Genomic DNA, 57,341 nt, shown 5'->3' with positions numbered 1-57,341 from the left:
CCCGCGCCGGGAACGGCGCGGGGGGACGGGCCCGTAGAACCTGAACCAGAAGACGGAGCTCTCGAATGGCCTCCTTCGCGACCCTGACGCCCGTGCTCGCCGCCGGCTCGATCGTCGACATCAACCCCGGCCTCACGCTGTGGACGGGAATCACCTTCCTGCTCCTGCTCGCGGTCCTGGCGAAGTTCGCCTGGGGGCCGATCGTGAAGATGCTCGCCGAGCGCGAGCGCTCCATCCGCGAGGCGATCGACTCGGCCAAGAAGGAGCGGGCCGAGGCCGAGAAGCTCCTCGCGTCCCAGAAGGAGTCCCTCGCCCGCGCGCAGCGCGAGGCGGCCGAGATCGCCCGCCGCAACCAGCAGGAGGTCGAGGCGCTGCGGCAGGAGCTCACCGCCAAGGCGCGCAAGGAGGCGGACGACCTCGTGGCCGACGCCCGGCGCCAGATCGCCGAGGAGCTCACCAAGGCGAAGGCGGAGCTCAAGGCCCAGGTGGTGGACCTCGCCATCGACGCCGCGAGCCGGCTCGTCAAGGCGAACCTGGACGAGAAGTCCCAGCGCGCGCTGGTCGAGGAGTACATCGCGCAGCTCCCCGCGAACCGCGCCGCCTAGCGGCGGCCGTCGCCCGGGTACAGCGCGCTCCGGCGGGCCCCGCGTCCGTCGGAGCGCTGTCGTTTTTCGCGGGTTATCCAGGTACGCGTCATGGGCCTCTCGATCGGCATCGTCGGCCTCCCCAACGTGGGGAAGTCCACCCTCTTCAACGCGCTGCTCGGCGCGGCCCAGGCGGCCGCGGCGAACTACCCGTTCTGCACCATCGAGCCGAACGTGGGGGTGGTGCCGGTCCCGGACGCCCGGCTCGAGGCGCTCGCGGCGCTCTTCCAGCCGAAGAAGAAGACCCCGACCACCCTCGAGTTCGTGGACATCGCCGGGCTCGTCGCCGGGGCGTCGAAGGGCGAGGGGCTCGGCAACCAGTTCCTCGCGAACATCCGCGAGGTGGACGCGGTCGCGCACGTGCTCCGCTGCTTCGAGGACCCGGACGTCGTGCACGTCGCCGGGAAGGTGGACCCGCGGGGCGACCGCGAGGTGGTCGAGACCGAGCTCATGCTGAAGGACCTCGAGTCTGTCGAGAAGAAGCGGGAGCGGTCGCTCAAGAACGCGAAGGCGCCCGGCAAGCCGGGCGAGCTGGCGAAGCACGAGGTGGCCGTCCTCGACAAGGTGAAGGCGGGGCTCGACGCGGGGGTCCCGGTCCGCCGCCAGGCGCTCGGGGAGGAGGAGCGCGCGGTCCTGAAGGATCTCTTCCTCCTCACCTCGAAGCCGGTCCTCTACATCGCGAACGTGGACGAGTCCCAGCTCGGGAAGGAGTCCAGCGATCCGCACATCCTCGCGGTGAAGGCGCTCGCGGACGCCGAGGGCGCCCCGATGGTGGAGATCTCCGGGAAGGTCGAGTCCGAGCTCGTCGCCCTCTCCGCCGCGGAGCGCGAGGAGTACCTCCAGTCCCTCGGCCTCGAGGAGCCGGGGCTCGACCGGCTCGTGCACGCCGGCTACCGGCTGCTCGGGCTCGTCACCTTCCTCACCGCGGGGGAGGACGAGTGCCGGGCCTGGACCGTGCGCAAGGGCGCGACTGCGCCGCAGGCCGCTGGCGTCATCCACACGGACTTCGAGAAGGGCTTCATCAAGGCCGAGGTCATCCGGGTCGAGGACCTCCTCGAGCTGAAGACCGAGGCGGCCTGCCGGGAAAAAGGAAAGCTCCGGATCGAGGGCAAGGATTACGTCGTCCAGGATGGCGACGTCATGCACTTTCGGTTTAATGTCTAGCGAGGCGTGCCGCCCCGGCCCTACTCCACGGGGCGTGCCGCCCCGCCCCGCCCCCCTTCTCCTGCTAGAACAACCCCGTGATCCAGCTCACCATCTCCGAGGACGCGGCCGGTCAGCGGCTCGACAAGCTCGTCCGGAAGGCGCTCCAGGGCGTCCCGCTCTCGCACGTCTACAAGATGTTCCGGACCCGGAAGATCCGGGTGAACGGCGCGCGCGGGAAGGCGGAGCAGCTCGTCGCCGCGGGCGACGTGGTGGTGATCCGCGGCGACGAGGAGCGGCTCCTCGCGCCGCCGCAGGAGGGCGCCGCCCCGGGGGCGGTGAAGGTCACCTTCCGGGTGCTGCACGAGGACGAGGACGTCCTCGCGGTGGACAAGCCGGCCGGCCTGGCGGCGCATCCCGGCACCGGGATCACCGGGGCGACCCTGGTCGAGATGTCGCGCGCTTATTTGAAGACCCCGGGCGATCTCCCGCCGACCGAGTTCCGCCCCTCGCCGGCGCACCGGCTGGACCGCGACACCTCCGGGGTGGTCCTCGTCGCGAAGCACCGCAAGGCGATGGTCCGGCTCACGGAGATCTTCACGAGCGGCGAGGGCATGAAGAAGACCTACCTCGCCCTGGTGAAGGGGAAGATGCCGCGGGAGGCCGGGACGATCGACCTTCCGCTCTCCGAGCACGAGCAGACGGCGCGGTCGAAGGCGCAGCGCGGCGTGAACTTCCAGGAGGCGCTCACGCGGTGGAAGGTCCTCTCCGCCGCTCGAGAGATCTCGCTCCTGGCGGTGAGCATCGAGACCGGTCGCACGCACCAGATCCGCCGGCACCTCGAGGCGATCGGCCACCCGGTCGCGGGCGACCGCCGCTACGGCGACTTCGCCTTCAACCGGACCGCGAAGCAGCGCTGGGCGCTCCGGCGGATGGGGCTCCACGCCTGGCGGCTCCAGATCCCACATCCGCGCACCGGCGATCCCTTGAGGCTCGAGGCGCCGTTCCCCGCCGAGCTCGCGGAGGTCCTCTCCAGGGCGAACCTCGCGCTGCCGGAGGGGCTGGCCGCCGGCGGAGCGGGCACCCGCCGGGCCGGGCGGGCGGCGCGCGACCGTTGAACAGGCGCGCGGAGGACGCATAGATTCGCAGCCCGATGACCGACACCCCGAGCACCTCCCCGCAGCGGTCCGGCGCGGACGTCCCCTCCCGCGTCGTCCTCGACGGGCTCCCGGCGCGGACCCTCTGGCGCCGCGCGCTGCGCTGGGGGCTCTTCCTCGGGATCGCCCTCGTGAACGCGGGGCTCGTCGCGGGCGCGATCGGGTGGTGGACCCTCTCGAAGGGCCTCCCCGACATCCCGACGCTCGACCGCTACCGCCCCCCGATCGTCACCGAGATGATCTCCGCCGACGGCCAGATCGCCGGCGAGTTCTTCGCGGAGCGGCGCAAGGTCGTCCCGTACGAGCGGATCCCGCGGCAGCTCGTGCAGGCGTTCATCGCCTCCGAGGACCAGCACTTCTTCGAGCACGGCGGGGTGGACCTGCTCGGCACGCTGCGCGCGGCGGTGAACACCTACGTCCTGCGGCGCCGCGTGCAGGGCGGCTCGACCATCAGCCAGCAGACCGCGAAGTCGATCCTGATCAGCGCCGAGGGGTTCGAGCGCGGCACGAAGAAGAGCCTCCGGCGAAAGCTCCGCGAGCTGATCCTCGCCCGCCGGCTCGAGGCGGCGTTCACGAAGGAGCAGATCCTCTGGATGTACCTGAACGGCGTCTACCTCGGGCACCACAGCTACGGGGTCCAGGCGGCCGCGGAGAACTACTACCGCAAGAACGTGGAGGACCTCTCCCTCGAGGAGGCGGCGCTCATCGCGGGCCTCCCCCAGGCACCGTCGCGCTACTCGCCCTTCTCGCACCCGGCGGCGGCCAGCGAGCGGCGGCGCTACGTGCTCCGCCGGATGGCCGAGGAGGGGATGATCACGCAGGAGGAGCGGGCGCGCGCCGCCGCGGCCGAGGTGCGGGTGCACGGCGTGGACGACGTCTTCCGCGAGACCGCGCCCTTCTACGTCGAGACGGTGCGCCGGCAGATCGTCGAGCGTTACGGCAACGATCGGCTCCTCTCCGACGGCCTGCGGGTCGAGATGGCGATGGACCTCGAGCGCCAGCGCGCAGCGCAGGCCGCGATGCTGAAGGGGCTCATCGAGGTCGACCACCGCCAGGGCTTCTACGGCCCCGTCGCGAACGTGAAGGGCGCGGAGCGGGCGGCGCTCGAGGAGCGGCTCGCGAAGGCGTGGCCCGCCGGCACCCTGCGGGTGGGCGATTACTGCGTGGGCGTCGTCGAGCGGATCGACGACCGGGCGGGCGTGGCCGAGGTCGCGGTCGGGACGGCGCGCGGCCTCCTCCCCGTCTCCGGGATGCGCTGGGCGCGCCGGCCGAACCCGCTGGTGAACTACCAGGCCGCGCTCGTGGCGCGGGTGTCGTCGGTGCTCGGGCCGGGGGACGTGATCGTGCTCCGGCGCGTCGAGCGCGCGGAGCTGGTGCGCCGCGAGGTCTCGCTCGCGGCGGGGCGGTCGAAGGACGTGCCGGAGGCGGACCTGCTCTTCACGCTCGAGCAGGAGCCGAAGCTCCAGGGCGCGCTCGTGTCGGTGGATCCGTGGTCCGGGTACGTGACCGCGATGGTGGGCGGCTACGACTTCGAGGCGTCCGAGTTCAACCGCGCCTTCCAGGCGTGCCGGCAGCCCGGCTCGGCCTTCAAGCCCATCGTCTACTCCGCGGCGGTGGAGAAGCTCGACTTCACGCCGGCGACGATCCTCACCGACGCGCCGATCGTCTTCCGCGACGAGGCGAACAGCTGGAAGCCGCAGAACTACGGCCAGGACTTCAAGGGCGACGTGACGCTGCGGACCGCCCTCGTGAACTCCATGAACATCCCGGCCGTGAAGACCGCGGAGGCGCTCTGGAACAAGCTGGGGGACCAGGCGCTCGGCGAGTGGGCGAAGCAGCTCGGCCTGACCACGGCGGTGAAGCCGGAGCTCGGGAGCGCCCTCGGCTCGTCCTGCGTGAACCTGTGGGAGCTCACGAACGTGTACGCGGTCTTCGACCGCTACGGCGAGAAGCGGCCCAGCGGGTTCGTGAAGCGGGTGCTCGACCGCGACGGGGACGTCCTCGAGGATCACGCCGACTGGCGCGATCCGTGGGTGCCGCTCGAGGAGCGGCTCGCCGCGGGGGTCGCCGAGGTGAGCCGCCCGCGGGAGCAGGTGATGGACCCGCGGACCGCCTACATCCTCGTCCGCCTGATGCGGGAGGTCGCCACCGTCGGGACCGGCGCCCAGGCCGCCGCGCTCGGCAAGCCGGCCGCGGGCAAGACCGGCACCACCAACGACTCCTTCGACACCTGGTTCATGGGCTTCACCCACGACCTCGCCACCGGGGTGTGGCTCGGGTACGACGTGAACGAGGTGCCGCTCGGCCCCTACGAGACCGGCGGCCGCACCGCGCTCCCCGTCTGGCTCGACTACATGTCGCGGGCGCTCCGGAACCGGCCGCAGCCCGAGTTCAGGGCCCCGGCGGGCATCGTCGAGGTGCGGATGGACCCCGACACCGGCAAGCCGGCGGCCCCGGGCGCCCGCGCGGTGTACGAGCCCTTCAAGGTGGGGACGGAGCCGACCGCCGCCGACGCCGCGGGGGAGCAGCAGAAGGTCGAGGTCCAGGACCTGTTCATGCAGTGACCTTCCGCGGTGGGTGCGGGTGGGCGTGGCGCGCGGGCCCGCGCCGGCGGCTCCCCCGGACCGGCGATTTGCGTCACCCCGCCGCGACCGGTAGCATCCGAGGATCACCGATCGGCCCGACGCGGCGTTCACGCCGCGTGACCGACAGCGCGCCCTCATGATCCAGACCGTCGCGAAGCTGGGAGTGAAGCGCAGCCTGCTGCTCTCCATCGCGGTCGCGTTCGCCACCGCCGGCACGACCACCGGGTACCTCGTGAACCGCACCGCGCGCGACGCGCTCGAGGACGCGATGGTCCACCGCGGCGAGTCCGCGGCCCGCGTCTACGCGGCGGAGATGGCGAGATCCCTCGCGGAGAAGCGGGACGACGAGATCGCGAAGGAGGTCGCGGAGAGCTGGGACGAGATGTCCTTCGCCTACGCGGTCGTCCTCCGGGACAACCTCACCATCGCCGGCGCGCGGATGGCCCCGGGCTTCCACGGCTCGGCGGAGAAGGTCGTCGCCGAGCACGTGACCCACGGCCTCGCCGCCACGCACTTCGCGTACGGCAACGACCTCGCCTTCACGCGTCCGGTCACGCTGCGGGTGCCCACGCCGGCCGGCGGCGAGGAGCGCCGGATCGGGTTCGTGCTGCTCGGGCTCCGCTCGGAGGACCTCGACACCCAGGTGCACGAGGTGGCGTGGCGGATGATCGTGCTCCTGTTCGTCGGCGGTCTGGCGTTCGCCGGGCTCGCCTTCGCCTTCATCTCGCGGAACGTGCTGCGCCCCCTCGACGAGATGAGCGCGGTGGCGCGCCGCGTCTCCGACTGCGACCTCACCGCGCGCGCCGCGCCGCAGGGGGACGACGAGCTCGGGACGCTCGCCAGCTCGCTGAACCGGATCGGCGAGAACCTCGCGGTCACCCTCTCCCGCGTGCAGACCGTGACGGGCGGCGTCGCCACCGTCATCGAGGGCATCTCGAAGACCGGCGCGTCGGTCACCTCCGGGGCCGGCACCGTCTCCGCGCGGGTGGCCGACACCTCGGCGTCGATGGGCGAGATGATCGCGTCGCTCAAGGGGATCGCCGACAACGTGGAGGTGCTCGCGCAGAGCGCCGAGGAGTCGTCGTCGTCGATCCTCGAGATGGCGGCGACGAACGACGAGGTGGCCGAGAACATCCAGGCGCTCGCCGCGAGCGTCGAGGAGACCACCGCCGCGATCGAGCAGATGACGTACTCGACCAAGGAGGTCGCGAAGAACATCGAGGACCTCTCCGGCACCACCGAGGAGACCAGCTCCTCGATGAACGAGATGGACGTCTCGATCTCGCAGGTCGAGACCAACGCGAACGAGACGGCGAAGCTCTCCGAGCAGGCGCAGCGCGACGCCGAGTCGGGCGCGGAGGCCCTCTCCCGCACCCTCGCCGGCATCGACAAGATCAAGGAGTCGTCGCGCGAGGGGGCTCAGGTCATCGAGGCGCTCGGGAAGAAGATCCAGGCGATCGGCAACATCGTGGACGTCATCGACGACGTCGCCGAGCAGACGAACCTCCTCGCCCTGAACGCCGCGATCCTCGCGGCCCAGTCCGGCGAGCACGGCAAGGGCTTCGCGGTGGTCGCCGACGAGATCAAGGACCTCGCCGAGCGCACGGGCGCCTCGACGAAGGAGATCAGCGAGCTCATCCGCGCGGTGCAGGAGTCCTCGCGGCTCGCCGTCTCGGCGATGGAGCGCGGCGTCCAGGCGGTCGAGGTCGGGGTCCGGCTCGGCCAGGAGACCGAGACGGCGCTCAAGAAGATCGAGGACTCGTCCCGCCGCTCCACCCAGATGGTGAAGGCGATCGCCCGGGCGACCATCGAGCAGGCCCGCGGCTCGAAGCAGGTGACGATGGCGATCAACCGGATCGCCGAGACGGTCCAGCAGATCGCGAGCGCCACCGGCGAGCAGGCGCGCGGCTCCGAGCAGATCATGAAGAGCGCCGAGAAGATGCGGACGATCACCAAGCACGTCGAGCGCTCGTCGCAGGAGCAGGCGCGCGGGTCCAAGCAGATCACCCGCGCGATCGAGTCGATCTCCGAGATGGTCCACCAGCTGAACCGGGCGCAGAAGGAGCAGACCAAGGGCTCGGAGCAGGTGATGACGGCGGTGGTGCAGATCAAGCAGGTCGCCGAGGCGCAGACGCACTCCGTCCGCGAGCTCGAGTCGGCGATCGTGGACCTCGCGAGCCAGGCGGAGGTGCTCCGCGGCGAGGTGCGGCGGTTCAAGATCTGACGCACGATCGCTGCCTGCGATCGGCGGACTCGTCGCTGCGTTGCTCGGCGTACGAGAAGAAGTACGCCTCCGCTGCTCGCTCCTCTTGCGCCCGTCTCGGCGACGCGCTCGTGCGTCAGACCGGGGCGCGACCCCCGCCCCCAGAACCGCTCCCTCAGAACCGCTCCTCCGGCCGCAGCCCGCCGGTGCGCGCGATGACGTCGGCGAGGGCTTGGATCTCGCGCCACTCCGCGGGAGACAGCGGGACGATCTTCGATCGCCCCTGCGTGAGCAGGACGGATCCCTCGAAGGCCGGCTCCTCCTTCAGGGCGTCGAGGGGCACGGGGGCGGGGAGCGGCTCGAGCGCCTTCAGGTCGATGCAGAGGAGGCCCGCGGTGCCCGGGTCGGGGTAGGCCGCCCCGAGCACCTCCGCGACGCCCATCGCGCACCGCGCGCCGGAGTCGTAGACGATCACCCGGTCGCCCGGCCGCATGGCGCGCAAGCTCGCTTGCGCCTGGGAGCTCGCCAGCCCGGTCCAGGCGCGGCGGCCGTCCCTCTCGAGATCTTCCCAGGAGTACGCCCCCGGGTCCGTCTTGAGCAGCCAGCAGGCCATGCGCGAGGACGTTAGGGGTCGCCCGACGCGCCGGCAACAGGTACGGCCGAAAGCCGCGTCGTGCGGCGCGTGTTATACCCAAAACCCATGTTCGGACTGTCCTTCGGAGAGCTCGTCATCATCGCGGTGCTCGCGCTCCTCCTCCTCGGCCCCGACAAGCTCCCCGACGCCGCGAAGACCGTCGCGAAGGGCCTGAAGGAGTTCAAGCGCGCGACCGAGGATCTGAAGGAGCAGGTCGGGTCCGAGCTGAAGTTCGACGATCTGCTCCGCGACGAGCCTAAGATCGCGCCGCGGCCGGCGCTGGTGCCGCCGGTGCCCGCCGCCGTCCCCGAGCCCTCCGGCCCGCCGCCCGGCGCCACCACCGAGAACGTGCCAGGTCTCGAGGCCGCGCTCGCCGAGCCCGCCGCGCCGCAGGCCGCCGGCGCCGATGCGGCACCCCCTGCTCCCGCTGCTCCCGCGCAGAACGCCCGGAACCCCCAGAACGCATGAGCGCCCCCGTCCCGCAGCTCCCCCCGCCCGAGCCCGAGAACGAAGTCAAGCTGACCTTCATCGAGCACCTCCGGGATCTCCGGAGGTGCCTCATGCGCGCGGTGGTCGGCATCGCGGTCGGCATGGCGGTGGTGGGGTGGTTCGTCCCCCAGATCGTCCACTGGCTCATGGCGCCGGTCCGGAACGCGCTGCCCGAGGGGAAGCAGACCCTCGTGTACACGAGCGCGATCGAGCCGATGATGGTCTACATCAAGGTCGCGCTGTACGGCGGGGTCTTCGCCGCGGCGCCCTGGGTGCTCTACCAGCTCTGGAGCTTCGTCGCGCCGGGGCTCTACAAGCGCGAGAAGCGGATCGCCTCGCGGTTCGTCTTCTTCGGGACGCTGCTCTTCTACAGCGGCGCGGCGTTCTGCTACTTCCTCGTGATGCCGCCGGCGTTCCCCGCGATGCTCGCGTTCGCGGAGGACTCGACGCTCACGCCGATGCTCTCGCTCTCCGAGCAGCTCGGCCTCGTGCTCGCGATGCTCCTCGGCTTCGGGATCGTGTTCGAGGTCCCGGTGGTGATCGCGTTCCTCTCGATGATCGGCCTCGTGGACTACAAGCTGCTCGCCCGGTACCGGCGGATCGCGATCGTCGTGAACGTGACCCTCGCCGCGATCATCACCCCGACCGGCGATCCCCTGAACCTCGCGATGATGGCGGTGCCGATGATCGTCTTCTACGAGGTGGGCATCGTCCTCGCGCGCGTGCTCGGGAAGAAGAAGGAGCCGGCCCCGGCGCTCGAGGGGTGATCGCCGCGCGCCCGGGGCGCCGCCCCGCGTGCGGGTTCGACGCGGGCCCACGCCCGCGCTAGCATCGCGCCATGTTCTTCGAGGCGGTGGCGGGCCTCTTCGCCGTCTACATGCTCGTCCGGCACGTCCCCCGCGCCGCCGCCGCGCTGCGCGGCGGGGCGCCGGGGGGGCGAGCCGCGGCGACGGTCGCGATCCTGAACGTGGCGCTCGCCCTGGCGATCCTGGTGGTCTCCGTGAAAGGGCTGGCCGGCGGCCTTATCAGGAGGTGACGGAGGGTCACCCATGAAGCGGGCCGGCCAGCAGGACGTCGTCTTCCTCGCCGCGAAGCGGACCCCCTTCGGGACGTTCGGCGGCACGCTCAGGGACCTGAGCGCGACGGATCTCGCGGTGCACGCGGCGAAGGCCGCCCTCGCCCAGGCCGGCGCGCCGCCGGAGGACTACGGGCACGTGGTCCTCGGCAACGTCGCCCAGACCTCGACCGACGCGATCTACCTGTCCCGCCACGTCGGGCTCCGCGCCGGGCTGCCGCAGTCCGTCCCGGCGCTCACCGTGAACCGGCTCTGCGGGTCCGGGTTCGAGGCGGTGATCCAGGCGGCGATGCTCATCGAGACGGGGCAGGCGGAGCTCGTGCTCGCCGGCGGGACGGAGTCGATGAGCCAGGCGCCGCTCGTGCTGCGCGGCACCCGCTTCGGCTTCCCGCTCGGGAAGCCGCCGCCGGTCGAGGACCTGCTCTGGTCGGCCCTCACCGACAGCTACGCCGGCATGCCCATGGCGCTCACCGCGGAGAAGCTCGCGGAGCAGTACCGCATCGGGCAGGACGCCGTGGACGCGTTCGCGGTCTCCTCCCAGCGGCGCTGGGCCGCGGCGGAGGAGGCCGGTCGGTTCCGCGAGGAGCTCGCCCCCGTCGAGGTGAAGGGGAGGAAGGGCCCGGTCGTCTTCGGCCGCGACGAGCACCCGCGCCCGGACACCACCGTGGAGGGGCTGCGGAAGCTGCCCAAGATCTTCAAGCCGGACGGCGTGATCCACGCGGGCGCGGCGAGCGGGATCGCGGACGGCGCCGGCGCGCTGGTCCTCGCGTCGGCCGCGTACGCGGAGCGCAAGGGGCTGCGGCCGCTGGCGCGGCTCGTGAACTGGGGGCACGCCGGGGTCGATCCGACCGTCATGGGGATCGGCCCGGTGCCGGCGATCCGGAACGCGCTCACCCGGGCCGACGCCCCCCTCGACGCGTTCGATCTCTTCGAGGTGAACGAGGCGTTCGCGCCGCAGTACCTCGCGGTCGAGCAGGCGCTCGGCCTGCCGCGCGAGCGGACCAACGTGGACGGGGGCGCCATCGCCCTCGGCCATCCCCTCGCGGCGAGCGGGGCGCGGATCACCATGCACCTCCTGTACGAGCTCCGGCGCCGCGGCGCGAAGGCGGGGATCGGCGCCGCCTGCATCGGGGGCGGCCAGGGGGTGGCGGTCGTCGTCGAGGCGCTGTGACGGCGAGGCCGGCGCTCCCGAGCTGCCCGGCCCGAGTTCTTGCCGGGCCCCGCCGCCGAGGGTAGGGTCGGGTCGGACGGAGGGCGCGGATGGCCGATTTCACGGGCGTGAAGGTGTTCACGACGACGCTGGCGCGGGATCGCGAGGCGATGGGCGACCACATCACGAGGTGGCTCTCGGAGAACCCCGACCTCGAGGTGGTCGACAAGGAGGTGACCCAGAGCTCGGACCGCGAGTTCCACTGCCTGAGCATCACCCTCTTCTACCGGGACCGGAAGGGAGCCTGAGGCCGTGCGACCGCGCCGCTCGTTTCGCCTTCCGGACGGGCTGACCTTCGGCGGCCGCGTGCCCCCCGCGGTCGGGCTCGTCGTCGCGCTCCTCGCCGTCGGTACGCTGACCGGGTGGATCACCGGCCTCGCCGGCGTCGCCGCGCTCGATCCCGGCCGGTTGCTCCAGGGGCAGCTCTGGCGCCTGGTGGCCTGGGCGTTCGTGCAGCCGCGCGGCGACGTCCTGGGGCTCCTCTTCGGCGGCATGATCGTCTGGTGGACGGGCGCCCAGCTCGCGTACGTGTGGGGCGAGGCGCGGTTCCTGTTCCGGTTCTTCGCGCTCGCGGTGGGCGCGAGCGTGGTCGCCACCCTCGCCGCGATCGTCTGGCCTCCCGCGTCCGTGCCGCACCTCGGCGTGTGGCCGGTGGCCAACGCGCTGCTCCTCGCCTGGGCGCTGCTCTACCCCGAGCAGCAGGTGAGCATCTGGGGCGTCCTCCCCGTCACCGGCCGGACGCTGGGGCTCCTCGTCGTGGTCGGGACCCTGCTCTACGGTCTCGCGTCGGGCGGCCTGCCCGGCCTCGGGTTGTTCGTGCCGCACCTCGGGGCGCTCGCGCTCGCCTGGGCGTTCTCCCAAGGACGGCTCCCGACGCGCCGCTGGAGGCTGCAGCTCCGGGACTGGTGGCAGGAGCGCGAGTTCCGTCGCAAGTCCCGCCACCTCAAGGTCATCCGCAAGGACGGCAAGGACGAGCCGCCGCGCTGGATGAATTGACGTTGACGTAGCGTGCGCTCGGGGCCGGCGGCGAAGCCGTCGCTCACCCGAGCTCGCACGCCTAGCTGACGGTCACCGCTCGCGCCGCCGCCCGGTAGACCCAGATCCGCGCGGTGTTGGTGCGGGTGTCGGCTGGGATCATGAAGAAGCCGGCCGTGCCCTCCTGGTAGTCGGGGCTGAAGCCCGCCACCTGACGGCCGTCGGCGAAGGTGACCCGCACCTTCCGCCCGGACGGAGCCGAAGCGTGCTCGCCGTGGGACAGCATGAAGAAGATCGCCTTCACGTTCCCGGTGGCGAGCGGCTCGGGGGCGGCTCCGGGGGCGGGCGCGAGCGCGAGCTCGCTGGCGGCGAGGTCGGCGTCCTCGAGGACGCCGCGCTTCACCTGACCCTCGACGGTGTGGATCACCACGCGGTGCACGCCCGTGATGACGCTCGCGGGCGCGGCGTCGAGCTCGAGATCGATGTCGGCGAGGTCGTCCACGGGCTCCGGGGCGGCGGCCCGGGCCGGGGGCCGGGGGAGCGCGGGCGGCGCCGCGGCGGCGAGGGGCGGCGGCGGGGGCCGGACCGGGACCGACGCGGTCGGTGCCGCGACCTCCTCGGCCGGGATCTCCTCCAGGATCTCCTCACCCTCGATCGTGGGGATCTCGTCGAGGTCGCTCGCCGGCGGGAGCTCGGCCGCGCTGGCGGTCTCGACGGGGAGCGGGTCGGGGTAGGTGGACGGCTTCGCGGCGGCGAGGTCGAGATCGAGCTCCAGCGGCGCCTGGGCGCCCTCGCCCGCGGACGGTCCGCCCGCGGCCGCGAGGTTGTAGCCCGGCGCGAGCGCGTCGAAGTCGGGCGCCCCCGCGCCCAGATCCGGCGCGGATCGATCGAGCTCCGGCGGCGGGCCGGCGAGAGACAGGTCGAGCTCCGGCTCGGGCTCCGCGAGATCCCCCCCCTCGAAGCGGCCGAGGGAGATCGGACCCCCCTCCGCGGCGCCGCCCGGAGCCGCCGGCTCGGCCGCAGCGGCGTCCCACGGCGAGGGCGCGTTCCCCGCCGCCCACTCCGGGGCGGCGGCGTCCACGACGGCCTCGAAGGAGCCGCCGGACTCGAGCTGGAACTCCCGGTCGAGCGCGGCCTCGGGGTGCGTGTCGCCGGATCGTGCGGGCGCGGCGTCGTCGAGAGTGGCCGCCGCGAAGGCGTCCCCGGGCGCGAGCGCGTCCGCGCCGGGCGAGGCCGAGAAGCCGGTGGTGTCGTCGTACTCGCCCGCGAGCGCTCCGGGCGCGCCGGACGCCGCGTCGGGAGGGGTCACCCCGGCGGCGCCCGGCTCCGGGGCGAGCAGGGCGTCGAAGGCGTCCGTCACCGCGAGGTCGGCGGACGGAAGCGCGGACTCGTCGTACTCGCCGACGGGCGCCTCCACCGGCGCGGGGGGCTCGGCGGCGAGCTCCCAGCCCGCGGGCGCGGCGTCGCCCGCGTCGAGCGCGATCGGTGCCGGAGCGGCGGGAGCGGGCTCGAGCGAGGGGTCGGCGTCGGCGGCCAGGTCCGGGAGCGGCGCCGGGGCGTCGAGCGCGGAGGGATCGCCCTCGGTCGAGTCCGCGAGCGGGGCCTCCACGCCTGCTCCGGCCCCCCGGCCGTCGTCCGAGAGCTCGACGACCTCGCTCGCCGCGCTCTCCCATGCCGCCGTGAGATCGCCCTCGGGTGCGGTCTCCGTGGTCCACTCCTGGTCCGAGGTGGTCGCCGCGGGCTCGGCAGCCTGCGCCGCGAACGCGTCGAGATCGGCGAAGGGCTGAGCGGGCGGAGCGTCCGGGTGCCACGCGGGAGCGCTCTCGTCCGGCGCGCCGGGGACGGCGACGCCGGGATCCTCGCCGGCGGCGGGCGCGGCGGGCGCGGGAGGCGCTTCGAGCGCCAGGCCGTCCAGCGCGGCGTCCAGGTCGGTCGGAGCGGCAGGAGCGTCCGCCCCACCGGGATCGAAGGCGGGCTGTTCGGGGTCCCAGCCCTGGGCGGCGGGGTCGGCGGCGTACGCGGCGGGGTCGTAGCCGGGGGCGTTCGGATCGGCGTAGCCGGCGGCGTTCGGGTCGTAGGGCTGGGCGGCGGGATCGAAGGCGGGCTGCTCGGGATCCCAGCCCTGGGCGGCGGCGGGGTCGGCGGCGTAGGCGGCGGGGTCGTAGCCAAGGGCGTTCGGGTCGGGGTAGCCGGCGGCGTTCGGGTCGTAGGCCTGGGCGGCGGGATCGAAGGCGGGCTGGTCGGGATCCCAGCCCTGGGCGGCGGCGGGGTCGGCGGCGTAGGCGGCGGGGTCGTAGCCGGGGGGGTTCGGGTCGGCGTAGCCGGCGGCGTTCGGGTCGTAGGGCTGGGCGGCGGGATCGAAGGCGGGCTGCTCGGGATCCCAGCCCTGGGCGGCGGCGGGGTCGGCGGCGTAGGCGGCGGGGTCGTAGCCGGGGGCGTTCGGGTCGGGGTAGCCGGCGGCGTTCGGGTCGTAGGCCTGGGCGGCGGGATCGAAGGCGGGCTGCTCGGGATCCCAGCCCTGGGCGGCGGCGGGATCGGCGGCGTAGGCGGCGGGGTCGTAGCCGGCCGCACCGCTCGGAGCTCCGCCCTGCGTGCCCGCGAAGGCGGCGTCGAGCTCGTCCCCGAGCGACGTGGGATCGAAGAACGGATCCGCGTCGCCCTGCGCGCTGCCGTCGAGCGCGGCGAACGGCTCGGCGGGCGCCTCGGGCGCTGCCTCTCCCGCCGGTCCGGGCCCGGGCTCCGGCTGCGGCGCCGGAGCGGTGGCCAGCTCCGGCTGCGGCGCCGGACGATTGCGGAGGCCGGCGGGCAGCAGCGACTCGCGCAGGCGCGCCGCGGCCGAGCTCACGTCGAAGCCGCCCGTGCCGGCGGGTGCGGAGACCTCCGGCCCCACCAGCTCGCGCAGCTCGGCGAGCCGGGCCTCCTCTTCGAGGGTGAGCCCCTCCGAGAGTCGCTTCTGGTCGAGGAGGCGGAACTCCTTCATGACGCTGCGCGGATCGGGCATGTGCAGTGTTCGGCCGGCGGGAGGAGAGGGGCGCGAGCCGGCGCTCCGATGCCTGGATGATACCTCGCAGGCCGGGAGGGGAGAAAGGCGCCCTCCCTTGATTTCGCGAGAAGACACGGCCATGTATGCGGCCGCCATGCACCGGCTCCCGGTCCTCGAACCGCCCCGCGGCCGCAACGCCGCCCCCGGCCCCGGGGCCTTCCTCCCGACCTCGCCGGAGGAGCTGCAGGCGCGGGGCTGGGCCGAGCTCGACGTCCTGCTCGTCACGGGCGACGCCTACGTGGATCACCCGAGCTTCGGCGCGGCGGTGATCGGCCGGGTGCTCGAGGCGGCCGGCTACCGGGTGGGGATCGTCGCCCAGCCGGACTGGAAGACCACGCGGGACGTCCTCCGCCTCGGGCGGCCCAGGCTCTTCGCCGGCGTCACCTCGGGTGCGATGGACTCGATGGTGAACCACTACACGGCCCACAAGCGGCCCCGCTCCGACGACGCCTACACGCCGGGCGGCGTCGCCGGCCGGCGGCCGGACCGCGCCACGACCGCGTACGCGCGGCTGGTCCGCGAGGCCTTCGGCCCGACCCTCCCCGTCGTCCTCGGAGGGATCGAGGCGTCCCTCCGCCGGATCGCCCACTACGACTACTGGGACGACCGGGTGCTCCCGTCCGTCCTCCTCCCCTCCGGCGCCGACCTGCTCGTGTACGGCCAGGGCGAGAAGCCCGTGCTCGAGATCGCCCGGAGGCTCGCGTCGGGCGAGGACATCTGCGGCCTGGTGGACGTCCCCGGCACCGCCTTCGCCGTCCCCGACCTCGCGATGGCGACGCTCGAGGGGCGCGGGCGCGGCGTGCTGGAGCTGCCCGCCTTCGAGGAGATCGTCGCCGACCGGCGGCGCTTCGCGGAGTTCAGCCGCCTCTACCACCTCGAGCACAATGGCGAGAACGCGCGCATCCTGGTGCAGCGCCACGGGCGCGGGGAGCGGGCGCGCTTCGTCGTGGTGAACCCGCCCATGCCGGCGCCCACCACCGGGGAGCTGGACCGGGTGGCCGAGCTCCCCTACACGCGCGAGGCCCACCCGTCCTACGGCGGGGCGCACCTCCCCGCGCTCGAGCAGATCCGCTGGTCGGTGCAGATCCTCAGGGGCTGCGCCGCGGGCTGCGCGTTCTGCTGCATCACCGAGCACCAGGGGCGCGAGGTCGCCTCGCGCTCCGAGGCGAGCGTGATCCGCGAGATCGAGGGGCTCGCCCGCAAGGAGAGCTTCCGGGGCACCATCACCGACGTGGGGGGCGCGACCGCGAACATGTGGCGGATGACCTGCACGAGCCCGGAGGCGCACCGGGTCTGCCGCCGCGCGTCCTGCCTCCACCCCGCGGTGTGCCGCTTCTTCGAGACGGACCACGGTCCGCTCCTCGACCTCTACGCGAAGGCGCGCGCGGTGAAGGGGGTGAAGCACCTCTTCGTCGGCTCGGGCGTCCGCTACGATCTCGCCCAGGCGGATGCGCGGAACGGCGCGCGTTATCTGAAGACCCTGGTCGCGCACCACGTCTCGGGGCAGCTCAAGGTCGCCCCCGAGCACGTCTGCGAGCCGGTCCTCCAGGTGATGAAGAAGCCCGGCCTCGCCTCGTTCGAGCGGCTCCGCCGCGACTTCGAGCGGTACACGCGGGAGGCGGGCAAGGAGCAGTACCTCGTCCCGTACTTCATCTCCTCGCACCCCGGCGCGTCGCTCGAGGAGGCGGTGCAGCTCATGGAGTACCTGCAGGCGAACCGCTGGAAGCCGCAGCAGGTGCAGGACTTCATGCCGACCCCGATGACCCTCGCCACGGACATCTACTGGTCCGGCTACCACCCGATGACCGGCCGGCCGGTGCACGTGACGCGGGACATGGAGGAGAAGCGGATGCAGAAGGCGCTCCTCCGCTGGGGCGATCCGAAGAACCGGCCGCTGGTCGAGAAGGCCCTCCGGAAGACGGGCCGGCTCCGCCCCGGCGAGTGGCTCGGGCCGGGGACGCGATCGCGAAGCCGCGGCATGGAGCAGCGGCCCGGCCACCGCCGAGACGGAGGGCGCTGACGGCGGGCTGGCGGATTCGAATGCGCCCGTGACCCGTGCGCGTCACCGTCACCGGCTTTCCCGTGACCCGTGAACCGCGTTCCGTGGCCCGTGGCCCGATCCCCGTGGTCCGACGGCCAGACGGATCACGGGCAGGGGACACGGGAGGCGGGAATCGGGCACGGGGGATCGGTCACGGTGACGGCCACGGCCACGGGCCGAGGCCGGTCCCCGGCTCCACACTCGCGCGGGATGTCCCCTGACGGGCAGGCGAGGCCCCGGCCGCTTCGCGCCGGCCCGGGACGGCTTACCTTCTCGCGCGTGCAACCCACCTCGATCGTCGCCGCGCGTGGCGCGCTCCTCGCCGCCGTCGCGGTGGCGCTCGCCGCGCCCGCGGCGGCGCAGGCCCAGCTCACCTACGTCGCGGTCGGCGAATCCACGGCCACCGGCGTCGGCGCCCAGGGGGGCGGATACCCGCCGCGGCTCGCCCGGCGCCTCGAGGCGAGCGGCGTCCCGGTGCGCCTCCTGAACCTCGCCGCCGCCGGGGCGACGGTGGCCGACGTGCGCCGCGACCAGCTCCCGCGGGCGCTCGGGGCGGCGCCGCAGCTCCTCACGATCGGGATCGGGCTGAACGACCTCGCCCGCGGCCGCTCGCTCCGCGACTTCTCGAAGGACCTGCAGGTCATGGCGGACCTGCTGCACCGGACGAAGGCGGTGGTGGTGATCTCGAACCTCCCCGATCTCTCGCTGGCCCCGCCCGCGGCGGGCCGAGCCCCGGACGTGGGGAAGCGGATCGAGCAGTACAACGCGGCGATCGAGACGGTCGCCGCGCGTTACGGGTTCGTGCTCGCCGACGTCTGGGGGGCGAGCCGGGCGGCGGTCCGGGCGGCCGGGCCGGGCGGCTTCTTCGCCGCCGACGGGCTCCACCCGTCGGCCGACGGGTACGAGCGCTGGGCGGACGTCCTCGCGCCGGCGGCCGAGCGGGCGCTCGCCGCGAGGGAGCAGGCCCGGCGCGGGGCCGCGGCGCCTCCCAAGCCGTGACGCGGAGGGCGGCCGTGCGTTAGCCTCGGCCGCCCCATGAACGACATCGACCGCGCCGCGCGCCACCACCGCCTCACCGAGGCGGACCATCGTCACCTCTGGCACCCCTTCACCCAGATGCAGGACTGGCTCGCCGAGGAGCCGCTCATCGTGGACGCCGCGGAGGGCGTCTACCTCGTGGACACCCTCGGGAACCGGTACCTCGACGGCGTCTCGTCGCTCTGGTGCAACGTGCACGGGCACCGCGTGCCGGAGATCGACCGCGCCATCGAGGCGCAGCTCGGGAAGGTCGCGCACACGACGCTGCTCGGCCTCGCCTCCACCGCGTCCATCGAGTGCGCCGAGGAGCTCTCGCGCCACCTCCCGCCCGGCCTCACGCGGATCTTCTACTCGGACGCGGGCGCCACCGCGGTCGAGATCGCCCTCAAGATGGCGTACCAGCACCACCAGCTCCGGGGGGACACGGCGCGGAGCGAGTTCGTCGCGCTGCACGGCGGGTACCACGGCGACACCATCGGCTCGGTGTCGCTCGGCGGCATCGACCTCTTCCACCGGATCTTCAAGCCGCTCCTCTTCGACGTCCACCACGCGCCGCAGCCGTACTGCTACCGCTGCCCGCTCGCGAAGGACCCCGCGACCTGCCGGATGGCGTGTGCGGACGAGGTGGAGCGGATCTTCGAGGCCCGCCCCGGGAAGATCGCCGCGCTCGTCCTCGAGCCGCTCATGCAGGGGGCGGACGGGATGATCGCCCAGCCGCCCGGGTACGTCCGGCGGATGCGCGAGATCTGCGATCGGCACGGCGCCCTCCTCGTCACCGACGAGGTGGCGACCGGCTGGGGCCGGACCGGGACCACCTTCGCGGTGGAGCAGGAGGGCGTCCTCCCGGACATCCTCACCATGGCGAAGGGGCTCACCGGCGGGTACCTGCCCCTCGCGGCGACGGTGACCACCGAGCGCGTCTTCGAGTCGTTCCTCGGCTCGTACGCGGACAAGAAGACCTTCTTCCACGGGCACACCTTCTGCGGGAACCCGCTCGCCTGCGCGGCGGCGACCGCCTCGATGCGGCTGTTCACGGAGCGGAACATCCTCGCCGGGCTCCCGGCGAAGATCTCCGCCTTCGCGCGCGCGCTCGAGCCGGCGGCGGCCCTCCCGCACGTCGGCGAGATCCGGCGGCGCGGGTTCATGACCGGCCTCGAGCTGGTGCGGGACCGGGGCACCAAGGAGGAGTACCCGTACGCCCTCCGCGTCGGCGACCGCGTGACGCTGGAGGCGCGCCGGCGCGGCGCGATCCTCCGGCCGCTCGGGAACGTCGTGGTGCTCATGCCGCCGCTCGCGATGACCGAGGCCGAGCTCGCGCGCCTCGCCGGCATCGCGGCCGAGTCCATCGCGGCCGTCACGGAGGCGCTCTAGAGATGCGGGGGCTCTTCGTGACCGCCACCGACACCGGCGTCGGCAAGACCGAGGTCGCCTGCGCGATCGTCCGGAGCGCGCGCGCGGCCGGCCTCGACGTCGTCGGCATGAAGCCGGCGCAGGCCGGGCTCGTCCCCGGCGAGGCCTCGGACGCGGAGCGGCTCCGCGCCGCGGCGGCCGGGGTCGAGCCGCTGGAGGCGATCTGCCCGTACAGCTTCGCGGCGCCCCTCGCGCCCGCGGTCGCGGCGCGCCTCGAGGGGCGCGCCGTCGCCCTCGAGCGGATCCTGGAGGCGGCCCGCGCCCTCGCCGCGCGGCACGAGGCCGTGCTGGTCGAGGGGGCCGGCGGGCTCCTCGTGCCGCTCACCGAGCGCGAGACTTACGCCGACCTCGCCGTCGCCCTCGGGCTGCCCGCGCTCGTCGTGGCGCGCGCCGGGCTCGGCACCGTGAACCACGTCGCGCTCACGGTGGAGGCGCTCCGCGCGCGGGGCGTCCCGCTCGCCGGGATCGTGCTGAACCGCACCGGCGCGGCGGACGACCCGTCGGTGCCGTACAACGCCGCGGAGATTGCGCGATTGACCAAGTGTGAACCGCTCGCGACCCTGCCGTTCGTGGGTGATATCGCCGAGCGCGGCCGCGCCCTCGGATCCCTGATCGCGGCAAAGATCCAGTTCTAGGCCGTCGGGGCGAAAATTGGATCGTCGCGGCGATCGATCCTAGAGATCGCCGCGTGCCGAACGTCGTCGATCTCACCCTCGTCGCGCGCGCGCGCCGCGCGCTCCACGCCACCCTCGACGAGCGCGGGCTCGGGTTCTTCCTCGCACCCGGCTCCCGCACGCCGAAGCTCGAGCCCCGCCGCATCGCGTGGGTCGTCGAGGCCGCCCGGCGGAACGTCCCGCCGCGCGGGGGCCACGATCCGAACGCCCTCTCCCGGACGCGCCGCGTGCTCCGCCGCGAGCTGATCCGGCTCCTCACCCAGAAGATGCTGCAGGCCGGCCTGTAGCCCCCCGCGGCGCGGCGCCGGAGCGCGCGGCCCCGCCGGGGGCATGGGCCACCGACCCGCGGAGAGGATAGGAGGCGTCCATGGAAACCGGACCTTCGCGCCGCCCGGGCGGCCAGGGCGCGCTCCTCGCCGGGCAGGACCTCCACCTCTGGAACGAGGGGCGCCACCTCCGCGCCTACCGCGTGCTCGGCGCGCACCTCGCCGAGCGGGCCGGCCGGTCCGGCGTCGCCTTCGCGACCTGGGCGCCGAACGCCGCGGCCGTGAGCGTCGTCGGCGACTGGAACGGGTGGGTGCCGGACCACGATCCGCTCGCGCCGCAGGGAGGCTCGGGGATCTGGGCGGGCTTCGTGCCGGGGCTCGCCCAGGGCACGGTCTACAAGCTCCACGTCCGCTCGCGCTTCGGCGGCTACGCGGTGGACAAGGCGGACCCGTTCGGGTTCCGCTGCGAGACGCCGCCCCGCACCGCGTCGGTGGTCTGGGATCTCGGCTACGCGTGGCATGACTCGGAGTGGATGCGGACGCGGCGCGCCCGGAACGCCCTCGACGCGCCCATGTCCATCTACGAGGTCCACCTGGGCTCGTGGCGCCGCGATCCGGCGGAGCCGGCCCGGTTCCTCTCGTACCGCGAGCTCGCGCCGCTCCTCGCCGAGCACGCGGCCAGGATGGGCTTCACCCACGTCGAGCTGCTGCCGGTGATGGAGCACCCGTTCTACGGCTCCTGGGGCTACCAGGTCACCGGCTTCTTCGCGCCGTCCGCGCGCTACGGCACGCCGCAGGACCTGATGTTCCTGGTGGACACGCTGCACCAGGCCGGCGTCGGCGTGATCCTGGACTTCGTCCCGGCCCACTTCCCGTCCGACCAGCACGGCCTCGTCTACTTCGACGGCACCCACCTCTTCGAGCACGCCGATCGCCGCCAGGGCCACCACCCCGACTGGAAGAGCGAGATCTTCAACTACGGCCGGCACGAGGTGCGGAGCTTCCTCGAGTCGGCGGCGCTGTTCTGGCTCGACCGCTACCACGCGGACGGCCTCCGCCTGGACGCCGTCGCCTCGATGCTCTACCTCGACTACTCGCGGCGGCCGGGCGAGTGGGTCCCCAACGCGTACGGCGGCCGGGAGAACCTGGACGCGATCGCGTTCCTCCGCGCCCTCAACGAGGACGTCTACCGCGAGTACCCGGACGTCCAGACCTTCGCCGAGGAGTCCACCTCGTGGCCGATGGTGTCGCGCCCCCTCTACGTGGGCGGGCTCGGCTTCGGGCTCAAGTGGGACATGGGGTGGATGCACGACACGCTGCAGTACCTCCGCCACGACCCCGTCCACCGGAAGTACCACCACGACGCGCTCACCTTCCGGAGCCTCTACGCCGGCTCGGAGAACTTCGTCCTGCCCCTCTCGCACGACGAGGTCGTGCACGGGAAGGGCTCGCTCCTCGGCAAGATGCCGGGCGTGGACCGCGCCCGGTTCGCGAACCTCCGCCTGCTCTACGCCTGGATGCTCGCCCAGCCCGGGAAGAAGCTCCTCTTCATGGGGGGCGAGTTCGCCCAGGGGCGCGAGTGGAACCACGAGCAGAGCCTCGACTGGCACCTGCTCGGCGAGGAGCGGCACGCCGGTGTCGCCGCCTTCGTCCGCGACCTGAACCGGCTCTACCGCGCGGAGCCCGCCCTGCACGTCCGGGACTGCGCGCCGGGCGGGTTCGAGTGGATCGACTGCGGCGACGCGGACCACGGGGTGGTCTCGGTGCTGCGCCTCGGGGGGGAGCAGGACCCGGCGGTCGCCGCGATCTTCAACTTCACCCCGGTGGTGCGCGAGGGCTACCGCATCGGCGTCCCGTCCGGCGGGCGCTGGCGCGAGCTGCTGAACGGCGACGCGCGCGAGTACGGCGGGTCCGGTGTCGGCAACCTCGGCGGCGTGGACGCCGACCCGCTCCCCTGGCACGGCCGGCCCGCCTCGCTCCGGCTCACGGTGCCGCCGCTCGCGGGGCTCTTCCTCCGGCCGGCGACCTAAACGAGGGTTCGCGATTCGCGAACACCTTCGGTGTCGCGCCTCGCGCCCTCGGTTAGGCACGTTTACACGGGGGCTGCACCCCCGCCCCCCGGCGCCCCCCCCCCCCCCGCCCCCCCCCCCCCCCCGGGGCCCCACCCCTGGCTCCGCGGGGCCCACGCGCGCTGGCGCGCGCTGTCCCGCGGGGAGGGGCGCTGCCCCTCCCCACCTGCGGTGGGGCCCCTCCCCGCTGACCGTTCTCGACTGACCGGCCGTTTCAGCCGGGTTTCGGCGCGGCCCGCTCGACGTAGCGCAGCCGGAGGTCGGTGAGGAGGTGCTCGAGGAACTGCTCCTCCTCCGCGGTGAGGTTCCCCTTCGTCTTCTCGCGGAGCATGACCAGGATGTCGATGGTCTGCTTCGCGAGGGGGAGGTTCGCCGGCGCCGGCTCGCCCGTCTCCGGGTGCGGGGTGTCGCCGAGGTGCACGAGCGCGCTCGAGCCGAGCGAGAGCACGAACGTGTAGAAGTCGATTCCGCCGGGGTGCCGCTCGTCGGTCATGGCCTGTCCCCCTCCGCCGGGTCCTGCTTGCCCTTGCCCTTGCCCTAGTCGAAGTCGAAGGCGATCCGCTCCGCCGCGTAGCCGCGCTGCACGAGGAGCACGAGCTGCCCGGACCGGCGCGCGCGGGCGGCGGCGCGGCGGAACTCGTCCACGGTCCCGATCTCGCGCGAGTTCACCTCGCGCACCAGGTCGCCGGGGAGGAGCCCCGCCTGGTCGGCCGGCGATCCGCGCGAGACGGCGCGCAGCACCACCACCGACCCGCCCTGCACGCGCTCGTCCCCGAGCTGGATGCCGACCCGGCGCGCGACCAGCTCCGCGACGTGCTGCGGCCCGAGCTCGACGGCGCTGACCGCCGCGGAGATCCGCTGCTTCCCGCGCGCGAGCTCCAGCCGCGCGGTCGCGCCGATCGCGACGTCGCGGATCCGGAACCGGAACTCCTCGGCGCTCTCCACCGGGAGCCCCTCCACCGCCTCCACCAGGTCGCCCTTGCGGATCCCGGCCCGCTCGCCGGGAGAGCCCGCGTCCACCGCCGCCACCACCACCCCGCCGCTCCGCCCCTCCGCCGCGCCGTCCCGGGGCGGGAGGTCGGCGACGACGAGGCCGAGGTACCCCTCGCGCACCTCGCCGTGGGCGATCAGGTCCTCGGCGATGCGCCGGGCGCGGTCGATGGGGATCGCGAAGCCGATCCCGGCGTTCCGATCGCCGAGGATCGCGGTGTTCACGCCGACGAGCCGCCCCTCGATGTCGAGCAGCGGCCCGCCGGAGTTCCCCGGGTTGATCGAGGCGTCGGTCTGGATGAAGTCGAACAGCGTCCGGTCTCCCGCCTTGAAGTTGCGGTGCACCGCCGAGACCACGCCGGTGGTCACGGTGTGCGCGAGGCCGAACGGGTTGCCGATGGCGATGACCGTCTCGCCGATCATGAGGTCGTCGGAGCGGCCGACCGGCACGTACGGGAGCCGCTCCTTCGCGTCGAGCTTCAGCACCGCGAGATCGGAGGACGGATCGGTCCCCACCACCTTCGCGATGAGCTCCCGCCCGTCGAGGAGCCCCACGCGGAAGCGGGCGCCCCGCTCGACCACGTGGTTGTTCGTGAGGACGTAGCCGTCCGGCGAGACGATCACGCCGGAGCCGAGGGAGGTGACCTGGTAGCCGCGGCGGTAGCGCGGCCGCTCGAAGAGGTCCCCGAAGAGGAGATCGCGCGCCGTGCTCCCGCGCGAGGGGACCCGGATGCGGACCAGCTCCTCGGCCGAGACGTTCACGACGGCGCCGCGGACCTTCTCCACCGCGACGACCACCGGCGTGCGCCGGCTCGCCTGCCCGCCCTCGCTCGCCCGCGGGAGGGTGAAGCCGCCGCGGGCCGCCGCCGCGGGCGCGCGCGCGGCCGCGGAGGACGCGAAGCTGCCGTCGAGGCGTGGGGCGAGCGAGAGCGCCGCCAGGACGAGGGCGGCGGCGGCGAGGGTCACGAGGACCGCGCGGAAGGCCCGCACGGTGCTGCTACGCCGGCTGGGCGGTCCCGCCGCCCGCGCCGCCCTCCGGCTCGGCGACCTCGTCGAGGTCGTCGAGATCGTCGCCCTCGATCGAGGCCTCCACCGGGAGCGCCTGATCGGCGAGGTCGGGGAGCCCCTTGAGGTGCTTCTCGTAGTCCTTCTCGTCGAGCTTGCCCTTGCGCAGGTACCGCTGGGCGACACGCTTGTCGACGAGCTTGTTCTCGAAGTCGGCCATTTCCGCCATTTCTCTCGGGCTCGGGGTCCTGGACGGACCGGGAGCGGGATAAATAGGCGCCGTCTTGCAGCCCCGTCAAGCGCGTGTTACCGCTGTCGTCATGCCGGTTTCCGACGCCGCGGAGGGCGCCGCGCGGCGCTCCCGCCTCGCCGGGCTCTACGCGATCGCCGGCGGTCCGGAGGCGGTCGCCCAGGCGGACGCCGCGATCGCGGGAGGGGCCCGCGTGATCCAGGTCCGGATCAAGGACCGGCCCGCCGGCGAGATCGTCGACGCCGCCCGCCGGATCGTCGCCCGGGCGGCCGGGCGGGCCCTCGTCATCGTGAACGACCGCGCCGATCTCGCGCTCCTCGCCGGAGCGGACGGGGTCCACCTCGGGGACGAGGACCTCCCCGTCGCCGAGGCGCGCCGGCTCCTCGGCCCGGACCGGCTCGTGGGGCGGACCACGCGGACGCTCGAGGAGGCGCGGGCGGCGATCGCGGCGGGGGCCGATCACGTCGGCTTCGGCCCGATCTTCGCGACCCGCACCAAGGCGCTCGCGGTGCCGCCGCGAGGGATCGCCGCGCTCCGGGAGGTGACCGCGGCGCTGGACGCGCCGGTGGTGGCCATCGGCGGGATCTCGGCGGAGACCGTCGGCGCGGTGGCGGGCGCGGGCGCCGCGTGCGCCGCCGCCGTGGAGGCGATCTTCGGCGCGGGCGACCCGGCGGCGAACGCCGCCCGGCTCGCGGCGCTCTTCGAGGCGGGCCGCGCCGGACGGCCGGCGCCAGGGGCGGCCCCGTGACCTCGCGCCCCCGCATCGGCCTCACCCTGGACGCCGACGAGGGGCGCGGGCGCTACGCGCTCGGCCGCGGGTACGTGGACGCGGTGCTCGCCGCGGGGGGCCTCCCCATCCTGCTCCCGCACGATCGGTCGGTGGCGGGCGCCTACCTCGCGCTCCTCGACGGGCTGGTGGTGACCGGCGGCGCCTTCGACGTCCCCCCCGAGCTCTACGGCGAGGTGCGGCGGGAGGGCTGCGGGCCGACGAAGCCCGAGCGGACCGCCTTCGAGAAGGACCTGCTCGAGGCCGCGCTCGCCGCGCGCCTCCCGGTCCTCGGCGTCTGCGGGGGCATGCAGCTCCTGAACGTGGTCCGGGGCGGCACGCTCCACCAGGACCTCGTCGCCGACGTGGGCGCGACCGGGCACGAGCAGCCGCCGCCGAAGGACGTCCCCTCGCACGAGGTCGTCGTCCAGCCCGGCACCGCGCTGGCGCAGCTCGTCGGGCCGGGCCCCCTCGCGGTGAACTCGACGCACCACCAGGCGGTCCGGGATCCCGGCGCGGGGGTGCTCGTCTCGGCGCGGGCCCAGGACGGCGTGATCGAGGCGATCGAGCTCCCCGATCTCGAGTTCGCCCTCGGCGTGCAGTGGCACCCCGAGGCGGTGAGCCGGCACGATCCCCGCCACGCCGCGATCTACCGCGGCCTGGTGGACGCGGCGCGGAGCGCGCGGCGATGAGCGCTTGATGGCGACACCCACTCGCATTGAGCTGCTGCGGCGCACGCTGCCTGCCTGCGCGGGGCAGACTCCTCCCTGCGCTGCTCGACGTGCCAACAGGCACGCCTGCGCTGCTCGCTCGTCGTGTGCCCCCGCTCGGCGACGGCATCGTGTGCCTCGCGACGCTCAACGCAAGCAGGTGGCGCCATGACCCCGCGCGTCCTGGTCGCGGCGGGGCTCGATCCCACCGGCGGCGCCGGGCTCGTCGCGGATCTGGAGGCGCTCCAGGCGGTCGGCGCGGAGGGCTGGGCGGTCGCGACCGCGCTCACGGCGCAGGGGCCGCGCGGCGCCCGCGGCTTCGTCGCGACCTCGGAGGACTTCCTCCTCGCCCAGATCGACGCGCTGCTGGACGGCGGGCCGCGCCCCGCCGCGGTGAAGACCGGGATGCTCGCCACCGCGGGGCTCGCGCGCGCGCTCGCGGCGCGGCTGCGGGAGCGGCCGCTCGGGAAGGTGCCGCTCGTGGTCGACCCGGTGCTCGCGGCCTCCTCGGGCGCCGTCCTCTTCGACCCGGGCGGCGCCGGCCTCGGCGACGCGCTCGCCCCGCTCCTCGCCCGGGCACGGCTCGCGACCCCGAACCTGCCCGAGCTGCACCTCCTCACCGGCGAGGACGTCTCGACCGACGCCGGCGCGATCCGCGCCGCGCGCCTCCTCCCCTCCCGCGCCGTGCTGGTGAAGGGCGGCCACCGGGCGGGCGCGCCGGTCGATCTCCTCGTCCAGGGCCGGGCGGTGATCCGCTTCGCCGGGCGCCGCCGCGCCGGGACCGCGCGCGGCACCGGCTGCCGGCTCGCCTCGGCGATCGCCGGCCTCCTCGCCCGCGGCGCGAGCCTCGAGGAGGCGGTGCGCGGGGGGAAGCAGGTGGTGGGGGAGTACCTGGATCGGGCGGGGGCCGCGCAGCGCGGGTGACCTCGAGCGCGAGCCTCGTATCGTGGAGCCTCGACGTCACGGTTCCAACGAGCGTTACGCCGGCGCCCGCCGCTCCATCTCGGCGAAGAACGTCGTCGTCTTGAAGAAGACGAGGTCGATCGTGCAGGTCGGCCCCTGGCGCTGCTTCGCCACGATGAGCTGGACGTTCAGGGTGTCGCTCTGGGAGGTGCCCTGCTGGACGTCCTTGTTCTCCTCGTCGTTCCGGTGGAGGAACATCACGATGTCGGCGTCCTGCTCGATGGCGCCGGACTCGCGGAGGTCGGAGAGCATGGGGGGCTCGCCCTTGCGCTTCTCGACGCTGCGGTTGAGCTGCGAGAGCGCCACGATGGGGCACTCGATCTCCTTCGCGAGCGACTTGAGCGAGCGGCTGATGGTGGCGATCTCCTGCTCGCGCGACTGGTTCGACCGGTCGCTCGGCGCGTGCATGAGCTGGAGGTAGTCGATCACCACGAGGTCGAGGCCGCCGTTCTCCCGCTTGAGCTTGCGGCACTTCGAGCGGAGCTCGACCGGGGTGAGGACGAAGTTGTCGTCGAGCCAGATGCTCGCCGCGCCGATCCGGTCGGCCTGGGTCGCGAGCTTGTTCCAGTCGTGGGTGGAGAGCTGGCCCTGGGAGAGGCGGCGCCAGTCGAGCTTCCCCTCGGAGGCGAGCATGCGCAGCGCGAGCTGGTCGGACGGCATCTCCAGGGAGAAGAAGGCGACCTTCTTCCCGGCCTTCACCGCCGCGTGGGTCGCGATGTTCAGGGCGAAGGCGGTCTTGCCCACCGACGGCCGGGCGGCGAGGACGATCAGGGTGCCGGGCTGGAAGCCGAGGGTGTTCTTGTCGAGGGAGCCGATCCCGGTGGGCACGCCGGTGATGGGGGAGAGGCCGGCCTGGACCCGCTTCTGGACCGCCTCGAGGTTCTCCAGGGCGCGGAGCACCGGCTCGGAGATCTTCTTGATGGTGTCTACCGAGGTCCCCTGGGCCGCCCCGAACACCTCCTGCTGGGCGGCGTCGAGGAAGTGCTGCACGTTCGCGCCCGCCTCGTACCCGCGCTCGACCAGCGTCTGGGCGGTGAGCATCATGTGGCGGAGCCGCGCCAGGTCCGCCACCGTGCGCGCGTAGTGGGCGACGTTCGCGGCGGTGCCGATGGCGCGCGCCAGGGAGAGCGGCAGCTCCTGGGGGACCACGGCGCCGAGGAGCGCCTTGGCGTCGAGCCGCTGCTGCACCAGCACCGGGTCGAGGGTCTTCGACTCCCGGGCCAGCTCCTCGCAAACGCCGTACACGTGCTGGTGGGCGAGCAGGTAGAAGTCCGCCGGCTTGAGGAGCGCCGCGACCTGGTCGAACGCGGTCTCCTCGGTGAGGATCGCGCCGAGCACCGCCTGCTCCGCCTCGAGGCTGTGCGGGAGGTCGCGCGCGGAGCGCAGCGGGGAGACGGCGGCCTCGGGGGACCGGCGGGCGGGATCGTGCTCGGCCATGGGCGCCGCACCATAGCAGCGTGCCCTGACCCATTTCATCGTCGGTACACGGTGGAAAACTCCGAAATACGCGTGGAAAACCGCGGGGGAGAAGCCGTGGACAGCCGGTGGATGGGGCGTGGATCGCGCGCCGTGGCCGGGCGGCGTGAGGCAGGGCGCGACCGCGTGCGTGAGGCTCGGTGGGGGTGGGTGTCGCCATCACCTCCGGGTGTGGCGCGCGTCGACGTGGGCGTGCGCGCCGTGTAGAAGGACCTCCATGTCCCTCGCGCGTCCCCGCCTCCTCCTCGCCCCGGCCCTCCTCCTCGTCCTCGCCCTCGGCGGCTGCGCCGAGCTCCAGAAGATCGCCGCGGGCGCGTTCGAGCGCCCGCGCCTCACCTTCCGGAGCGCGTCGCTCCAGGCGCTCGACCTCGAGGGCGCCACCATCGGCTTCACCTATGACGTGCAGAACCCGAACTCGTTCGGCGCGAAGGTCGCCCGGCTCTCCTACGGCGTCGAGGTCGACGGGACGCGGGTCGTCACGGGCGAGATGCCGGGCGGCCTCACCGTCCCCGCGAACGGCACGGCGCCCGTGACCTTCCCGGTCCGCGTCCGCTTCCGGGACGTCCCCGGCATCGCCGCGCTCTTCGGCCGCCGCGACGCGATCGCCTACCGCCTCTCCGGCACGATCGGCGTCGAGACGCCGCTCGGCGTCCTCGACCTGCCGCTCTCGCACGAGGACCGCGTGACGCTGCCGCGCCTCCCGGACTTCGCCATCGAGGGGCTCTCGATCCGGAACGTCTCCTTCACCGAGATCGGGCTCGAGGTCCGGGTCGCGGTGAAGAACCCGAACGCCTTCCCGATCCCGGCGGGCAGCCTCGACTACGCCCTCTCGCTCGCCGGCAGCTCGGTCGCGCGCGGCGATGGGCGGCCGACGCAGGTCGTCCCGGGCCGCGGCAAGAGCGTGGTGGCGATCCCGCTCACCGTGAACCTGGCGCAGGTCGGGCGGGCCGCCGCCGACCTCGTGAGGGGCGGCCCCGTGGACGTGGGGCTCCGCGGGAAGGCCGACCTGGCCGGCATCCCGCTGCCGCTCGACCTCGGCGCGCGGCTCCCCGCCCGGCGCTGACCGGGGTCGGCCGCTACCCCGCCGCGAGCGAGAGCCCGCGGACGAGGAAGTAGACGGCCTCGGGGTGGTGCAGGACGATCGCGGAGGTGGAGGCCTCCGGCACCATCTGGTTCGCCTCGGTGAGCGAGACGCCGAGGGTCCGGTCCGGCTCGAGCAGCCTCCACACCTGGCGCTGGTCGGCGAGGTCCGGCCACGAGGGGTAGCCGGGCGAGTAGCGCTTCCCCTGGCCCTCCGGGAGGGCGAGCTCGGCGCGGACGTGGCGGTGCCAGAGCTCCGCGAGGGCCTCGGCGGTCTCCACCGCGAGTCCGTGCAGGAACAGGGCGCGGGTGTAGTCGCCCCGCTCCTGCGCCTCCGCCGCGAGCCGCGTCGCGGCGTCGCCCACGGTGACCACCTGGAAGGCGCAGACGTCGGCGCCGCGCTCCTCCCTGAAGTAGTCGGCGAGGCAGAGGTTCCGGTCGTCCGGCTGGCGCGGGAGCCGCAGCCGCGCGAGCTCCTCCTTCCGGTGCGCGGGGTCGAGGACCACGAGGTCGTTCCCCTCGGCGTGGCAGGGGAAGTAGCCGTAGACCACCTTCGGCGCGAGCCACCCGTTCGCCTGGGCCTCGGCCTTCAGCTCCTCGAGCTTGGGCCCGAACTCCTCCCGGATGAGCCGCTCGTACTCGGCCCCCTTCGCCTTCACGCCCCACTGGAGCTTGAAGAGCTCGGCGAGGTCGAGGTGTCGCCACACGTCGGCGAGGGCGATCTGGCCGGCGGGGACGACGCGCCGGCCCCAGAACGGCGGCGCGGGGATCCGCGCGGCGGGGGCCACGGCGCCGGAGCGGCGCGCCGGCGCGGGGGAGGGCGCGGCGTCGGCGGGGCGGTCGCGGTTCGCGATCGCCTTCTGGAGCACGTCGTGCTTCAGCGCGTCGCGGCGCGCGGGGTCGACGAGCGCCTCCACGAGGTCGAGCCCCTCGAACGCGTCCTTCGCGTAGAACACGCCGCCGGCGTAGGGCGTGCCGTCCTGGGCGAAGTGGGTCCGGTAGCCGAAGCGCCGGTTGATGGCGGCGCCGCCGATGACGAGGGGGAAGCGGAGGTTCCGCCGGTGCAGCTCCTCCACGCAGAACGGCATCTGCTTCGAGGTGGAGACGAGGAGCGCCGAGAGGCCGATCGCGTCCGCGTTCACCTGGACCGCCTTCTCGAGGATCGTCGCGACCGGCACCTGCTTGCCGAGGTCGTGCACGGTGAAGCCGTTGTTCGAGAGGATGGTCTTCACGAGGTTCTTGCCGATGTCGTGCACGTCCCCGTACACGGTGGCGAGGACCACGTTCCCCTTCGTCGCGCCCTCCTTCTTCTCGAGGAACCGCTCGAGGTGCGAGACCGCGCGCTTCATCACCTCCGCGGACTGGAGCACGAACGGCAGGATGAGCTCGCCCGCGCCGAACCGGTCGCCGACGTCCTTCATCGCGGGGAGCAGCACCTCGTTCAGCACCGCCACCGCCGGCCGGCGCGTGAGCGCCTCGTCGAGGAGCGCCTCGATCCCCTCCGGGCGGCGGTGGAGGATCTGCAGGTGGATCCGCTCCTCGGCGGTCTTCCCGCCCGCCTCGGCGAGCGGGTCCACGGCGGCCTTCTCCGGCGCGCCCTTCGCGCCGAAGTGCTCGATGAGGCGCGGCAGCGCGTCGGGGCGCCGGTCGAAGACGAGATCCTCCGCGAGGAGCCGCTCCTCCTCCGGGATCGCCGGGTAGGGGCGGATGTCCTTCGGGTTCACGATGGCGAGGTCCAGCCCCGCCTGCACCGCGTGGTACAGGAAGACCGAGTTCACCACCTCGCGGGCGGACCTCGCGAGGCCGAAGGACACGTTCGAGACGCCGAGGACGGTGAGGACGCCCGGGTTCTCCGCCTTGATGCGGCGGATCCCGTCGATCGTCTCGAGCGCGCTCCTGCGGTACTCCTCGCCGCCGGTCGCGAGGGTGAAGGTGAGGGCGTCGAACACCAGGCTGTCGCTCGGGATCCCGTACTCGCGCGCCACGGCGACGAGGCGGCGGGCGATCTCCGCCTTCCGCGTCGCGGTCTGCGCCATCCCCTTCTCGTCGATGGTCATCGCGACCACCGCCGCGCCGTAGCGGCGGACGAGCGGGAGGATCCGCTTCACCCGCTCGCCGGACTTCTCGAGGTTCACCGAGTTCACGATGCAGCGGCCCGGGTAGACCTTGAGGGCGCTCTCGACCACGTCCGCCTCGGTCGAGTCGATCATGAGCGGCGCGTCCACGCTCTGCGCGAGGAGCTTCACGAGCGCCCGCATCTGGGCCCCCTCGTCGTCCCGCTCGTTCAGCGCGACGCACACGTCGAGCACGTGCGCCCCCGCCTCGACCTGGCCGCGCGCGATCTGGAGGAGGCCCGCGTAGTCGTCGGCGAGGAGGAGCTCCTTCACCTTCTTCGAGCCCTGCGCGTTGAGCCGCTCGCCCACGACGAGCGGCCGCGGCTCCATCGCGAGCGGCACCGCCTTCATCGCCGAGGAGAGGTCGGGCGCGGGCGCGGGGCGCACCCGGCGCGGCGCGCGGACCGCCCGGACCTTCTCCACCACCCGCCGCAGGTGCTCGGGGGTGGTCCCGCAGCAGCCCCCCACGAGGTCCACGCCGTAGTCGGCGACGAACGAGGCGAGGGCGTCGGCGAGGTCGTCCGGGGAGAGCTTGTAGACCGCCTGCCCGTCCACGTTCTCGGGCATGCCCGCGTTGGGGAGCACCGAGACGTAGTGCGAGCAGCGCTCGGCGAGGCCCTTCACCGAGGCGCGCATCTCCGCGGGGCCGGTGGAGCAGTTGAGGCCGATCGCGTCCACCGGCAGCCGCTCGAGGGTGGCGAGGGCGCTCGAGACGTCGGTGCCGAAAAGCATCCGGCCGTTCGCGTCGATCAGCGTGGGCTGGGCGACGAGGAAGACGTCGCGGACGAGCTCGCGCCGGGCCGCGTCCACGGCGAGGACCGCGGCGCGCAGCTCGAGCATGTCCTGCTGGGTCTCGACGACGATCGCGTCCACCCCGCCCTCGATCAGGCCGCGCGCCTGCTCGAAGAAGATCCGCTCGAGGGCGTCGGCGGTGATGTTCCCGAGGGCCGGGTCCGAGGAGGACGGGAGCATGCCGGTCGGCCCCATCGAGCCGGCGACGAAGCGCGGGTGCTCCGGGGTCGAGAACCGCTCCGCCGCGCGCCGGGCCAGGATGGCGGCGCGGAAGTTCACCTCGTAGGTGCGGTGCCCCACCCCGTATTCGTCGAGCTTCAGCCGGGAGGAGCCGAAGGTGTTGGTCTCGACGATGTCGCAGCCGACCGCGAAGTAGCGGGCGTGGATGTCCTCGATGAGGTCCGGGCGGGTGAGGGTGAGGAGGTCGTTCGCGCCGTCCTTGCCCCCGAACTCGGCCGCCTTGAGCTGGTGGCGCTGGATCTGGGTGCCCATGGCCCCGTCGAAGACGAGGGGGCGGCGCTCGAGGGCTTCGCGAAAGGTCACGTGGGGTTCCGTCCTGGCAGGGGCCGGCCCGCGGGCGGGCGGCGCGATCTTGCTTGCATAACACCACGCCGGACGCCGATCGAGCGCGCGCCCGCATCCGGCGGCGGGTGGGGCCCCGCCTGGCCGCCCGGTGCGTCCTGGGACCCCGGCGCTACAATCTGTGCGTGATCCACGAGGCGCGTTACTGGGAGCCCACCGCGGACGGGCGGGTTCGCTGCACGCTCTGCCCGCGGGATTGCGTCCTCCGGGAGGGCCAGGCGGGGTTCTGCTACGTCCGCAAGAACGTGGACGGCCGCCTGGTCTCCCTCGCGTACGGCACCTCGACCGGGTTCGCGGTCGATCCCATCGAGAAGAAGCCGCTCAACCACTTCCACCCGGGGACGACCGCCCTCTCGTTCGGGACCGCCGGCTGCAACCTCGGCTGCCGCTTCTGCCAGAACTGGGACATCTCGAAGGCGCGCCTCGACGAGCTCGCGTCGCTCGAGGGCCTCACGCCGGAGGCGGTGGTGGCGCTCGCGAAGGCGCAGGGCGCGCCGGCGATCGCGTTCACCTACAACGACCCGGTGATCTGGGCCGAGTGGGCCGTCGACGTGGCCCGGGCGGCGCACGCCGCGGGGCTGTGGACGGTGTTCGTCACCGCCGGCTACGTGAGCGCCGCGGCGCGGGCCGGGATCTTCCAGCACATGGACGCCGCGAACGTGGACCTGAAGGCGTTCACCGAGGGGTTCTACGCGAGGTGGACCCTCTCCCACCTCGCGCCGGTGCTCGAGACGCTCGAGTGGCTGGCCCGGGAGACGAAGGTCTGGGTCGAGGTCACGAACCTCGTGATCCCCGGGCTGAACGACGCGCCGGAGGAGACCCGGGCGCTCTCGGCGTGGGTCCGCGAGCACATGGGCCCTGACGTCCCGCTGCACCTCACCGCTTTCCACCCTGCGTTCAAGATGACGGATCGGCCCCCCACGCCGCCCGCGACCCTCACCCGCGCCCGCGCCATCGCCCGCGGCGAGGGGCTCCGGTACGTGTACACGGGCAACGTCCACGATCCCGACGGGCAGACCACCTTCTGCCCGGGCTGCGGCGCGGCGGTCATCGAGCGGGACTGGCACGCCGTGCGCGCGGTGCGGCTCCGGGGCAGCGCCTGCGCGGCCTGCGGGACGGAGATCGCCGGACGCTTCGGGCCGGTCACCCGGACGAGCGACGGGGAGCGGCGGTCGCTCGGGCTCCGCGTCTAGCTGACTACTTCGGGCAGACGGTGCTCGGGTCCTCGATCGAGAGCCCGCAGGAGGCCTTCCCGCACTCCGTCTGGATCCACTCGCAGAAGTCCGCCCCGGCGGGCGTGTTGCAAGTGTCGAGCTTCTGGCTGCAGACGTCCTCGACGGCCTTGCTCGGGTTGACCCGGCTGATCTCGTTCGACACCTGGCGCTCGCAGCTGTCCCGGGTGGTGCCGGAGGCGACGCAGCGGCAGAGGCGGTTGCCGAGCTCCTCGCACGGCCCCGTGCAGGCGGAGAGGGCGAGCGCGGCAGCGAGGGCGACGAGGGCGGAGCGCATCGGAGGCGGGGAGGATCACCCGGGAGCCCCCGGGCGTCAAGGAGCCCGGGCGCCGGGGCGGGGACGCCCCGGTGAATGCCCCGCCCGCCCGGACCGTCTGCTATTCAAGGACCCATGACCCGCCTCGCCCTCCTCCTCCTCGCCGTCGCCACCTCCCCGTTCGCGGCCCCCGCCGCCGGGGCGACCGCCGCCGATCCGCAGGCGCTCGCCCGGAAGGTCCAGGCGACCTACGAGCGCACCCGGGATCTCGAGGCCCGCTTCAAGCAGACCTACACGTACGCGGGCTTCGGCCGGCGCCAGGTCTCGGAGGGCACGCTCCGGGTGAAGAAGCCGGGGAAGATGCGCTGGGACTACACGAGCCCGGCGCCGAAGACGATCGCCGTGAAGGGCTCGCGCCTGGTGCAGCTCGAGCCCGAGGAGAACCAGGCCTACGTGGACGACCACTTCGACGCGACGGCGATGAGCGCCGCGGTGACCTTCCTGCTCGGCAAGGGCGACCTCGCCAAGGAGTTCGACCTGTCCGTGGACGGGGCGGGCGCGCTCGTGCTCCGGCCCAAGGCCGCCGATCCCCGCGTGGAGTCCATCACGCTCACCGTCGGCGAGGACGGCGAGGTGCTTGCGACGCGCGTGGTGGACGGCGCGGGGAACGCGAACGAGCTCCGGTTCGAGGCCGTGAAGCGGAACCAGGGGATCCCGGACTCCGCGTTCGAGGTGAAGATCCCGAGGGGCGCCCGCCGGGTCGGCGGGGCGGGGAAGTAGACGATTCGACGCGTTGTGAACGGCCCTCCCCTCGTGAGATGCTCCCGGAGCCGGCGCGCCGCCGGTGGGGAGGGGAAGGTCGATGCAGGGCACGTCCACGCTCCGCGCGGCTGCCGCGCTCGCCGCGGCCGCGACGCTGGCGGGCTGCGGGCTGGGCACCCGGTTCTCGCCGTCGTTCCGGCGGGGCATGCCGCTCGCGCTCGTCACGGTGACCGCGGCGCCGAAGATCCGCTACACCGAGAAGCACGTCCGCACCGGGTTCGGCGGCGCGCCCGACATCACGGGCAGCGGCTTCGAGGCCGGGGACGCGCGGCCGGTCCTGGCGTCGGCGAAGGCGGCGGTCGTCCGGGCGCTCGCGCGAGGCGGGCCGTTCCGGCTCGTCCCCGAGCAGACCGTGCTCTCCAGCCCCGCCTACGCCTCGGCCCCCGCCCAGCCGCGGAACGCGTGGACGAGCGACCTCATCGTCGCGCGGGGCTACAAGTACACGTACGACGGGGCGCAGGCGGCGCGGATCGCGCGCGGGGTCGGCGCGGCGGGGGCGCTCATGGTGAACCTGGAGCTCCAGTACACCACCCAGGGCGTCCCGGGCGGCCGGATCGCGGGGAAGGTCGTGGTGGTCGTGACGGCGGTGGACCGGTCCGGGCAGACCGTCTGGACGGACTGGACCGGGGAGCTGTCGCAGCGGACGCTGGACTCGACCACCCTGCGGGTCCCGACCGCCGCGCTCGAGCCGCTCCTCGCCGACTCGGCGGAGCGCGGCACGAGCGCCCTGATCGCGCACCTCGACGAGCGGCTCCGCGGGATGCGGTAGGGCGCTACCCGACGACCGGGAGCCCGCGGCGCTTCCCGCCCGGCCGCGGGGCGGGGAGCTTCCGCGCGGCGCGCGCGGGATCGCGGGCGACCACCCGACCGACCAGGTCGTACTCGGCGGCGTCGGTCACCTCGAGCGTCACGATCTCGCCCGGGTAGGCCACGCCGTCGTTCACGTAGGTGATCCCGTCGATCTCCGGCGCCTGCTGCGCGTGGCGCCCGGCGAGGAGGTGCTCGGTCTCCTCGGCGCGCCCCTCCACCAGCACCTCGAGCCGCCGGCCGATCATCGCCCGCTGGTGCTCCCGCGAGATCCCCTGCTGGAGCTCCATCAGCCGCTCGAAGCGGGCGCGCTTCACCGCGTCCGGGACCTGCCCCGGCATCTCCGCGGCGAGGGTGCCCTCCTCGGGCGAGAACTCGAAGACGCCGAGCCGCTCGAAGCGCTCCTCCTCCACGAACCGGACCAGGTCCTCGAAGTCCTCCTCGGTCTCGCCAGGGAGGCCGACGATGAGCGAGGTGCGCAGCGCGATCCCGGGGATCCGGGCGCGGAGGCGGGCGAGGAGCGCGCGGAGGAACACCGAGTCGCGGCCGCGCCTCATCGCGCGGAGCAGGCGGTCCGAGGAGTGCTGGAGCGGCATGTCCAGGTACTTCACGATCTTCGGCTCGCCCGCGATGACGTCGACGAGCGCGTCCGGCACGTCGCGCGGGTAGGCGTAGTGCAGCCGGATCCAGCGGATCCCGTCCACCTTCGCGAGCTCGGGGAGCAGGTGGTGGAGCCGGACCTTCCCGGGCAGGTCCTGGCCGTAGGCGGTGAGGTCCTGCGCGACGAGCGAGAGCTCGACGGTGCCCTGCGCGGCGAGGGCGGCCGCCTCGGCGACGAGGTCGTCGACGGGACGCGAGCGCTGCGGGCCGCGGAGCATCGGGATGACGCAGAAGGCGCAGGCGTTGTCGCAGCCCTCGGAGATCTTGAGGTAGGCGGTGTGCGAGGGGAGCGAGTTCACCCGCGGCGTCGCCGCGGAGTGGACGAAGTCGGGGTCGGGCACGACGAGCCGCTTCGCCTGCGCGTCGGAGACGATCCGCGCCACGTCCTGGTACGCGCCGGTGCCGAGGAAGTGATCGACCTCGGGCAGCTCGCGCGCGAGCTCGTCGGCGTGGCGCTGCACCAGGCAGCCCGTGACCACCAGCTTCTTGCACGTCCCGGCGCGCTTCAGCTCGGCGAGCTCGAGGATCGCGTCGATCGACTCCTCCTTCGCGCTCTCGATGAAGCCGCAGGTGTTGACGACCACGATCTCGGCCTTCGCCGGATCCTGCACCAGCCGGTACCCCGCCTCGGCGAGCGCGCCGAGCATCACCTCGCTGTCCACCCGGTTCTTCGGGCAGCCGAGGGTGTGCAGGTAGACGCGGGTCCGGGCCATGGCCGCGCGGATCTAACAGACCCCGTCCAGGCGGGCAACGCACCGCCGCCCGGCTCCGGCGGCGGTGTACCCGCGTCCTCCCGCCCACGAGGGAGGCGTGTCCCGCTCGCCACCGACCGGGAAAACCGCCCGTCCGCCGCGATCCTTCGCGGACGGCCCGGCGCTTGCTCTCCCGCCCCGGCATGAGACGACTCCTCGCCATCGGCTTCATCTGGTTCTGCTGCTCCGCCGCCTGGGCGGTCCTCGGCTCCACCCTCGCCGTCCGCGGCGGCGACGCCTGGGGCAGCCTCGCCTCCGAGGTGCGCGCGCTCTGGGGACCGCCGCTCCAGCAGGCGCCGCCGTCGGCGGTCGGGACGGAGACGCACCGCGCGCGCACGAAGGAGCAGCGCTTCGACGATCGGGCGCGGCGCTACTACGACGTGGCGCGCGAGGAGGACGTGACCACCACGCGGAACCTCCTCCTCGACGGGTCCGACGTCCGGGTGAAGCTCGCCCTCGAGCACCGGCGCAAGGGGCTCCTCTGGTTCCCGACCTACGGCGTGGACTTCACCGGTCGCTACACCTTCCGGAACGCCACCGCCGAGCCGCGCGCGGTGGACTTCTCGTTCCCCGTCACGAGCGGCGTGATCTACGACGGCTTCGCCGTGACCGGGGCCGACGGCGCCCCCGTCGAGGTCGCGTTCGACGGCGGGGTCGCGCGCTTCTCCCGCTGGCTCGCCGCGGGCCAGTTCGAGGCGTTCACGGTCTCGTACCGCACCCGGGGCACGGAGCGCTGGGGCTACGGGGTCGCGGGCCAGGGGCTCGGGCCGGAGGCGGGGCGGGCCCGGAACCTCCGGCTCACCGTCGAGACCGACTTCGCCGGGGTGGACTTCCCGGCCGGCACGATCTCCCCCTCGGCGCAACGGCGGACCGCGGCCGGCTGGGAGGGGACCTGGCGCTTCGAGCAGATCGTCGGGACGGCGCCGGTGGGGATCGAGCTGCCGCGGCGCCTCGACCCCGGCCCGCTCGCCGCGAAGGTCACCTTCTTCGCGCCGGTCTCGCTCCTGTTCTTCTTCTTCGTGGTGGGGATCCTGCTCGCGGCGCGGCGGCAGTCGATCCACCCCATGAACTACTTCCTGCTCGCCTGCGGGTTCTTCGCCTTCCACCTGCTCTTCGCCTACACGATCGACCACCTGGACGTCGCGCCCGCCTTCGCCCTCGCCGCGGCGGTGTCCGTCGCGCTGGTGGTCTCGTACGCCCGGCTCTTCCTGGGCTGGCGGGTGGCGCTCCGCGAGGTCGGCGTGGCGCAGCTCCTCTACCTGGTCCTCTTCTCGGTGAGCTTCTTCTGGAGCGGCTTCACCGGCCTCGCCATCACGGTGGGGGCGATCCTGACGCTCTTCGTGATCATGCAGCTCACCGGGCGGCTCGAGTGGGAGCACGTGCTCGGGCGGGAGGCGCGGGAGCGGGCCGCTCCGCCGCCCCTGCCCGCGCCGTGACGGCGCGCCGGGAGCGCCGAGGGCGGGCGCTCCCGGCTCAAGCTCCTCTCGCCGTCAGTCCCGGAAGTTCTGGAACTGGAGCGGCACGCCGAGGGACGCGCCGCGGATCGCCTGGATGGCGGCCTGGAGGTCGTCCTTCTTCTTCCCGCTGATCCGGACCGCCGCCCCCTGGATCGCCGCCTGGACCTTGAGGCCCGAGGCCTTCACGAGGGCGACGATCTTCTTCGCGTCCTCCTGCTTCAGCCCCTGCTTGAGCTTCACGAGCTGGCGCACGTGACCGCCGGCCGCGGGCTCGACCTGCTGCGGGTCGAGCCCCTCGAGCGGCACGCCGCGCTTCGCGAGCTTCTCCATGAGGACGGACAGCGCCGCCTCGGCGCGGCCGTCCGAGCCGGCCTGGATGACGACGTTCAGGTCCTTGTCGCGCTCGAGGTCGGTGTGCGTCCCCTTGAAGTCGAAGCGCTGCGCGAGCTCCTTCCGCGCCTGGTTGAACGCGTTGTCCACCTCCATCAGGTTCAGCTCGGAGACGACGTCGAAGCTGGGCATGGATGTTTCACTCTCCTCGGGGGCTGCGCCCCTCCCCCCGCCATGCGGCGGGGTCCCTCCACCCCCGCGTGCGCGCTCACGCTGGGGATGCGTCGCAGGCTATTCACCTCGTCATCAAAGCTCCAGCACCACCGGCAACACGGTCGGCTTCCTCCCGGTGGTCCGCCGGAACCAGCGCCGGACCGCCACCCGGAGCGCCTCCTGCACCTCGAGCGCGTCGGCGCGCGACTGCGGGGAGAGCTCCTCGAGCGCCCGGAGCGCCTCGCCCCGGAGCTCCTCCTCGGCTCCCTCGAACCCGGCGACGCCCTTCGCGAACAGCTCCGGGCCGCGCACGATCGCCCCGGTGGACTTCTCGACCGCGAGCACCGCGATGCAGAGCCCCGCCTCCGCGAGGAGCCGCCGGTCCTTCACCACGAGCGCGCCGATGTCGGCGCCGAGGAGCGCGTCGCGATCCGTGTAGACGCGCCCGACCGGCACCGGCTCGTCGAGGACGCGCACGCCCGCGTCGGAGAGCTCGAGCACCTGACCGTCCACGATCACGTCGCGCCCGGGCACGCCCTCCGCCGCCGCGTGCGCCGCGTGCCGGGCGAGGTGCCGGTACTCACCGTGGACGGGGACGAAGTGGCCGGGGCGGGCGAGCCGGATGACCTGCCGCTGCTCGGCGGCCTGGGCGTGGCCGGAGACGTGGAGCGGGGCGAGGCTCTCGTAGAGGACCTCGGCGCCGCGGCGGTAGAGGTCGTTCACGACCTGCCCCACCGCGATCTCGTTCCCCGGGATGAAGCGGGAGGAGAGGATCACGAGATCGCCCCGGGCGATGGCGAGCTCGGGGTGCTCGCCCCGGGCGAGGCGGGCGAGCGCGCTCCGCGGCTCGCCCTGGGTCCCGGTGGTGAGGACGCAGAGCTCGCGGGGCGGGAGGTCCCGCGCCTCGTCCACCCCCACCGGCATCCAGGCCGGCATGTCCACGTAGCCGAGGGCCTGGCCGAGGCGGACGTTCGCCTCCATGGACCGGCCGAGGAGCGCGACCCGGCGGCCGAAGGCGCGGGCGGCGTTCACGATCTGCTGGATCCGGTGGACGTTCGACGCGAAGCACGCGACGAACACCCGGCCGCGGGCGGGCTCGAACGCGGCCTCGAGGGCGGGGCCGACCTGCGACTCGGAGAGGGAGGTCCCCTCGCGCTCGGCGTTCGTGGAGTCGGAGAGGAGGAGCCGGACCCCCTCGCGGCCGAGCGCCTCGATCCGGGCGAGGTCCATCGCGGGGCCGCGGACGGGGGCGAGGTCGATCTTGAAGTCGCCGGTGTGGAGGATCGTCCCCTGCGGCGTCCGGAGGGCGAGCCCGCAGGCGTCGGGGATCGAGTGCGTGACGGCGATGAACTCCGCGGCGATGGGCGAGGCGTCGCCCGCCGGCCGGACGTCGCCCGGGGCCACCTCGCGGAGGTCGGCCGACACGCCCGCCTCGGCGAGCCGCGGCTTCAGCAGCTCGAGCGTGAAGCGGGAGCCGTACACGGGGGCCCGCACGTCGCGGAGGAGGAACGGGAGGGCGCCGATGTGGTCCTCGTGGCCGTGCGTGAGGAAGACGGCGCCGACCCGCTCCTTGCGCTCGCGGATCCAGGACAGGTCCGGGGCGATGACGTCCACGCCGACGTTCTCGTTCGGGAACAGGATCCCGCAGTCCACCACCGCGATCCGGCCGTCCGCCTCGACGGCGAGGCAGTTCATCCCGACCTCTCCGAGTCCTCCGAGCGGGATCACGTGGACGGGCGTCGGCACCGGCCGAATGTACCTTGCCTCGCGCCCGGGCGCACCGCGCGTCGTCGCGTGGTAGCCTCCCCGCCGTCCGGAGGCCTCGTTGTCGTCCCGCCCGCGCTCGCTCGTCCTCGCCACCCTCCTCGTCGCCTCCGCGGCCCGCGCCGCGCCTCCGGGCCCGCTCGCCTCCTCTCCGCGCCCCGCGGCCGCGGTGGACCGGCGTGGACCCGAGCTGGTCCGGTTCCGCTTCGGCTGGCCGGCGCCCGCGGAGGCGCGGGTCACCTACCGGCGCGCGCGCGCCCGGACCGGCGAGCGCCCCACCGCCTTCGTGGCCCGGTACACGAGCCGGGTCGAGCGCGCGCCCGAGGGGCTCGTCGTCCGCATCGGCGGGACGCGCTGGGAAGGAGACCTCCCCCTGCCGCGCGAGGTCGCGGGCGAGGCGATCCGGGCCTCCGAGCGGGTGACGCAGCGGATCCGGTCCGACGGCGCGTTCGACGGCCTCGAGGGCGCCGAGGCGACGCGGCCGGTGCTCGCCCGGCTGCTCGCCGCGAAGCTCCCGCCGGACCAGGCGGAGCGGGCCGTCGCCGCCGCGCTCGCGGCGATGCGGGCGGAGTCGGAGGAGCTCTGGAACCTCGCGGTGGGGTTCTGGATCGACGCCGAGCTCGAGCTCGCCGCGCCCTACGAGATGCAGAGCGAGGGGGAGCTGCCGCTCCTGCCGGGCCTGCGCGCCACGACCACCATCGAGTTCCAGGCCCGCCGCCGCGTCCCGTGCGACGCGGCCGAGCGCGCGCCGCGGTGCGTGGAGGTGACGCTTCGCGAGGTGCCCGAGGCGGCGGCCGTCGCGCGGGCGCGGCAGGCCATCGCGGCGCGGCTCCTCGGACCCGACGCCCCGCCGGACGCGCTCGAGGACGCGGTCCTCGAGAGCGAGCTCTTCCTCGTGACCGATCCCGCGACGCTGCTGCCGCACCGGCTCGTCTGGACCAAGTCGCTGCGGGCCGGCGGCGGCGAGCGAGGCGCGCCGGCGCTCGAGCTCGTGGAGCGGAGCGAGTACGACTACCGCTACGGCGCGGCGGGGAAGCCCGCCGGCCCCGCGCGCCGGCCGAAGCGGCACGCCCCGACGCCGGCGGCCGCGACGAGCGCGCGGCGGTAGCGAGGGCGGGGGGGAGCGGGCGGCCCGGGTTTCGACTATCTTCCCGGCCCCGATGTCCGAGGATCTCCTCCAGGACCTGAACGCCGCGCAGCGCGAGGCCGTCCTCCACGGCGAGGGGCCCCTCCTCGTCCTCGCCGGCGCCGGCTCCGGCAAGACGCGCGTCATCGTCCACCGGATCGCCCGGCTCGTCCGCGACGAAGGCGTGATCCCGTGGCAGATCCTCGCGGTCACCTTCACCAACAAGGCCGCGGGCGAGATGAGGGAGCGGCTCGAGCGGCTCCTCGGGCCGACCGCCCGGGAGCTCTGGGTCCAGACCTTCCACGCCTTCGGCGCGCGCTTCCTCCGCCGCGAGGCGGCCCGGGCCGGGCTCCCGCCCGCGTTCGCGATCTACGACACCGACGACCAGCTCCGGCTGGTGAAGCGCCTCCTCGCCGAGATGGGGTTGGACGACGGCTCGTCGCTCACGGCGCGCGAGGCGCTCTCCCGGATCGACGCGTGGAAGAACGAGGCGCGCCGCCCAGGCGAGGTCGAGGTCTCGCCCTACGACGCCGAGGGCCAGGTCGCCCGGCAGCTCTACGAGCGGTACCAGGCGGCGCTCCTCCGGGCCGGCGCGGCGGACTTCGGCGACCTCCTCGTCCTCCCGACGCGACTCCTCGAGGAGGACCCGGCGCTCCGCGCCCGCTGGTCCGGCCGGTTCCGGCACGTCCTGGTGGACGAGTTCCAGGACACGAACCCGGCCCAGTACCGGCTGATGAAGGCGCTCGTCGGGGCGCGCCGGAACGTCTGCGTGGTCGGCGACGACGACCAGGCGATCTACCGCTGGCGCGGCGCGGACGTCTCCAACATCCTCGGCTTCGACGGCGACTTTCCCGGCACGCGGGTGGTGAAGCTCGAGCAGAACTACCGCTCGACGCGGACCATCCTCGACGCGGCGCACGCGGTGATCTCCCGGGCCCGGCGGCGGCGGGAGAAGCGGCTCTGGACCGAGCGCGACGCCGGCGCGCCGCTCGCGCTCCTCGTCGGCGAGGACGAGCACGCGGAGGCGGAGCGGATCGCGCGCGCGATCGCGGTGGAGCGCGGGCGCGGGACGCCGGGCGACGAGATCGCCGTCCTCTACCGCACCAACGCGCAGTCGCGGCCGCTCGAGGCGGCGCTCCGCGCCGCGCGGATCCCGTACGTGATCGTGCGCGGCACCAGCTTCTACGACCGGGCCGAGGTGCGGGACGCGGCGGCGTACCTCCGGCTCGCCCTCAACCCGCGGAGCGACCTCGACCTCGAGCGGGTGGTGAACCGGCCCTCGCGGAAGATCGGCGAGCGGACGGTCGAGCGGCTCCGCGCCCACGCCGTGGCGAAGGGGATCCCGCTCTTCGAGGCGATCGCCGATCGCGAGGCGGTGGCCGACCTCAAGCCCGCCGCCCGCGCCGCGCTCGGCGAGTTCCACGAGATCGTCGCCGGCCTCGCCGCCGACGTGCCCACGCTCGACGCCGGGATCGCCGTCCAGGAGGCGCTCCGGCGGTCCGGGCTCCTCGCCCGCCTCGAGGAGGAGCACTCCGACGAGGCGGTGGAGCGCGCCGAGAACCTCGCCGAGCTCGTCGCGGCGGCCCGGGAGTTCGACGAGGCGCTCGCCGGCGAGCCGCCGCCGACGGATCCGGACGAGGCCCGGCCGCCGCCCCTCGCGCGCTTCCTCGAGCAGATCGCGCTCCTCGGCGAGGCCGACGGCGAGACGCCGGAGGGGCGCGTCGCGCTCATGACGCTCCACGCCGCGAAGGGGCTCGAGTTCGAGGCCGTCTTCCTCGCCGGGATGGAGGACGGGACGCTCCCGCACGAGCGGCCCTGGTCGGACCAGACGCCCGCCGAGCGCGACGAGGCGCAGGACGAGGAGCGGCGCCTCTGCTACGTGGGGATGACCCGCGCCAAGGCGCGGCTCACGCTGTCGCTCGCGCGGCGGCGGATGAGCTTCGGCGAGGGCGGGCCGTCGTACCGCCAGGCGGAGCCGTCGCGGTTCCTCGCCGATCTGCCGCCCGAGCTGTTCGGCGACGCGGTCGCCCGCGAGGTGCGGGCCCGCGAGGCGCGGGCGGCGCAGCCGCCCGCCGCGCGGCCCCCGCTCGTGCGCCGCCACCCCGGCGCGCTCGAGGGGGAGCCGCACATCGAGCTCGACGCGGAGGACGCGATCGCGCCCGGCTCCCCGGGGCGGAGCGGTCGGCCTGCCCGGGGCGAGCCGAGCCGCGGCGAGCCGACCATCGACTACGACTTCGATCAGCGGCCGGATCGCGCCGGGCCGTTCCAGCGAGGCGAGCGCGTGCGGCACGCCTCGCTCGGGGAGGGGATCGTCCTCTCCTGCGACGGCGCCGGCGCGGACGCGAAGGCGACGGTCCGGTTCGACTCCGGAGACAAGCGGATCGTGGCGCGGTTCCTGTCGCGGGCGGAGTGAGCGAGCGGGGTGGCGCGCCTGGACCTCTCGGCCCGTTCTCCACCGTCGCCGTGATCCGTCACCGTCACCGGCCGTTCCGTCACCCGTGGACCCTGCTCGCGCCGCCCGTGGCCCGGTCCCCGTGATCCGACGGATCGCGGGCCAGGGGACACGGGACGCGGGCGACGGGCACGGGGATCGGTGACGGGCACGGGCACGGGTCCCCCGACCCCTCCCACCGTACCGATCCGTACGCTCGATCGTACGGGGCCGGACGGATCCCAACCGTCCGGGAGGACTTTCTCCAGAAATTTCCGCTCGGCATGGCGGTTGCTCTACCGGCGCTCGCTCGTGCGCATGGCGCGCACCGAGAAGGAGGAACCCAAATGAAGCGCATCATCACACTCCTCGCCGCCGCACTCTCCTTCGCCTTCGCGGCGCCCGTCCTCGCCGCCGACGCGCCTGGCGCCTCGAACACCCCGGACGCGGCCACCGCCCCCGGCGCGACCCAGACCACCGCCCCGGGCGCGACCCAGGCCGCCGACGACGCCCTCGCGGACAAGGCGGACGTCCCGGCGAAGCCCCCGGTCCTTCCGAGCACCGCGTCCGACCGCGCGACCTACGTCCACGACAACATCGCCTTCGGGAAGAAGGGCGCCGCCGAGCGCGCCGCGCACAGCCAGGCCGACAGGCAGGGCGCCACGGACACGGACGACGCCCACGCGGAGGCCGCGAACCGCGCGGCCCACGCCGCCGCCGCGAGCGCCGCCGCGGCCGCGAACGGCGACAGCCACGCCGCCGCCGGCCAGGCCCGCGTCCGGACCGCCCGCACGAGCCGCACGGCCGGGACGACGACGACGACCACCACCACCACGCCGGGCGCGACCGCGACGGCGCCGACGATGCCGACCGGCCGCGGCCGGTGACGACCGCCCCATGCTCCACGCCGCCGTAGCCCTCCTCGGGCTCGCGATCACGGCGACCGCGCCCCGCGCCGACGAGCACCGGCTACCCGGCGCCCGGCGGGTCCGGGCGGGGTCGTTCGCGGGTGCCGGGGGCTCGCGACCCCGGCGCCCGCGCCCCGCGCCGACGAGCACCGGCTCGCCGGCCCCCGGCTGTTCCGGGAGGAGAAGTTCGCGGATGCCCTGGTCGAGTTCCGGGTGGCGGAGCGCCTCGGCGCTCCCGGGGCGGCGGGCTACGCCGCCGCCGCCCTCGTGAAGCTCGACCGGCCGGAGCAGGCGATCGAGGCCTTCGAGGGGTCGGGCGCGACGTCGCCCGGGCGCGCGCCGCTCCTCGACTACTACCACGCGCTCGCCTGCTACGAGGCGAGGCTGTACGTCCGCGCCGACCGGCTCCTCGCCGGCGTGGGCGCCCGCTCCGGCCCGCGCATCGCCGGGCAGGCTGCCCGGGTCCGGGCGGACATCGCGAAGGCGCTCGCCGCCGAGCCGGGCCGCGACGTGGTGGACTGGTACGTGGCCCGCTGCGACGCGCTCGCCGCCGGCGATCGCCCCGTCCTCGCGCGGGCCTTCTGCGAGGAGGCCCTCGCGGTCGCCGGTCGCCGCGCCGACCGGCACGGCGCGGCCGAGGCCCGGGAGCGGCTCTCGCGCCTCCGGCCCGTGGCGCAAGGGGGCCCCTGATGCTCGCCGCCGCCCTCGTCGCGCTCGCCCTCGGCGCGGCGCCGGATCCCTGCGCGCCGGTGGCGTCGGCGGCGCCCGACGCGGCGGATCCGGGGGCGGCCGCGGAGTACCGGGCGGTCGGCGAGTCGGAGCGGCGCGCCGGGAACCGGGACACCGCCGCGGCCGCGTTCCGGGACGCCCTCGCCCGGGATCCCGCCGACGCGACCAGCCGGGCCGCGCTCGCGGCGCTCTGCGCCGAGGCGAAGGCGGGGAGCGCCTTCGACCGGGGCGTCCGGCTCATGGACGCGGGCGACCGGCGCGGCGCGGTGGCGGCGTTCGAGGAGGCGCGCGCGGGCGGGGATCGCTCCGCGGCGCTGCTCGAGGGGATCTGCCTCTACGAGCTCGGCGAGGAGGACCGGGCGCTGCCGCTCCTCGACGAGGCCGGGAAGGACCCGGATCACGCCGAGGCCGCGCGCTTCTTCCAGGGGCTCGTCGCGCTCCGGCGCGGGCGCTCGGACGAGGCGGCGGCGCTCCTCCAGGCGTCCGCCGCCGATCGCCACCTCGCGCCGCTCGCCCTGGGGCTCTCCCGGCTCGCCCGGCGCGAGGGGCGCCTCGTGCTCTCCGTCCTCGCCGAGACCGGGTGGGACTCGAACGTCGACCTCACCCCGGACGGCGCGCCGGGCGCGGCGCGCGCCGGCGACGGCTCGGCGGGCCTGACCGCGCTGGCGCACTACGCGCCGATGGGCGACACCGGCCCGTTCGCGCAGGTCACCGCGCACGCCCGCGAACAGCTCACCTACGACGCGCTCGACATCGCCGGCCTGGGCGGCGCCGCCGGGGTCCAGGCCGGGCGCGGGCGGCAGTTCCTCCTCGCCGAGTACGCGTACGAGTACCGGGAGCTCGGCGGCGCCCCGTACCTGTCCGCGAACGCGCTCCTCGGCGAGGGGCGCCTCGCGGTGGGCGGCGGCGCGAGCGCCGGGCTCACCTGGCTCGCGCGGCTCGAGTCCTTCCGCGCCGCGGACGCCCCGTACTCGGGCCTGCACCAGCTCGGCGAGGCGGACCTCACGCTCGAGGCCGGCCCCCGCGCCCTCGTCACCCTCGCCTGGAGGCTCGGCCTCGACGGCGCCCGCGATCCCGCCCTCTCGTGGTGGGAGACGGGCCCCCGCGCCGCCCTCCACCTCGCGGCCACGCCGCGCCTGCGGCTCGGGCTCGAGCTCGCCGCCTCGCAGCGGACCTACCGCGCGGTCGATCTTGCCCTCGGCGTCGTCCGGAGCGACCGGTACCTGGACGCCGCCGCGCTCCTCGAGTGGGACCTCGCGGAGCGCTGGACGCTCCGGCTCTCGGCCACCGCGCGGAAGGCGTTCTCGAACCTGCCGGACTTCGCGTACACGAAGCTCGCCCCGACGATCGGGCTCGCCTACACCATCGGCTTGTTCTGACTCGCCTTTCGCTGTCATTCGAGCATGCGAACGCAACTGGAGGCGAGTCAGAGACGATATCCGGGCTCGCTGCATACGACCGCAGCGAGCCCTCTACCGGGGGGAGCGACCGCCGCTCCCCCCAGTCCCCCCACCGGAACGAGCGATACCCGATTCCACATGCCGCGCGCCGCCGTGCCCATCGCCGCCGCGCTCCTCGGCCTTGCCGGGTCGCTGGCGACGACCTTCGCGCTCCACCGCGCCGCGAGCGCCGCGCTCGACCGCGTCCTCGAGGAGCGGCTCCGGGGCGCCGGCGAGAGCGCCGCGCTCCTCCTCGGCGACGCCGCGCAGGGCGAGGCCAGGCTCCGCGCGCTCATGGAGGCGAACCGGCTCGAGGGCGCCTACCTCGTCTCCCCTTCGTGGGTGGTGCTCGCCGACGCGACCGGGCCCGCGGGCGCCCCGGCCGACCTCCTGCGGGTCGACGCGGGCCGGGTCGAGGCGGCGCTCCGGGGCGAGGCGGCGCTCCGGGGCGAGGTCACGATCGGCCCCGGCTACGCGGTGGGGGACGTGCACGTGGAGACCGCCTACTTCCCGGTGCGGGGATCCGACGGACGGCCCCGGGCGGTGCTCGCCCTCGAGGCGGGCGAGGCGTTCTCCGCCGCGAGGGGCCGGCTCCGGCGCGCGCTCGGGATCGGCGTGGCCCTCTCCGGGCTCACCGCGCTCGCCCTCGCCCTCGCCGCGTCGGGGTGGGCGCGCTCGGAGCGGCAGCGCCGGGAGGCCGCGGCGCGCGCCGCCCGGGGAGACGCCCTCGCCCGGATGGCCGCCGCGGTCGCCCACGAGATCAGGAACCCCCTCGGCATCATCCGCGCCGCGGTGGAGCTCCTCCGCGAGCGGGCCGGCGACGCGCTCGGCCCGCGGGACCGCGAGGGGCTCGAGGACGTCCTCGGGGAGGTGGCGAGGCTCCGCCGGCTCACCCAGGACTTCCTCGACCTCTCCGCGGAGCCCGCCCTGAAGCGCCAGCGGGTGGAGCTCGCCGGGCTCGCGGCGGAGGCGGCGCGCGGCAGCGCCGCCCTCCACCCGGGCCTCGCCGTGACCGTGGCCGTCGCGCCGGGGCTCCCGCCGGTCGAGGCCGATCCGGCCCGCCTCCGGCAGGTGCTCGCGAACCTCCTCGCGAACGCCGCGGAGGCGGGCGCCCGGCGCGTGGAGATCCGCGGCGAGGCCGCCGGCGCCGAGGTCCGGCTCGTGATCCGCGACGACGGCCCCGGTATCGACCCGGCGATCCGCGACCGGCTGTTCGAGGCCTTCGCGAGCGCCCGCGAGGGCGGCACCGGCCTCGGCCTCGCCGTGTCGCGGCGGCTCGTGGAGCGGCACGGGGGGTCGCTCGCGGTGGCCGGGGGCGGGCCCGGGACGACCTTCGAGCTCAGGCTGCCCCGCGCGGCGTAGGCGCGGCGGCGGGGAAAGGACGACGGCCGTGGCGCGGGTGCTCATCGCGGACGACGAGGCGAAGCTCGGGCGGCTCCTCGCCGAGGCGCTCGAGCGGGACGGCCATGCGGTGGCCCGGGCGGGCGGGGGGCGCGAGGCGCTCGCCCGGCTCGCCGCGGCGCCCGTGGACGTGGTCGTGACCGATCTCCGGATGCCGGAGGTGGACGGGCTCGCGGTGCTGCGCGCGGCGCGGGCGCTCCCCGACGCGCCGGAGGTGATCCTCATGACCGCGTACGCCACGGCGGAGAGCGCGGTGGAGGCGATGAAGGCGGGCGCCGCGGACTACGTGCTGAAGCCGTTCGCGATGGACGAGCTGCGGCTGCGGGTCCGGCGGCTCGCCGGGCAGCGCGAGGCGGAGCGCCGGAGCGCCCGGCTGCTCGCCGCGCTCACGCCCTCGCTGTGCGCCGAGAGCGCGGCGATGCGGGCGGTCCTGGCCGCCGCGCGCCAGGTGGCCGCGACGGACGCGACGGTGCTCCTCCTCGGCGAGAGCGGCACCGGGAAGAGCCAGCTCGCGCGGACGATCCACTACGAGAGCCGGCGCGCGGCGGCCCCGCTCGTCGAGGTGCACTGCGCGGCCTTGCCGGAGACGCTCCTGGAGAGCGAGCTCTTCGGCCATGAGCGGGGGGCCTTCACCGGCGCGGTGGCGCGGAAGGCGGGGCACCTCGCCGCCGCGGACGGCGGGACGCTCTTCCTCGACGAGATCGGGGACGTCTCGCAGGCGACCCAGGTGAAGCTCCTCCGGTTCCTCCAGGAGCGCCGGTTCGTGCCGCTGGGCGCCACCGAGGAGCGGCAGGTGGACGTGCGGGTGATCGCCGCGACGAACCGCGACCTCGACGCGGCGGTGCGGGCGGGGACCTTCCGCGAGGATCTCTTCTACCGCCTCGACGTCTTCGCGATCCGCGTGCCGCCGCTCCGGGATCGCCCGGAGGACGTCGTGCCCATCGCCGAGCGGTTCCTCGCCGCCCGCGGCGTCCCCGCGGCGAAGCTCTCGCCGCCGGCGCGGGAGCGGCTCGCCGCCCGGCGCTGGCCGGGGAACGTGCGCGAGCTCGAGAACGCCATCGAGCGCGCCCTCATCCTCGCCGGCGAGGACGAGATCCGCGCCGAGCACGTCGCCCCGGCCACCAAGGCCCCCGACCGGCGCGCGGCCGACGTCCTCGTCGAGGGGTTCGACCTCGACGCCTTCGAGCGCGACCTCCTGCACGCCGCGCTCGAGGGGACGGGCGGGAACAAGGCGGCCGCCGCGCGCCTGCTCGGCATCACCCGGCGACGCCTCTACTCCCGGCTCGAGAGCCTGGGCGCCCCGGACGAGCCCGACGAGGCCGACGGCGACGACACCCGCGCCGGCCGGGCTCCCGACGCTCGGCGCGGGTGAGCGGCGCCTGGGGCGCGGCCCCGCGGCCGGCTGGCTCGAGCGGGGCGGCGCGGTGACGGGCCGGTCGGGCCGAGGGTATCGTTCCCGCATGGCCGACCCGATCCGGGACCCGCTCCCGGCCGTCACGGAGGAGCTGGTGCGGGCCCTCCCCAAGACGGACCTGCACTGCCACCTCGACGGCTCCCTGCGGCTCCGGACCGTCCTCGAGCTCGCGGAGCGGCAGCGGGTGAAGCTCCCGGCGGTCACGCCGGAGGGGCTGGCGAAGGCGATACACATGGGGGAGACCTGCCGCTCGCTCGAGGACTACCTCACCGCCTTCGACGTCACCCTTGCGGTGCTGCAGACCGAGGAGGCGCTCGAGCGCGCCGCCTACGAGCTCGCGATCGACGCCGCCGCCGAGAACGTCCGCTACCTGGAGGTCCGCTACTCGCCGGTCCTCCACACGCGGTCGGGGCTGAAGCCCACCACGATCGTGGACGCCGTGCTCGAGGGGCTCCGCGTCGCGGAGCGGGAGACCGGGATCCGGTCGAACGTGATCATCTGCGGGATCCGGCACATGGATCCGGTGACGAGCGTGCGGCTCGCCGAGCTCGCCGTCGCGTACAAGGGGAAGGGCGTGGTCGGGTTCGACCTCGCCGGCGCCGAGGAGGGCCACCCGGCGCGCCGGCACCGCGACGCGATCCAGCTCATCCTCGACAACAACGTGAACGTCACGATCCACGCCGGCGAGGCGTTCGGCCCCGAGTCGATCGCCCAGGCGGTGCACTGGTGCGGCGCCCACCGGATCGGGCACGGCGTCCGCCTCCGCGAGTCGGGCGACCTCCTCAACTACCTGAACGACCACCGCATCCCGCTCGAGATGTGCCCGTCCTCGAACGTGCAGACGGGCTCGGTGCCCAACTTCGCGGCCCACCCGCTCCGCTTCTACTTCGACTTCGGCCTGCGGGTGACCGTGAACACCGACAACCGGCTCATCACGGACACGAGCTCGACGAAGGAGCTGCTCGTCGCGCACCGGGAGATGGGCTTCACGCTCGAGGACCTCTGCACGCTGGTCGTGCAGGGCTTCAAGAGCGCGTTCCTCCCCTTCCGCGAGAAGGCCGACCTGCTCCGGCAGGTGAACGCCGAGATCGCGGAGGTGGTCGGCCGCTTCGGGGTGACCGCGCCGGCGTCGCAGCAGGCGACGAGCGCGGGCGGGTGCGGCTGATCGGCCGCCGGCGGCCGCGCGACGCCGCTTCGGCCCCCGGGGCTCCGTGATCGCGGGCGGCCGGCGCGACCCCCATGCGGCCGCGGCGATCCCGGCGCGCGGCGGCGTACAGTGGCCGCAGCGGCGGCGGGAGCGCGCGGCCCCGGCCCGCCGGCCGCTTCCTTGCCCGATCCGGGCGAGGTGCGTAGCATCGAGGCAAGCCCGTTCGACACCAGGAGTGACAGATGGCGAAGCTCCTCGCGATGATCCTCGCCGGCGGCGAGGGCCGCCGCCTCGACCCGCTCACCCGCGAGCGGGCGAAGCCGGCGGTCCCCTTCGGCGGGCGCTACCGGATCATCGACTTCGTCCTCTCGAACTTCGCGAACTCCGGGATCCTCCGGATGAAGGTGCTGGTCCAGTACAAGTCGGAGTCGCTCAACACGCACGTCCAGCGCGGGTGGCGCCTCACCGCCCTGCTGAACCAGTACGTGGAGCTCGTGCCCGCGCAGATGCGCGTGGGGCCGAAGTGGTTCGAGGGCTCGGCCGACGCCATCTACCAGAACCTGAACATCATCACCGACGAGGAGCCCGAGTACACCTTCGTCTTCGGCGCCGATCACGTCTACCGCATGGACGTGCGGAAGATGCTCGACTACCACGAGGACCGGAAGGCCGAGCTGACCGTCGCGGCGATCCCGATCCCCAAGGAGGAGGCGAGCGAGTTCGGGATCATCGAGGTGGACGCCGACGGGCGGATGATCGGCTTCGTCGAGAAGCCCAAGGAGGACCCGAAGACCATCCCGGGCGATCCGACCCGCTGCCTCGCCTCGATGGGCAACTACCTGTTCACGACCGACTCGCTCGTGCAGGAGATCGTGCGGGACGCCGGCGATCCGACCAGCGCCCACGACTTCGGGAAGTCGATCGTCGTCTCGATGTACCAGCGCAAGCGGGTCTACGTGTACGACTTCGCGAAGAACGTGGTGCCCGGCCAGAGCGAGCGGGAGCGCGGCTACTGGCGCGACGTCGGGTCGCTCGACGCCTACTTCCAGGCGAACATGGATCTCGTCGCGGTGGACCCGATCTTCTCGCTCTACAACGACCAGTGGCCGATCTACACGGTGCAGTACAACTACCCGCCCGCCAAGTTCGTGTTCAGCAACGAGCGCGAGCACCGGGTCGGCCGCGCCACCGACTCGCTGGTGTCCGAGGGCTGCATCATCTCCGGCGGCCAGGTCCACCACTCGATCCTCTCGCCGAAGGTGCGGGTGAACAGCTACGCCACGGTGGAGGACTCGATCCTCTTCGAGAACGTGAACATCGGCCGGCACTGCCGGATCCGGCGCGCGATCGTGGACAAGCACGTGGACATCCCGTCCGGGACCACCGTCGGCTACGACCTCGAGAAGGACCGCAGGCACTTCCACGTCACCGAGAGCGGGATCGTGATCATCCCGAAGGGGATGCGGATCGAGGCGGGGCGGTAGCCCGACGGCGCGCGCGCGGGGGTCGCCCTCAACGCTGGAGGAGGCGCTCCGCCTTGTCGAGGGCCAGCTGGAGATCCACCGGCTTCTCGAGGACGTCCCAGGCGCCCAGCTCGAGGAGCAGATCGCGCATGAGCTGGTCGCCGCCCAGCGCGCTCAGGACGAGCACCGGGATCCCGCGGGTGGCCGGGTCGTGCTTGAGCGACCGGAGCGCGTCGCGCCCGTCCAGGCGCGGCATCGCGACGTCGAGCAGGATCACGTCCGGCCGCTCGGCCGCGGCGGCGGCGAGCGCCTCCGCGCCGTCGCGGGCGCACACCACGGCGTGCCCGCGGCGCTCGGCGAAGGACGCGTAGAGGCGCGCGACCGCCGGATCGTCCTCGGCGACGAGGATCCGGAGCGGACGGGCGGCGACGGCGCTGGCCATCGGCCTTCGAGCATAGCCCCGGGAGCGGGCGAAGCAACGGGCGGACGCAGGGCCATCCGGGCCGCACGCGCCCTGCGGCCCGTCCGTCCCGGGCGGGCAGGCCGGCGGGAGAATCGGCGCCCGGCGGCACGCTCGGGAGCGTGACGCGGCACGGCGGCGAGCATATAAGCAGCCGCCATGACCATCGGTCCGTCGCTCGCCGCCGCCCTCGCCACCCTCGCGGTCGCGCAGGCCGCGCCCGCCGCTTCCCCGCCCCCGGCCGCCGCCGCGGCGGCCGAGACCCCGAAGCTGCCCTACGAGCTCTTCCGGCTCCCGAACGGCCTCACCGTGATCCTGCACGAGGACCACGGGGCCCCGCTCGTGGGCGTCCACGTCCAGTACGACGTCGGGTCGAAGGACGAGCGCCCGGGGCGGACCGGGTTCGCCCACCTCTTCGAGCACCTCATGTTCCAGGGCACCGAGCACCTGCCGAAGGGGCTCGAGGACCGGCTCGTGGACGCCGCCGGCGGCGACGCGAACGGCTCCACCTCCCAGGACACCACGGTCTACTGGGAGCAGGTGCCGTCGAACGCCCTCGAGCAGATGCTCTTCATCGGCTCGGATCGGATGGGGTTCCTCCTCCCCACCCTCGACCAGGCGAAGCTCGACAATCAGCGCGACGTGGTCCGCAACGAGCGGCGCCAGAGCTACGAGATGCAGCCGTACGGCCTCGCCTTCGACCGGATCCTCTCGAACCTCTGGACGAACGACTTCCCGTACCACTGGATGACCATCGGCTCGCACGAGGACCTCGAGGCGGCGACGCTCGAGGACGTGCGGCACTTCTTCGAGCGCTGGTACGGTCCGGAGAACGCGGTCCTCTCCGTCGCCGGCGACATCGACCCGGCGCGCACCCGCGCCCTCGTGGAGAAGTGGTTCGCGGGGATCCCCGGCAAGGCGCGGCCGGTGCACCAGCTCCCCTCGCCGCAGCCGCTCGCGCAGGAGAAGCGGGTCACCATGCAGGACCGGGTGCAGCTCCCCCGGCTGTACCTCGCGTGGCAGACGCCGAAGGTCTTCGCGCCCGGCGACGCCGCCCTGGACCTGCTCGGGCAGATCCTCACCGACGGCAAGAGCGCGCGGCTCGTGAAGCGGCTGGTGATGGACGAGCAGATCGCGCAGAGCGTCTCGGCCGGGCAGTCGAGCGAGGCGCTCGCGGGGATGTTCCTCGTGGTGGCGACGCCGAAGCCGGGCGTCCCCGTCGCGCGGCTCGAGAAGGAGATCGACGAGGAGCTCGCGCGCATCGCGCGGGTGCCGCCCAGCGCCGAGGAGCTCGAGCGCGCGAAGAACAAGATCGAGGCGGCGGCGGTGTTCGGGCTCGAGCCGGTGGGCGGGTTCGGCGGGCGCGCCGCCACGCTGGCGAACTACTTCGTCCGCGCCGGCGACCCGGGCTACCTCGAGCAGGACCTCGCCCGCTACCGCCTCGCCACCGCCGCCGACGTCTCGATGGCGGCGCGGACCTTCCTGCGGAAGGACGCGCGCGTGGTCCTCACCGTCGTCCCGGCCGCCGGCGGCTCCGCGCCCGCCGCCCAAGGGAGCGCCCGATGATCCGCCCCGGCCACCTCTTCCCACGCCTGCTCCCGCTCGTCGTCGCCCTCGCCTGCGCGACGCCCACGCGGCCGCCGCCGCCCGCGCAGCCGCAGAAGGTCGCGGCGCCGGCGCAGCCGCAGGCCACCGCGATCCCGGATCGCTCGCGCGTGCCGCCCCTCGGCCCGCCCCCCGCGCTCGAGCTGCCCGCCCAGCGCCACTTCGTCCTCGCGAACGGGCTCAAGGTCAGGCTCGTCGAGCGCCACCGCCTGCCCATCGTCGCGCTCCACCTGGTCGTGGACGCCGGCGGGATCCACGATCCGCCGAACCTCCCCGGGCTCGCGAGCTTCACCGCGGCCATGCTCACCGAGGGCGGCACGCGGACCCGCACGCCCACCCGGATCTCGGACCAGGTCGGCTTCCTCGGCGCCAGCCTCGGCGGCGGCGCCACCCAGGACTCCGCCTTCCTCTCCGGCGCCGTGCTCTCTCGACACCTCCCGGAGCTCCTCGACATCTTCGCCGACGTGGCGATGAACCCCGCCTTCCCGCGGAAGGACTTCCTCCGGGTGCAGGACCAGCGGGAGGTGACGCTCGTCCAGCAGCGCGACCAGCCGCCGATCGTCGCGACGAAGGCGTTCACCGACGTCTTCTGGGGCGGCGGCAACCCCTACGGGCACTACGTGCTCGGGACCGAGGCGTCGGTCGCGGCGACCACGCCGGGCGACCTCGCCCGCCTCCACGCGCGGCTCTGGCGCCCCGAGAACGCCGAGCTGGTGGTCGTCGGCGACGTCACCGAGGCGGCGCTCCGGCCCCTGCTCGATCGGACCATCGGCGCGTGGAAGAGGGGGACCGCCGCGCCGCCGCTCCGGCCCCAGCCGGTCGCGGCGCCGCATCGGGCGCTCCTCGTCGAGAAGGCCGAGGCCCCGCAGTCGTCGCTCCTCCTCGGCATGCCCGGCGTCGAGCGCGCCTCGAAGGACTACGTGGCCGCGAGCGTGCTCTTCCAGGTCCTCGGCGGCGGCACCTCCTCGCGCCTGTTCCGAAATTTGCGGGAGGAGAAGGGCTACACGTACGGCCTCGGCGCCGGCGCGGACGCGCGGCGCCTGGCGGGCGTCTCGGTCGTGCGCGGGAACGTGAAGGCCGACGTCACCGGGCCCGCGCTCAAGGAGATCTTCGGCGAGCTCGAGCGCCTCCGGCGGGAGCCCGTGCCCGACGCCGAGCTCCAGGACGCGAAGCAGGCGCTGGTGCGCTCCCTGCCGGCCGACTTCGCGACCGTCGGCGGCGTCGCGGGGCGCGTCGCGGAGCTGATCGCGTACGGCCTGCCGGACGACTACTGGAACCGCTACGCGGACGCGGTGCAGCAGGTCACGGCGGAGGACGTGCGCCGGGTGGCCGAGCGGGTCCTCGATCCGTCCCGCGCGACGCTCGTCATCGTGGGGACGCCGGCGGTGGTGTCGCCGCAGCTCGCGGGCCTGCCGATCGGGAGCGTCGAGATCCTCCCGCCGCCGGGCCCGCCGCCCGCCGGGCGTCGCGCGCCCGCGAAGGCCCCCGCCAGGCCGAGGGCGGCTCCCCCGGCGGCGATGCCGCCGCCCGCCGCGCTCGCG

48 protein-coding genes are annotated in these 57,341 nt (G+C 74.3%); 36 read left to right on the top strand and 12 right to left on the bottom strand.

Features of this window, described 5'->3' with window-relative positions:
• The first annotated feature begins 65 nt into the window (after positions 1-65).
• The 5 genes from atpF to MNZ27_RS03385 all read left to right on the top strand — a co-directional run bounded on the left by atpF (position 66) and on the right by MNZ27_RS03385 (position 7,753).
• Positions 66-605 (top strand): F0F1 ATP synthase subunit B, encoded by a 540-nt coding sequence (gene atpF / locus MNZ27_RS03405; protein WP_242392628.1) that lies wholly within the window; start codon positions 66-68, stop codon positions 603-605.
• Between the two features lie 90 nt (positions 606-695).
• The gene (ychF, locus tag MNZ27_RS03400; protein WP_242392627.1) at positions 696-1,808 is read left to right on the top strand and encodes a redox-regulated ATPase YchF; all 1,113 of its coding nucleotides are present in this window, start codon (positions 696-698) and stop codon (positions 1,806-1,808) included.
• A 77-nt stretch (positions 1,809-1,885) separates the two neighbouring features.
• The gene (locus MNZ27_RS03395; RefSeq protein ID WP_242392626.1) at positions 1,886-2,905 is read left to right on the top strand and encodes an RluA family pseudouridine synthase; all 1,020 of its coding nucleotides are present in this window, start codon (positions 1,886-1,888) and stop codon (positions 2,903-2,905) included.
• Positions 2,906-2,940: 35 nt separating this feature from the next.
• On the top strand, positions 2,941-5,508 hold the full coding sequence (locus MNZ27_RS03390; protein WP_242392625.1) for a penicillin-binding protein 1A: 2,568 nt from the start codon (positions 2,941-2,943) through the stop codon (positions 5,506-5,508).
• Positions 5,509-5,665: 157 nt separating this feature from the next.
• A complete protein-coding gene (locus MNZ27_RS03385) occupies positions 5,666-7,753 on the top strand; it encodes a methyl-accepting chemotaxis protein (RefSeq protein WP_242392624.1) in 2,088 nt (695 codons plus the stop codon).
• Between the two features lie 154 nt (positions 7,754-7,907).
• On the opposite strand, the gene MNZ27_RS03380 is transcribed toward MNZ27_RS03385, so the two are convergent.
• On the bottom strand, positions 7,908-8,345 hold the full coding sequence (locus MNZ27_RS03380) for an EVE domain-containing protein (RefSeq protein WP_242392623.1): 438 nt from the start codon (positions 8,343-8,345) through the stop codon (positions 7,908-7,910).
• Positions 8,346-8,432: 87 nt separating this feature from the next.
• Between MNZ27_RS03380 and MNZ27_RS03375 the strand changes: the two genes are divergently transcribed.
• From MNZ27_RS03375 to MNZ27_RS03350, 6 genes are all read left to right on the top strand, one after another.
• Positions 8,433-8,834, top strand: coding sequence for a Sec-independent protein translocase subunit TatA/TatB (locus MNZ27_RS03375; RefSeq protein WP_242392622.1), 402 nt, complete (start codon positions 8,433-8,435; stop codon positions 8,832-8,834).
• Positions 8,831-9,622, top strand: a complete 792-nt coding sequence (gene tatC / locus MNZ27_RS03370) for a twin-arginine translocase subunit TatC (protein ID WP_242392621.1) — start codon at positions 8,831-8,833, stop codon at positions 9,620-9,622. Before MNZ27_RS03375 ends, tatC begins: the two co-directional genes overlap by 4 nt.
• Before the next feature lie 71 nt (positions 9,623-9,693).
• Complete coding sequence (locus MNZ27_RS03365) at positions 9,694-9,891, top strand: hypothetical protein (protein WP_242392620.1); 198 nt, start codon at positions 9,694-9,696, stop codon at positions 9,889-9,891.
• 13 nt (positions 9,892-9,904) lie between these two features.
• Entirely contained in the window at positions 9,905-11,101 is a 1,197-nt protein-coding gene (locus MNZ27_RS03360; RefSeq protein ID WP_242392619.1) for an acetyl-CoA C-acyltransferase, read from the top strand.
• Positions 11,102-11,190: 89 nt separating this feature from the next.
• The gene (locus tag MNZ27_RS03355) at positions 11,191-11,388 is read left to right on the top strand and encodes a hypothetical protein (RefSeq protein WP_242392618.1); all 198 of its coding nucleotides are present in this window, start codon (positions 11,191-11,193) and stop codon (positions 11,386-11,388) included.
• A gap of 58 nt (positions 11,389-11,446) precedes the next feature.
• The gene (locus MNZ27_RS03350; protein WP_242392617.1) at positions 11,447-12,136 is read left to right on the top strand and encodes a rhomboid family intramembrane serine protease; all 690 of its coding nucleotides are present in this window, start codon (positions 11,447-11,449) and stop codon (positions 12,134-12,136) included.
• Between the two features lie 61 nt (positions 12,137-12,197).
• Here MNZ27_RS03350 and MNZ27_RS03345 read toward each other — a convergent pair whose 3' ends face one another.
• Positions 12,198-15,116 (bottom strand): DUF6982 domain-containing protein, encoded by a 2,919-nt coding sequence (locus MNZ27_RS03345; RefSeq protein ID WP_242392616.1) that lies wholly within the window; start codon positions 15,114-15,116, stop codon positions 12,198-12,200.
• 121 nt (positions 15,117-15,237) lie between these two features.
• Between MNZ27_RS03345 and MNZ27_RS03340 the strand changes: the two genes are divergently transcribed.
• The 6 genes from MNZ27_RS03340 to glgB all read left to right on the top strand — a co-directional run bounded on the left by MNZ27_RS03340 (position 15,238) and on the right by glgB (position 22,617).
• Positions 15,238-17,178, top strand: a complete 1,941-nt coding sequence (locus MNZ27_RS03340) for a YgiQ family radical SAM protein (RefSeq protein WP_242392615.1) — start codon at positions 15,238-15,240, stop codon at positions 17,176-17,178.
• Positions 17,179-17,478: 300 nt separating this feature from the next.
• Positions 17,479-18,198 carry an SGNH/GDSL hydrolase family protein gene (locus MNZ27_RS03335; RefSeq protein WP_242392614.1) on the top strand — a complete coding sequence of 240 codons (720 nt, stop codon included), beginning with the start codon at positions 17,479-17,481 and terminating at the stop codon, positions 18,196-18,198.
• A 36-nt stretch (positions 18,199-18,234) separates the two neighbouring features.
• Positions 18,235-19,608 (top strand): adenosylmethionine--8-amino-7-oxononanoate transaminase, encoded by a 1,374-nt coding sequence (gene bioA, locus MNZ27_RS03330; RefSeq protein ID WP_242392613.1) that lies wholly within the window; start codon positions 18,235-18,237, stop codon positions 19,606-19,608.
• Between the two features lie 2 nt (positions 19,609-19,610).
• Positions 19,611-20,282: a dethiobiotin synthase gene (bioD, locus tag MNZ27_RS03325; RefSeq protein WP_242392612.1), complete on the top strand. Its 672-nt coding sequence runs from the start codon at positions 19,611-19,613 to the stop codon at positions 20,280-20,282.
• Between the two features lie 53 nt (positions 20,283-20,335).
• A complete protein-coding gene (locus MNZ27_RS03320; RefSeq protein ID WP_242392611.1) occupies positions 20,336-20,608 on the top strand; it encodes a hypothetical protein in 273 nt (90 codons plus the stop codon).
• A gap of 80 nt (positions 20,609-20,688) precedes the next feature.
• A complete protein-coding gene (gene glgB / locus MNZ27_RS03315; protein ID WP_242392610.1) occupies positions 20,689-22,617 on the top strand; it encodes a 1,4-alpha-glucan branching protein GlgB in 1,929 nt (642 codons plus the stop codon).
• Between the two features lie 253 nt (positions 22,618-22,870).
• On the opposite strand, the gene MNZ27_RS03310 is transcribed toward glgB, so the two are convergent.
• From MNZ27_RS03310 to MNZ27_RS03300, 3 genes are read right to left on the bottom strand one after another with little or no spacing between them, the layout of a single operon-like run.
• Positions 22,871-23,149 (bottom strand): DUF1844 domain-containing protein, encoded by a 279-nt coding sequence (locus MNZ27_RS03310; protein ID WP_242392609.1) that lies wholly within the window; start codon positions 23,147-23,149, stop codon positions 22,871-22,873.
• 44 nt (positions 23,150-23,193) lie between these two features.
• Positions 23,194-24,636 carry a trypsin-like peptidase domain-containing protein gene (locus tag MNZ27_RS03305; protein ID WP_242392608.1) on the bottom strand — a complete coding sequence of 481 codons (1,443 nt, stop codon included), beginning with the start codon at positions 24,634-24,636 and terminating at the stop codon, positions 23,194-23,196.
• Between the two features lie 7 nt (positions 24,637-24,643).
• Entirely contained in the window at positions 24,644-24,871 is a 228-nt protein-coding gene (locus tag MNZ27_RS03300; protein ID WP_242392607.1) for a hypothetical protein, read from the bottom strand.
• Positions 24,872-24,971: 100 nt separating this feature from the next.
• On the opposite strand from MNZ27_RS03300, the gene thiE reads away from it, so the two are divergent.
• From thiE to MNZ27_RS03285, 3 genes are all read left to right on the top strand, one after another.
• Positions 24,972-25,649 carry a thiamine phosphate synthase gene (gene thiE / locus MNZ27_RS03295; RefSeq protein WP_242392606.1) on the top strand — a complete coding sequence of 226 codons (678 nt, stop codon included), beginning with the start codon at positions 24,972-24,974 and terminating at the stop codon, positions 25,647-25,649.
• Entirely contained in the window at positions 25,646-26,359 is a 714-nt protein-coding gene (locus MNZ27_RS03290; protein ID WP_242392605.1) for a gamma-glutamyl-gamma-aminobutyrate hydrolase family protein, read from the top strand. The genes thiE and MNZ27_RS03290 overlap by 4 nt, the downstream gene beginning before the upstream one ends.
• 186 nt (positions 26,360-26,545) lie before the next feature.
• Complete coding sequence (locus MNZ27_RS03285) at positions 26,546-27,301, top strand: hydroxymethylpyrimidine/phosphomethylpyrimidine kinase (RefSeq protein ID WP_242392604.1); 756 nt, start codon at positions 26,546-26,548, stop codon at positions 27,299-27,301.
• A 54-nt stretch (positions 27,302-27,355) separates the two neighbouring features.
• Here MNZ27_RS03285 and dnaB read toward each other — a convergent pair whose 3' ends face one another.
• The gene (gene dnaB, locus MNZ27_RS03280; RefSeq protein WP_242392603.1) at positions 27,356-28,777 is read right to left on the bottom strand and encodes a replicative DNA helicase; all 1,422 of its coding nucleotides are present in this window, start codon (positions 28,775-28,777) and stop codon (positions 27,356-27,358) included.
• Between the two features lie 256 nt (positions 28,778-29,033).
• Between dnaB and MNZ27_RS03275 the strand changes: the two genes are divergently transcribed.
• On the top strand, positions 29,034-29,879 hold the full coding sequence (locus MNZ27_RS03275; protein WP_242392602.1) for an LEA type 2 family protein: 846 nt from the start codon (positions 29,034-29,036) through the stop codon (positions 29,877-29,879).
• 13 nt (positions 29,880-29,892) lie between these two features.
• Here the strand turns inward: MNZ27_RS03275 and metH are convergent, their stop codons facing one another.
• Positions 29,893-33,345, bottom strand: coding sequence for a methionine synthase (gene metH, locus MNZ27_RS03270; RefSeq protein ID WP_242392601.1), 3,453 nt, complete (start codon positions 33,343-33,345; stop codon positions 29,893-29,895).
• Positions 33,346-33,509: 164 nt separating this feature from the next.
• On the opposite strand from metH, the gene amrS reads away from it, so the two are divergent.
• Positions 33,510-34,577 (top strand): AmmeMemoRadiSam system radical SAM enzyme, encoded by a 1,068-nt coding sequence (gene amrS / locus MNZ27_RS03265; RefSeq protein WP_242392600.1) that lies wholly within the window; start codon positions 33,510-33,512, stop codon positions 34,575-34,577.
• 4 nt (positions 34,578-34,581) lie between these two features.
• Here amrS and MNZ27_RS03260 read toward each other — a convergent pair whose 3' ends face one another.
• Positions 34,582-34,893 carry a hypothetical protein gene (locus MNZ27_RS03260; protein WP_242392599.1) on the bottom strand — a complete coding sequence of 104 codons (312 nt, stop codon included), beginning with the start codon at positions 34,891-34,893 and terminating at the stop codon, positions 34,582-34,584.
• A gap of 114 nt (positions 34,894-35,007) precedes the next feature.
• On the opposite strand from MNZ27_RS03260, the gene MNZ27_RS03255 reads away from it, so the two are divergent.
• Together MNZ27_RS03255 and MNZ27_RS03250 are read left to right on the top strand one after the other, a co-directional pair.
• Positions 35,008-35,652, top strand: coding sequence for a LolA family protein (locus MNZ27_RS03255; RefSeq protein WP_242392598.1), 645 nt, complete (start codon positions 35,008-35,010; stop codon positions 35,650-35,652).
• Positions 35,653-35,734: 82 nt separating this feature from the next.
• Positions 35,735-36,463, top strand: coding sequence for a hypothetical protein (locus MNZ27_RS03250; RefSeq protein WP_242392597.1), 729 nt, complete (start codon positions 35,735-35,737; stop codon positions 36,461-36,463).
• A 4-nt stretch (positions 36,464-36,467) separates the two neighbouring features.
• Here the strand turns inward: MNZ27_RS03250 and rimO are convergent, their stop codons facing one another.
• Positions 36,468-37,874, bottom strand: a complete 1,407-nt coding sequence (gene rimO / locus MNZ27_RS03245) for a 30S ribosomal protein S12 methylthiotransferase RimO (RefSeq protein ID WP_242392596.1) — start codon at positions 37,872-37,874, stop codon at positions 36,468-36,470.
• Positions 37,875-38,056: 182 nt separating this feature from the next.
• Here rimO and MNZ27_RS03240 point away from each other — a divergent pair, with 182 nt between their 5' ends.
• A complete protein-coding gene (locus MNZ27_RS03240; RefSeq protein WP_242392595.1) occupies positions 38,057-39,349 on the top strand; it encodes an inner membrane CreD family protein in 1,293 nt (430 codons plus the stop codon).
• A gap of 54 nt (positions 39,350-39,403) precedes the next feature.
• On the opposite strand, the gene MNZ27_RS03235 is transcribed toward MNZ27_RS03240, so the two are convergent.
• Positions 39,404-39,892, bottom strand: a complete 489-nt coding sequence (locus tag MNZ27_RS03235; protein WP_242392594.1) for a YajQ family cyclic di-GMP-binding protein — start codon at positions 39,890-39,892, stop codon at positions 39,404-39,406.
• Between the two features lie 114 nt (positions 39,893-40,006).
• Positions 40,007-41,659 (bottom strand): ribonuclease J, encoded by a 1,653-nt coding sequence (locus MNZ27_RS03230; RefSeq protein ID WP_242392593.1) that lies wholly within the window; start codon positions 41,657-41,659, stop codon positions 40,007-40,009.
• A gap of 79 nt (positions 41,660-41,738) precedes the next feature.
• On the opposite strand from MNZ27_RS03230, the gene MNZ27_RS03225 reads away from it, so the two are divergent.
• The 9 genes from MNZ27_RS03225 to glgC all read left to right on the top strand — a co-directional run bounded on the left by MNZ27_RS03225 (position 41,739) and on the right by glgC (position 53,756).
• Positions 41,739-42,785 carry a hypothetical protein gene (locus MNZ27_RS03225; protein ID WP_242392592.1) on the top strand — a complete coding sequence of 349 codons (1,047 nt, stop codon included), beginning with the start codon at positions 41,739-41,741 and terminating at the stop codon, positions 42,783-42,785.
• Positions 42,786-42,837: 52 nt separating this feature from the next.
• Entirely contained in the window at positions 42,838-45,216 is a 2,379-nt protein-coding gene (locus MNZ27_RS03220) for an ATP-dependent helicase (protein WP_242392591.1), read from the top strand.
• 365 nt (positions 45,217-45,581) lie between these two features.
• Positions 45,582-46,121 carry a hypothetical protein gene (locus MNZ27_RS03215; protein ID WP_242392590.1) on the top strand — a complete coding sequence of 180 codons (540 nt, stop codon included), beginning with the start codon at positions 45,582-45,584 and terminating at the stop codon, positions 46,119-46,121.
• Positions 46,122-46,355: 234 nt separating this feature from the next.
• Positions 46,356-46,832 (top strand): hypothetical protein, encoded by a 477-nt coding sequence (locus MNZ27_RS03210; protein ID WP_242392589.1) that lies wholly within the window; start codon positions 46,356-46,358, stop codon positions 46,830-46,832.
• On the top strand, positions 46,832-48,250 hold the full coding sequence (locus tag MNZ27_RS03205; protein WP_242392588.1) for a hypothetical protein: 1,419 nt from the start codon (positions 46,832-46,834) through the stop codon (positions 48,248-48,250). Before MNZ27_RS03210 ends, MNZ27_RS03205 begins: the two co-directional genes overlap by 1 nt.
• A gap of 159 nt (positions 48,251-48,409) precedes the next feature.
• A complete protein-coding gene (locus MNZ27_RS03200; protein ID WP_242392587.1) occupies positions 48,410-49,672 on the top strand; it encodes a sensor histidine kinase in 1,263 nt (420 codons plus the stop codon).
• Between the two features lie 28 nt (positions 49,673-49,700).
• Entirely contained in the window at positions 49,701-51,083 is a 1,383-nt protein-coding gene (locus MNZ27_RS03195; RefSeq protein WP_242392586.1) for a sigma-54-dependent transcriptional regulator, read from the top strand.
• An 88-nt stretch (positions 51,084-51,171) separates the two neighbouring features.
• Entirely contained in the window at positions 51,172-52,290 is a 1,119-nt protein-coding gene (add, locus tag MNZ27_RS03190; RefSeq protein WP_242392585.1) for an adenosine deaminase, read from the top strand.
• Between the two features lie 224 nt (positions 52,291-52,514).
• Positions 52,515-53,756 (top strand): glucose-1-phosphate adenylyltransferase, encoded by a 1,242-nt coding sequence (gene glgC / locus MNZ27_RS03185; RefSeq protein WP_242392584.1) that lies wholly within the window; start codon positions 52,515-52,517, stop codon positions 53,754-53,756.
• A 28-nt stretch (positions 53,757-53,784) separates the two neighbouring features.
• Here the strand turns inward: glgC and MNZ27_RS03180 are convergent, their stop codons facing one another.
• Positions 53,785-54,177, bottom strand: a complete 393-nt coding sequence (locus MNZ27_RS03180; RefSeq protein ID WP_242392583.1) for a response regulator — start codon at positions 54,175-54,177, stop codon at positions 53,785-53,787.
• Between the two features lie 177 nt (positions 54,178-54,354).
• Here MNZ27_RS03180 and MNZ27_RS03175 point away from each other — a divergent pair, with 177 nt between their 5' ends.
• Positions 54,355-55,761 carry a M16 family metallopeptidase gene (locus MNZ27_RS03175; RefSeq protein ID WP_242392582.1) on the top strand — a complete coding sequence of 469 codons (1,407 nt, stop codon included), beginning with the start codon at positions 54,355-54,357 and terminating at the stop codon, positions 55,759-55,761.
• Positions 55,758-57,341: M16 family metallopeptidase (locus MNZ27_RS03170; RefSeq protein ID WP_242392581.1), on the top strand; the 1,584-nt coding region annotated here is incomplete at its 3' end. The genes MNZ27_RS03175 and MNZ27_RS03170, both read left to right, overlap by 4 nt.

The organism is Anaeromyxobacter oryzisoli (assembly GCF_022690765.1).
GTDB classification, from domain to species: domain Bacteria; phylum Myxococcota; class Myxococcia; order Myxococcales; family Anaeromyxobacteraceae; genus Anaeromyxobacter; species Anaeromyxobacter oryzisoli.
The sequence above is the reverse complement of the archived record's forward strand: the minus strand, read 5'-3'. Positions and strand labels throughout refer to the sequence as shown.

Coding starts and splice junctions, on each gene's coding strand:
- MNZ27_RS03275 (WP_242392602.1), top strand. CDS start 29,034: ATGTCCCTCGCGCGTCCCCGCCTCCTCCTCGCCCCGGCCCTCCTCCTC.
- MNZ27_RS03215 (WP_242392590.1), top strand. CDS start 45,582: ATGAAGCGCATCATCACACTCCTCGCCGCCGCACTCTCCTTCGCCTTC.
- MNZ27_RS03235 (WP_242392594.1), bottom strand. CDS start 39,892: ATGCCCAGCTTCGACGTCGTCTCCGAGCTGAACCTGATGGAGGTGGAC.
- MNZ27_RS03385 (WP_242392624.1), top strand. CDS start 5,666: ATGATCCAGACCGTCGCGAAGCTGGGAGTGAAGCGCAGCCTGCTGCTC.
- MNZ27_RS03355 (WP_242392618.1), top strand. CDS start 11,191: ATGGCCGATTTCACGGGCGTGAAGGTGTTCACGACGACGCTGGCGCGG.
- dnaB (WP_242392603.1), bottom strand. CDS start 28,777: ATGGCCGAGCACGATCCCGCCCGCCGGTCCCCCGAGGCCGCCGTCTCC.
- MNZ27_RS03360 (WP_242392619.1), top strand. CDS start 9,905: ATGAAGCGGGCCGGCCAGCAGGACGTCGTCTTCCTCGCCGCGAAGCGG.
- MNZ27_RS03285 (WP_242392604.1), top strand. CDS start 26,546: ATGACCCCGCGCGTCCTGGTCGCGGCGGGGCTCGATCCCACCGGCGGC.
- glgC (WP_242392584.1), top strand. CDS start 52,515: ATGGCGAAGCTCCTCGCGATGATCCTCGCCGGCGGCGAGGGCCGCCGC.
- MNZ27_RS03375 (WP_242392622.1), top strand. CDS start 8,433: ATGTTCGGACTGTCCTTCGGAGAGCTCGTCATCATCGCGGTGCTCGCG.
- MNZ27_RS03260 (WP_242392599.1), bottom strand. CDS start 34,893: ATGCGCTCCGCCCTCGTCGCCCTCGCTGCCGCGCTCGCCCTCTCCGCC.
- MNZ27_RS03250 (WP_242392597.1), top strand. CDS start 35,735: ATGCAGGGCACGTCCACGCTCCGCGCGGCTGCCGCGCTCGCCGCGGCC.
- MNZ27_RS03180 (WP_242392583.1), bottom strand. CDS start 54,177: ATGGCCAGCGCCGTCGCCGCCCGTCCGCTCCGGATCCTCGTCGCCGAG.
- MNZ27_RS03205 (WP_242392588.1), top strand. CDS start 46,832: ATGCTCGCCGCCGCCCTCGTCGCGCTCGCCCTCGGCGCGGCGCCGGAT.
- MNZ27_RS03310 (WP_242392609.1), bottom strand. CDS start 23,149: ATGACCGACGAGCGGCACCCCGGCGGAATCGACTTCTACACGTTCGTG.
- MNZ27_RS03175 (WP_242392582.1), top strand. CDS start 54,355: ATGACCATCGGTCCGTCGCTCGCCGCCGCCCTCGCCACCCTCGCGGTC.
- glgB (WP_242392610.1), top strand. CDS start 20,689: ATGGAAACCGGACCTTCGCGCCGCCCGGGCGGCCAGGGCGCGCTCCTC.
- MNZ27_RS03220 (WP_242392591.1), top strand. CDS start 42,838: ATGTCCGAGGATCTCCTCCAGGACCTGAACGCCGCGCAGCGCGAGGCC.
- atpF (WP_242392628.1), top strand. CDS start 66: ATGGCCTCCTTCGCGACCCTGACGCCCGTGCTCGCCGCCGGCTCGATC.
- MNZ27_RS03345 (WP_242392616.1), bottom strand. CDS start 15,116: ATGCCCGATCCGCGCAGCGTCATGAAGGAGTTCCGCCTCCTCGACCAG.
- MNZ27_RS03380 (WP_242392623.1), bottom strand. CDS start 8,345: ATGGCCTGCTGGCTGCTCAAGACGGACCCGGGGGCGTACTCCTGGGAA.
- bioA (WP_242392613.1), top strand. CDS start 18,235: ATGAACGACATCGACCGCGCCGCGCGCCACCACCGCCTCACCGAGGCG.
- MNZ27_RS03300 (WP_242392607.1), bottom strand. CDS start 24,871: ATGGCCGACTTCGAGAACAAGCTCGTCGACAAGCGTGTCGCCCAGCGG.
- rimO (WP_242392596.1), bottom strand. CDS start 37,874: ATGGCCCGGACCCGCGTCTACCTGCACACCCTCGGCTGCCCGAAGAAC.
- thiE (WP_242392606.1), top strand. CDS start 24,972: ATGCCGGTTTCCGACGCCGCGGAGGGCGCCGCGCGGCGCTCCCGCCTC.
- tatC (WP_242392621.1), top strand. CDS start 8,831: ATGAGCGCCCCCGTCCCGCAGCTCCCCCCGCCCGAGCCCGAGAACGAA.
- add (WP_242392585.1), top strand. CDS start 51,172: ATGGCCGACCCGATCCGGGACCCGCTCCCGGCCGTCACGGAGGAGCTG.
- MNZ27_RS03255 (WP_242392598.1), top strand. CDS start 35,008: ATGACCCGCCTCGCCCTCCTCCTCCTCGCCGTCGCCACCTCCCCGTTC.
- MNZ27_RS03365 (WP_242392620.1), top strand. CDS start 9,694: ATGTTCTTCGAGGCGGTGGCGGGCCTCTTCGCCGTCTACATGCTCGTC.
- MNZ27_RS03200 (WP_242392587.1), top strand. CDS start 48,410: ATGCCGCGCGCCGCCGTGCCCATCGCCGCCGCGCTCCTCGGCCTTGCC.
- ychF (WP_242392627.1), top strand. CDS start 696: ATGGGCCTCTCGATCGGCATCGTCGGCCTCCCCAACGTGGGGAAGTCC.
- MNZ27_RS03340 (WP_242392615.1), top strand. CDS start 15,238: ATGTATGCGGCCGCCATGCACCGGCTCCCGGTCCTCGAACCGCCCCGC.
- MNZ27_RS03390 (WP_242392625.1), top strand. CDS start 2,941: ATGACCGACACCCCGAGCACCTCCCCGCAGCGGTCCGGCGCGGACGTC.
- MNZ27_RS03240 (WP_242392595.1), top strand. CDS start 38,057: ATGAGACGACTCCTCGCCATCGGCTTCATCTGGTTCTGCTGCTCCGCC.
- bioD (WP_242392612.1), top strand. CDS start 19,611: ATGCGGGGGCTCTTCGTGACCGCCACCGACACCGGCGTCGGCAAGACC.